The sequence below is a fragment of the Actinoplanes sp. DH11 genome (assembly GCF_020873875.1).
Classification (GTDB): Bacteria; Actinomycetota; Actinomycetes; order Mycobacteriales; family Micromonosporaceae; genus Actinoplanes.
The window spans coordinates 285,583-341,243 of sequence record NZ_JAHWGU010000004.1; the positions used below are offsets into that span (position 1 = coordinate 285,583).

The following is a 55,661-nucleotide window of genomic DNA, read 5'->3' on the forward strand; positions in this document are numbered from 1 at the left end:
GCGCGTGGGGACCGGTCCGGCACCGGGCGCGGGCGTTGCGGCTGCTGATCGTCGCGGCGATGTTCGGCTGGCTCACCGTGTCGTTCGTGACGCAGTGGGACCGGATCGTGGGTGAGACGTTCGACGGCGCCTCCGGCGAGTTGCCGGTGCTCTGGTCGCTGGTCTTCAACAACTACTTCGTCAACATCGTCTTCTTCGGTTCGGTCTACCTGGTCGGGGACGCCGCGTGGCAGGCCGCCCGGCGGTTGAACACGGTGGAGACGCAGGCCGCCGAGTTGCGGGCGGCGCAGGCGGCGCAGGCCGAGCGGGCGGTGCTCGACGAACGGGTCCGGATCGCCCGGGAACTGCACGACGTGGTCGCGCACCACGTCTCGGTGATGGGCATCCAGGCGTCGGCCTGCCGCAAGGCGCTCGACAAGGACCCGGCCCGGGCCCGGACCGCACTCGCCGCTGTCGAGCAGGGCGCCCGGACCGCGGTGGACGAGTTGCGGCGGATGCTCGGCGCGCTGCGGTCGTCCGCGCCGGAGGTGCCGACTGCCGCGTTCGGCGCCGACGGGATACCGCAGATCGCCGAGAGCGCCCGGGAGGCGGGCCTGACCGTGCACTTCGCGGTCTACGGTGATCCGGTGCCGCTGCCCGAGTCGGTGTCGCAGACCGCGTACCGGATCGTGCAGGAGGCGGTGACGAACACCCTCAAGCACGCGTACGCGAAGACCCTCGACATCCGGGTCCGCTATCTGAGTGGGTTGCTGGAGGTCGATGTGAGTGACGACGGCCGGGGCGTGGTGCCGAACCGCGCGGGCGGCGGGATGGGACTGATCGGCATGCGGGAGCGGGTGTCGGTGCACGACGGCGAGTTGGAGAACGGGCCACGGCCGGGTGGCGGCTACCGGGTGCGCGCCCGGTTGCCGTACGCGGCCGCGCTCACGATGGCGGGAGACAACCGGTGACGATCGAGGTCCTCCTCGCGGATGATCATCAGCTGGTGCGTACCGGGTTCCGGGTCATCCTCGAGATGGAGGACGACATCACGGTCGTCGGTGAGGCGGCGGACGGTGTGCGGGCCGCCGAGCTGGCCCTGCGGCTGCGGCCGGACGTGGTGCTGATGGACGTCGAGATGCCCGGCATGGACGGCCTGGAGGCGACCCGCCGGATCGCTGCCGAGGGTGGGCCGTCGGTGCTGATCCTCACCACGTTCGACCGGGACGACTACCTGTTCGCCGCGTTGCAGGCGGGTGCCAGCGGCTTCCTGCTGAAGAACGGCTCCCCGGAGGCGCTGATCGAGGCGGTACGGGTCATCGCCGCCGGAGACGCCCTGCTCGCACCGGCCGTGACGCGCCGGGTCATCGCCGGGTACACGGCGCCACGGCAGCGGGCACCGGAACCCGCGGTACGCCTCGGCGAACTCACCCCGCGGGAGCACGAGGTGCTCGTCCTGCTCGCCGGTGGCGCCACCAACGCCGAGATCGCGACCGCGCTGCGCCTGGGCGAGACGACGGTGAAGACGCACGTCAGCCGGGTGCTGATGAAGCTCGGCGCGCGGGACCGGACGCAGGCGGTCGTCCTCGCGTACGAGCTCGGGGTGGTGCGTCCTTCGCGCGGATGACCTCCGCCCGCCGGACGACAGGAGCCGGTCGCTCACCTAGCGTCAGTCCCATGACCACCGTCCTCAACGTCGATGCCGTCAACCGGTCCTTCGGCGACCGGCAGGTCCTCAAGGACGTGTCCTTCGCCGTGGAAGCCGGCCGTCTCACCGGATTCGTCGGCGCGAACGGCGCCGGCAAGACCACCACCATGCGGATCATCCTGGGCGTGCTCGCCGCGCAGTCCGGTTCCACCACCTGGCGTGGCGCGCCGATCACCCAGGAGGTCAGGCAGCGCTTCGGGTACATGCCGGAGGAACGCGGCCTCTACCCGAAGATGTCCGTTGCCGATCAGGTCGTCTACCTGGGCCGGCTGCACGGTCTGAGCGCCGCCGACGCGAAGGCCCGGACGAGCGCGTTGCTCGACCGCCTGGAGCTCGGCCCGCGCGCCGGCGACCTGGTGGAGAAGTTGTCGCTCGGCAACCAGCAGCGGGTGCAGATCGCCGCGGCGCTGGTGCACGACCCGGAGCTGCTCGTGCTCGACGAGCCGTTCTCCGGCCTGGACCCGCTGGCCGCCGACACCGTGGTCGCGGTGCTGCGGGAGCGTGCCGCCGCCGGTGCCGCGGTGCTCTTCTCCAGTCACCAGCTGGACCTGGTGGAGCGCCTCTGCGACGACCTGGTGATCATCGCGGAGGGGACGATCCGGGCCGCGGGCAGCCGGACCTACCTGCGGCAGCAGTACGCCCTGCCCCGCTACTCGATCGAGGTGGACGCGGACGCGGGCTGGCTGCGTGACGAGCCCGGCGTGACCCTGGTCGAGCTGGACGGCCCGCGTGCCGTGCTCGACCTGGCCCCGGACACCGACGATCAGCGGATCCTGCGGGCCGCCCTGGACCGCGGACCGGTCCGGGCGTTCGGCCCGGTCCGACCCTCCCTCGCCGAGATCTTCCGAGAGGTGATCCAGTGACCACGTTCGAGGCCACCCGCCTGGTGGCGGCCCGTGAAGTGCGGACCAAGCTGCGGGACAAGGCGTTCCTCTACAGCACCGCGTTCTTCCTGGTGATCGTGATCGCCTCGGTGGCGCTGCCGGCGCTGCTCAGCGGCGGGCCGGCGAAGGTCGCGGTCACCGGCGACAGCACCGTCGCCGCCGCGCTGAGCCAGTTCGAGGTGGTGGAGGTCGCGGACGCGGCCGCCGCCGAGCAGCTGGTGCGTGACGGCGAGGTCGAGGCGGCCGTGCTGCCCGGTCCCGAGGTGGTCGCCTTGGAGGAGGCGCCGTCCGACGTGGTGGCCGCGCTCAGCGTCGCCCCGCCGGTCCGGGTGCTCGAACCGGGTGACCTGGACCCGTTCCTGAAGTTCCTGGTGCCGACGATCCTGGCGATGCTCTTCTTCTTCACGTCGTACACGTACGGCCTGCAGATCGCGCAGAGCGTCATCGAGGAGAAGCAGACCCGGATCGTCGAGATCCTGGTGTCGAGCGTGCCGGTGCGGGCGCTGCTGGCCGGCAAGGTGTTCGCGATGACAGCGCTGGCGTTCGGGCAGATCGCGCTGCTCGCGATCGTCGGCTGGGTCGGCATGCGGGTCACCGACGCGGACACCGGCCTGGTGAACGCGCTCGGGCCGGCGATCGGCTGGTTCCTGCCGTTCTTCGTACTCGGCTTCCTGATGCTGGCGACGCTCTGGGCCGGGGTGGGTGCGCTGGCCTCCCGGCAGGAGGAGATCACGAGTACGTCCACGCCTGTGCAGATGGCGGTCCTGATCCCCTTCTTCGCGGTGCTCTTCCTGCAGGACAACGCGGAGGCGCAGCGAATCCTGTCGTACGTGCCGTTCTCGTCGCCGATCGCCATGCCGATCCGGCTCTTCAACGGTGACGCGGCGGGCTGGGAGCCGGTGGTGTCCCTGCTGATCCTGGCTCTCACCGCGGCGCTGCTGCTGGTGGCCGGCGCCCGCGTCTACCAGAACTCGCTGATGCGGACCCGCCAGCGGACCTCGTTCGCGGCGGCCTGGAAGAACTCCTAGGTAGTCTCAGGCGACCCGGCGGACGACCGCCGGCAACGACTCCTCGACGTCGGCGTCGTCGCGGTCGGGCTGGAACACCAGCCAGTCCACCGCGACGACGAGGCCGACACCGAAGAGGGCCGCGGACGCCACCCGCACGTCCAGCTCCGCGGGCAGGTCACCGGATCCGTGGTGGACATCACGACACATCGACCGGCAGGATCAACGGCATGTCGATGCGATGGGGCATGACCGTGCCACTGGGGGGCGTACCGCTCGCCGATCACGCCGCTACCTATGCGGCCCTTGCCGACGCCGGGTTCACCGACGTCTGGTCCGCCGAGGTGAACGGCACGGACGGCTTCACGCCGCTCACCCTCGCCGCCGCCTGGGAACCGCGGCTGCGCCTGGGCACCGCGATCGCCCCGGTCTTCACCCGCGGGCCCGGCCTGCTCGCGATGACCGCGGCCGCGCTCGCCGAGGCCGCGCCCGGCCGGTTCCAGCTCGGCATCGGCGCCTCGTCACCGGTCGTCGTGGGCGATTGGAACGCACAGGACTTCACCGAGCCTTTCGCCCGCAGCCGGGACGTGCTCCGCTTCCTGAAATCGGCGCTCGCCGGCGAGACGGTCGACGAGCAGTACCCGACGTTCACCGTCCGGCGGTTCCGCCTGGAGCGGCCGCCGGCCGTCCCGCCGCAGGTCATGCTGGCCGCACTGCGACCGCGGATGCTCCGGCTGGCCGCGGCCGAGGCCGACGGCGTGATCCTCAACTGGCTGTCGGCCGCCGACGTGGCCACCGCACTCGCCGAGACCAAGGAGGCCGGCCCCGGCTTCGAGGTCGCCGCCCGGATCTTCGTGATCCCGACCGACGACGCCGGCTACGCCCGCGCGGTCGGCCGTCGCATGATCACGTCGTACCTCACCGTGCCGGCGTACGCCGCCTTCCACCGCTGGCTCGGCCGTTCGCAGGTGCTCGCCCCGATGTGGCAGGCCTGGGATGCCGGTGACCGCAAGGGCGCCCTCGCCGCCATCCCGGACTCCCTGGTGGACGAGCTGATCGTGCACGGCTCGCCGGAGGCGTGCCGGTCGAAGGTCGAGGCCTACGCCCGCGCCGGGGTGACCGTTCCGGTGATCGCCCTGATGCCGACGCCGGAGCTCACCAAGGGTGACCCGCTGGCCCTGGCCGGCCTGATCTCGGCGTTGGCCCGCCCGGTCTGAGAAACGGCCGCCGTGCGCGGCCGTGCGCACAGCGGCCGGTCAGGCTCTGTCCAGCGCCTCCCGCAGGCGGGCCAGGAGTTCCGGCTGCGTGAACGGTTTCGTGATCAGGATGGTGTTCTCGTCCAGGGTGCCCTTGGCGGCGATCAGCGGCTGGGCGTACCCGGAGACGTAGACCACCGGCAGGTCCGGCCGGATGTGTCGGATCTGCTCGGCGAGCTCCTGACCGTGCATGTGCGGCATGATCACGTCGGTCAGCAGGAGATCGACGTGCCGGGCCGGGTCCTCGGCGATCTTCAACGCCTCGGGGCCGCTGGCCGCGGTGAGCACCTGGTACCCGTTGCGGGCCAGGATCCGCTCGGTGACCGCGCGCAGGGCCGCCTCGTCCTCCACCACCAGGATCGTCTCTCCGCCGCGTTGGAGCTGCTGGGGTGCCGCGGCCGGTGCCGGGACGGCCGGCTGCTGGTCGGTCGCCGGCAGCAACGCGGTGAACACCGTGCCGGCGCCCTCGGCGGAGTGCAGGGCCGCCGAACCGCCGGCCTGCGTGACGATGCCGTAGACGGTGGCGAGCCCGAGCCCGGTCCCCTTGCCCGGGCCCTTCGTGGTGAAGAACGGCTCGAAGACCCGCTCCAGGATCGCCGGCGGGATCCCGGTGCCGGTGTCGCCCACCCGGAGCCGGACGTACCTCCCCGGCGGCACCGGCGGGCGCATCCCCAGGTCGCCGCAGTCCTCGGTGACGGTCTGGTTCCCGGTGTGCACGGTGAGGGTGCCGCCGCCGGGCATCGCGTCCCGGGCGTTGACGGCCAGGTTGACGAGCACCTGCTCGATCTGGCCGGGGTCGGCGAGGACCGGCCAGAGCCGCGGCTCCAGCTCGGCGTGCAACTGGATGTGCTCGCCGAGGGTACGCAGCAGCAACTGCTCCACCTCCCGGATCACCACGTTGAGGTCGAGCACCTGCGGCCGGACCACCTCGCGCCGGCCGAACGCCAGCAGTTGATGCGTCAGCTCGGTGGCCCGCTGCCCGGCCCGCAGCACCTGCTGCAGGTCCCGGGCGGCCTGCGGCCACTCGCCGTCCGGGTCGGCGGCGGCGGCGTCCTGGATCTGCTCGGCGACGAACCCGCCGTAGTTCAGCATCACGGCGAGCAGGTTGTTGAAGTCGTGCGCCACTCCGCCGGCCAGCTGACCCAGGCTTTCCAGCCGCTGCGCCTGGTGCAGCTGCGCTTCCAGCCGCTCCCGTTCGGCGGCGGCGGCGAGGCGTTCCCGTTCGGCCTCCAGCCGCTGCCGTTCGGCCTGCGCCTCGATCCGCTCGGAGACGTCCCGGATCGACGCGGAGACGATCACGCCGTCCTCGGTCTCCAGCGCGGAAAGACTGATCTCGGCCGGGAACTCGGTGCCGTCCTTGCGCAGAGCGGCGAGCGGCTTGCCGGAACCCATCGGCCGGGGCCGCGGGTCGGCGAAGTAGCGGTCCCGCTTGTCCGGGTGCCGGTGCCGGAACGACTCCGGCACCAGCACCTCGATCGGCAGACCGAGGAGCTCACTGCGGGGGTACCCGAAAAGACGTTCGGCCTGCGCGTTCACCAGGGTGATCCGGCCGCTGCAGGCGACACCGACGATCGCGTCCGGCGCGGCCTCCAACAGACCCTGGAACTTGGCCTCCCGCCGCACCCGGTCGCTGACGTCGCGGACCGCCGCGACCACCATCTCCTCGTTCTCCAGCGCGGAGAGACTGATCTCGGCCGGGAACTCGGTGCCGTCCTTGCGCAGAGCGGCGAGCGCGACCCCGGCGCCCATCGGCCGCGGGCGCGGGTCGCCGAGATATCCGCGACGGAAACCGGGGTGCCGGGGCCGGAACCGTTCCGGGATGAGCAACTCGATCGGCTGCCCGATCAACTCCGGTCGGTCGTAACCGAACATCCGGACGGTCTGCGCGTTGACCACGGCGATGAGGCCGCTCCGGTCGACACCGATGATGGCGTCCGGGGCAGCCTCCAGCAGGCCGATCACGACGGCGTCGGACGGATGGCTCATCCAGCACCTCATCCCACGGGCTCTGTCGTGACCGAGCCTAGGCCGCCGGTCCGCCCGGCTCGCGGGTTTCGCCGTTCCCGCTCGTGAACCACTACGAGGCGTTCTGAGCCCTCGCCGCACCGGGGCCGGCGGCGGCGTGCGCCGCGCCGCGGCCGTCAGCACCCGCGCGCCAGGGGACGGCCTGGTTGCGGTCGGGGACGGCGTGGGCCGTACCGCATGCGAGAAGCGCGCCCAGGCAGCCTGGACGCGCTTTCCCACCGGCTTCTACTCGGGGTCCTCCGCGAGGATCGCGTAGAGCTTGCGCTTGGTCTCGTTGAGCACCTCGAGCGCCTTGTCGCGCTGCTCCGGCGTGCCGCTGAAGCCGACCTGCTTGAGTGCGCCCATGATGCCGACGGCCGCATCGCGGAAGTCCTGCACCTGGGACATCGTGTCGGCCCCGAACTGCGCCCAGGGCGGGTTCTGCGCGGCGGCCTCGGCCTCGGGCCGGCCGTCGGCGGTGAGCTGGTAGCTCTTGCGGCCGCCCTCCGCCGTGACCTCGATCAAGCCCTCGTCCTCCAGCAGCTGAAGCGTGGGGTAGACCGAACCGGGGCTGGGCCGCCAGATGCCGTTGGTGCGGGTGTCGAGCTCCTGGATCATCTCGTAGCCGTGCATCGGCCGCTCGACCAGGAGCGCCAGGATCGCGGGCCGCACGTTCTGCCGGGCGCCGCGACCGCCGCGCCGGGGCCGGGGGCCACCGAAGTCGGGCGGGACGAAGCCGGGACCACCGGGGCCACCGCCGCCGAAGGGGAAGCCGGACGGGAATCCGAAACCGCGCCGGCGGCCCTCGGTCGCCCAGCCATGACCGTGTCCGTGCGCTCCGTGACTCATGTGCCGCATGATCTTCTCCGTTCTGTCGTCGATAGTTAGACGATATATCGGCAACGTGTCGGCGGCAAGCTTTTCTGGTTCCATGGGTCGCGGTACGTGTCGGCCCGGCGGTATCTGGCAATCTGGTACCTGTGTTGACGGTGCCCATTCGGCAGCTCGGCGAGCCCGAGCGCCCGGCGGTCCAGCGAATTCTGGACGCCGACCCCTACGCGGGCGCCCAGATCGCCGAGCGGGTGGCCGCGCACGGACTGAACTGGTGGCGCTCGGACGGACGCATCTACGGGTACGAACCCGCGCGCCACGTCGAATCGATCATCTGGTCCGGAGCCCACCTGGTGCCGGTCGGCGCGACGCCCTCGGCCGTCGCGGCCTTCGCCGACCTGCTCGGTGCCGAGGCCCGGATCTGTTCGTCGATCATCGGCCGCTCGGAGGCGGTGCTCGACCTGTGGAACCGGCTCGGCGGGCACTGGGGTCCGGCCCGCGACATCCGGCCCAACCAGCCACTGCTGGTCACCGACCGTGACCCGGCGGTCCGGCTCGACCCGGAGGTCCGCCTGGTCCGGCCGCACGAGGTGGATCAGCTCTTCCCTGCCGCGGTGGCGATGTACACCGAGGAGGTCGGGGTCTCGCCGCTGCTGGACGACGGCGGGCGCGGTTACCGGCGGCGGATCGCCGAACTGGTGAAGGGCAAGCGGGCGTACGCGCGGTTCGACGGCGACCAGGTGATCTTCAAGGCCGAACTGGCGATCATCACGCGGCGCACCACGCAGGTGCAGGGCGTGTGGGTCCACCCGGACTACCGGGGTCGCGGCCTCGCCACCGGCGCGATGGCGGCCGTGGTGGCGGACTCGCTGCGGCGGGTGGCACCGACCGTGAGCCTCTACGTGAACGACTACAACACGGCGGCGCGGCAGGTCTACGCGCGCTGCGGGTTCGTGTCGGCGGGTTCGTTCGCGACCGTGCTGTTCTGAGCCGGGCCGCGCTCGCGGCTCGCGGCTCGCGGCTCGCGGCTCATCGCGCGCCCTACCTGAGCCTGCCGGAAGCGGGCTTGCCGCCCACCTCCGGCAGAAAGACGTCAGGCCTCGAAGCGGGTACGCCGCTTGCGAGCGACCAGGAACCCGGCCGCACCGGCCGCCACCAGCAGCAGGCCGGTCACGGCGACCGTGGCGCCCTGCGGCCCGGTGATCGGCAGGCCCGGCTCGCCACCACCCGTGCCGCCGCCGGGCGTCCCGGTGCCCGGCTCCTCGTCGTCATCGGGCGCGGGCGACTCCGGCGCAGGAGACGAGGGCGCGGGAGACCCGCCACCGGGGGCCTCCGCGGCCTTCGGGTTGATGATGAGCTTCGCCTTGTCGTTGGACTTGTCGATGTCCCGGTTGAAGCGGGAGCACTCGCAGGCCGGGTTCGCCTCGACAGCACCCGTCGCGTTCACCTGCATCCGGTCGATCCGCAGACCGAACTTCCAGGTCACACTGCTCTTGGCGGGGAAGACGAAACCGGTGTAGCAGGCGTACTGGACCGCGTCCGGATCGGTCTGCTCGCTGTCGTTCTCGGCGAGGTGGCAGCCGTCCGGCACGGTGGCGACCGAGGTGCCGGCCGGGATCGTGACGACCGCCACGCCGGCGGGCTCACCCACCCGGCTGCTGTCCACCGTCGCCGGGCCGTTGTTGCGCAGGCCGACCGCAGCGGTCACCACCGCCCCCGCCGTGCCGGTGGCCCGGGCGCCCACCGCGGCGATGTCGGTGCCCTGCTTGCCGGTCGCGGTCACGGTGACCGACTGCCAGTTGTTGTCGGTGTCCGGATCGGTCTGCGGTGCGCGCCGGGTGTCGGCCACCGGCTCCAGCCGCAGGGTCGCGCCGGTGCCGGCCCGGGTCCGCGCGGCGTCCGCGAAGTCGTCGCCGGTCCAGTCGTCGCCGGTGACCCACTGGAACTCGCCGGCGGACGTGCTGGGCGCGGCGGTGTCCGCGCGCAGCCGGTACGGCATGACGAGCCGATAGGTCGCCCCCGGCTCCAGATCCTGCTCGAAGAGGCAGCCGGAGACCCGGTCCGCGCCGCGGTAGACGCAGTTCTGGTAGCGCTGGGTCGTCTGGAACGCGTAGTCGGTGTAGAAGTACAGCCCCGCGCCGTGCACCACCTCGGCGCTGGTGTTGGTGACCTGGAGCGTGGCGTCGAACGCCCGGCCCGGCGCCACCCGGATCTCGCGGGACGCGCCGGCGGCCAGGTCGACACTGCGCGCCACCCGGACGGCGGCCTCGGCCGTGACGGGGGCGGCGCCGTCCGCGGTGAAGGTGGCGGTCAGTTTGCCTGTCGCACCGGCGATCGCACCGCTGCCGGCCTTGAGGACCGCGTCCAGCAGACCGGTCGAGCCGTCCGGGCCGACCTCCAGCTCGAACGGCGTGGCGCAGGTCAGCTCGGCCGGTGAAACACTCGTGCAGTCCCCGAACTCAGGGTTGGCAAGCGTGACGCCGGCCAGGTCACCGGAGAGCCGGTAGGTGACGCCGGCGCCGGTGAGCACGACGTCGGTGCCGGCGCTCAGGACCGGGAAGATCGGGGTCTCGGAGCCGACGCCGACGGTCGTGTCGGCCAGCGCGATGTCAAGCGCCGTGGCGGCCGCGGAGGCCGGTGTGGTCAGGGCCAGTGCGGCGGCGACAGCGGCCGCGCCGGCGAGTGCGCGCCAGGCCGAACGGTGCGGCATCGAGGGGTCCTCCCGGAAGTGGTCGAAGCCGCATGGTAAGGACTTCGTCGATGTCCGGGTGGACCCCTTTCAGCGATGCCGGTGAATCCGTTGCCGAACCTTAATGAACGGTGACCGTCGGGCCGGGCAGCAGGTCGCGGAGTTCGTCGGGGAGTTCGGCGCCCATCTCGTCGGCGAGGCGGAGCGCTTCCTCGACAAGCGTTTCCACGATGATCGATTCAGGGACGGTCTTGATGACCTTGCCCTTGACGAAGATCTGGCCCTTGCCGTTGCCGGAGGCCACACCGAGGTCGGCCTCCCGGGCCTCGCCCGGACCGTTCACCACGCAACCCATGACCGCGACGCGGAGCGGGACCGGGAAGCCCTCCAGGGCGGCGGTGACCTGCTCGGCCAGGGTGTAGACGTCGACCTGGGCGCGACCGCAGGACGGGCAGGACACGATCTCCAGGCCACGCTCCCGCAGACCCAGGGACTCGAGGATCTGCTGGCCGACCTTGATCTCCTCGACCGGCGGGGCCGACAACGAGACCCGGATGGTGTCACCGATGCCCTCGGCCAGCAGCGCGCCGAACGCGACAGCGCTCTTGATGGTGCCCTGGAAAGCCGGACCGGCCTCGGTGACGCCCAGGTGCAACGGGTAGTCGCACTGCTCGGCGAGCTGCCGGTAGGCCCGGATCATCACGACCGGGTCGTTGTGCTTGACCGAGATCTTGATGTCGCGGAAACCGTGCTCCTCGAACAGTGAGCACTCCCACAGCGCCGACTCCACGAGCGCCTCGGCGGTGGCCTTGCCGTACTTCTCCAGCAGCCGCTTGTCCAGCGACCCGGCGTTCACCCCGATCCGGATCGGCACCCCCGCGCCGGAGGCCGCCTTGGCGATCTCCTTCACCTTGTCGTCGAACTGCCGGATGTTGCCCGGGTTGACACGCACCGCGGCACAGCCCGCGTCGATCGCGGCGAACACGTACTTCGGCTGGAAGTGAATGTCGGCGATCACCGGGATCTGCGACTTCTTGGCGATCGCCGGCAGCGCCTCCACATCGTCCTGCGACGGCACGGCGACCCGGACGATCTGACAACCCGACGCCGTGAGCTCAGCGATCTGCTGCAGCGTGGCGTTGACATCAGCGGTGAGCGTGGTCGTCATCGACTGGACACTGACCGGCGCACCGCCACCGACCAGCACCCCACCGACGTTGATCTGGCGGCTGTGGCGGCGCGGAGCGAGCGGCGGGGGAGGTACGGCCGGCATTCCCAAACTGACAGCAGTCATCGAGTTCCACTCACTTGAAGATCGTAATGGGGTTGATGATGTCGGCGGTCGCGGTCAGGAGGGTGAACGCGCCACCGATCAGAATGACCGCGTAGGTGAGCGGCATCAGCTTGTAGTAGTCGACGCGCCCCGGATCGGGCCGGCGCAGCCGCTGGTAGATCCAGGAGCGGACCCGTTCGTACCACGCGATGGCGATGTGGCCGCCGTCCAGCGGGAGCAGCGGTAGCAGGTTGAAGATGCCGATGAAGATGTTCAGCGAGATGAAGACCTGCCAGAAGACCTCGGGCACGCCCCTCTCGATCGCCTCGCCGCCGATCCGGCTGGCTCCGATCACACTGATCGGGGTCTCCGGGTCGCGCTCGTCGCCGGTGATCGAGTTCCACAGCGCGGGGATCTTCTCCGGGATCCGGGCCATCGCCCGGAACGAGTTCTCCACCAGGTACCAGTTGAAGTCGGCGGATGCGGGGATCGCACCCAGTGCACTGTAGGTGAGGACGGCCGGCTGGTCGGTGGTCCAGCTCACGCCGGCGACCGCGACAGTGGAAACCGCGCCGTTCGGGTCGTCGAGCGGTGGCCGTTCGGCGGTGACCAGGTTGACCGTGGCGGTGCCGGTCTGGCCGTCCCGCTCGTAGCCGAACGCGGTCGGACCGGCCGCCGAGCGGCGGATCGCATCGGTCAGCTCGCCGTAGTTGGCGACCGGCGTGCCGCCCACGCTGGTGATGCGGTCACCGGTGCGCAGGCCGGCGGCCTTGGCCGGTGCCTCGAGAGCCCCGCCGACGCCCGGCACGCACTCGGTGCTGGTGTCGGTCAGCGAGGTGCGGATGCAGTCGCCCACGTAGACCTCGGCGGGCGCGGCGCGCTGCGCGGCGGCGGTCTGCGGGATGTCCGTGTTCGGCAGGCCCACGGTGAGCGCCATGAAGTAGGCGCCGACCAGGGCCAGCAGGAAGTGGGTGATCGAACCGGCGGACATCACCACGGTCCGCTTCCAGACCGGGAACCGCCACATCGCGCGGTGCTGGTCCTCCGGGCGGACGTCCTCGTCCTGCGGCGTCATCCCGACGATCTTGCAGAAGCCACCGAGCGGGATGGCCTTCAGGCCGTACTCCGTCTCGCCCCGCTTGAACGAGAAGATGGTCGGGCCGAAGCCGACGAAGTACTGCGTCACCTTCATGCCGAAGCGCTTGCCAGTGATCATGTGGCCCAGCTCGTGCAGGCTCACCGAGATCAAGATGGTCAGCGCGAAGGCCGCCGCACCCAGCCAGAAAAGCATCAGGCTCCTTCAGCCAAATCAGCCGCGCTCGCGATGGTCCGCTGTGCCTGGGCACGCGCCCATGCCTCGGCGGCAAGCACGTCATCGACGGTACCCGGCTCTGCGAAATCCGGGGCTGCGGCGAGCACCCGCTCCAGGGTGTCGACGATGCCCAGAAACGGTAGCCGACCGGAGACGAACGCGGCCACACACTCCTCGTTCGCGGCGTTGTAGACCGCCGGCAGGCAGCGCCCGGCCCGGCCCGCCTCCTTGGCCAGCCGCACCGCCGGGAAGGCCTCCTCGTCGAGCGGGCGCAGCTCCCAGTTGTGCGCCTGCGTCCAGTCCACCGCCGCGGCGGCCGCCGGCACCCGCTCCGGCCAGGCCAGCGCCAGCGCGATCGGCAGCCGCATGTCCGGCGGACTGGCCTGGGCCAGGGTGGAGCCGTCGGTGAACTCGACCATCGAGTGCAGCACCGACTGCGGGTGCACCATCACCTCGATGTCGTCGTACGGCACGCCGAACAGCTCGTGCGCCTCGATCACCTCGAGCGCCTTGTTCACCATGGTGGCCGAGTTGATCGTGACGACCGGGCCCATGTCCCAGGTGGGGTGCTTGAGCGCCTCCTCCGGCGTGACGTTCGTCAGCTCGGCACGCCGCCGGCCGCGGAACGCTCCCCCGCTCGCGGTGAGCACCAGCCGGCGCACCTCGGCCGCGGTGCCGCCGCGCAGGCACTGGGCGAGTGCCGAGTGCTCCGAGTCGACCGGGACGATCTGCCCCTCCTTGGCGATCCGGCGCACCAGCGGGCCGCCGGCGACGAGCGACTCCTTGTTCGCCAGCGCCAGGATGCGGCCCTCCTCCAGCGCGGCCAGGGTGGGCGCCAGGCCCAGGCTGCCGACCACGCCGTTGAGCACGACGTCGCAGGTGACCCGGGCCAGCTCGGTCATCGCGTCCGGGCCGGCCACGATCTTCGGGATCTTGAAGTCGCCGGTGGCGTACCCGCGTTTCTGGGCCTCGGCGTAGAAGGCGAGCTGGAGGTCCTGCACGGCCGAGGCGCGGGCCACGCCGACCACCTCGACGCTCAGCTCCAGCGCCTGGGCGGCGAGCAGCCCGACGTTGCCGCCACCGGCGCCGAGGGCCACCACGCGGAATCGGTCGGGGTTGCGGCGGACGATGTCGATGGCCTGGGTGCCGATGGAACCCGTGGACCCGAGCAGAACGAGGTCACGCATGTGGCCCATCTTCCCGCAGGGGGTAAGAGCCCCCCATGCGGGTCAGCCTGAAGGCACTTCTCCAGCCGTTGCGTGGGCGTGACGTGTCGCTGCACGCGGCGGCGATCACGTTCTACGCCGGGATCGCGGTGGTGCCTGTCGCACTTCTGGCGGTCTGGCTCACCGGTCTGGTGATCGGCGCGGAACGCGTACGCGAACTGACCGGCCGCACCATCGAGGCCCTGCCCGACCGGATCGGGGCGCCGCAGGCGCTCGCCGCCCTGATCGACGCAGGGCTGGCGCTGACCCCGCTGCTGGCGCTCGCCAGCCTGCTGCCGGCCACCCTCTACGGCGAAGGTCTGCGCCGGGCCTTCGTCTCGTTGCGCCGGCCCGGCGAGCCGCTGGTCGGCTGGCGGGGCCGGCTGCTCTGGCTGCCGCTGCTGGCCGCCGCCCCGGCGCTGCTGCTCGCGCTCTTCCTGGCCCTGCCGACCACCAGCGCGCTGTGGCTGCGGGGCGGCTGGTGGTCGGTGCTCGGCGTGGTGCTCTCGTTCCTGGCCACCTGGCTGGTGCTGACCCCGGTGGTGATCTGGGTGTACCGCTATGTCGGACCGGGCCGGCCGTCCTGGCTGCCGACCATCCTGATCGGCTCGTTCACCGCGGCGAACCTCTCCGGTTTTCTGCACGGCGCGGTGCTCTTCTGCTCGCTGCCGCTGGACCTGGGCGTCCCGTTCGGCGGGTTCACCGAGATCGGTGCGATGGTCGCGGTCGGTCTCTGGCTCTACCTGTTCCACGTCGTGCTGCTGACCGGCTTCGCGGTGACGCACACCGTGAAGCCGCTTCTGACCGACGACGCGCCGAAGGTGCCGGGCCTGTTCGCGGGGTAGCCTCGGACGCCATGACCTCCATTCCCGATCGCGCCGACGTGGTGATCATCGGGGCCGGGCACAACGGCCTGGTCTCCGCGATCCTGCTCGCCCGCGCCGGGCTCGACGTCGTCGTGCTCGAGGCCGCCGGCGTGCTGGGCGGCGCGACCCGCACCGAACACCCGTTCGCCAAGGTTCCCGGTCTGGGCCAGTCCACCGGGTCCTACCTGCTCGGCCTGATGCCGCCGGAGCTGCTGCGCACCCTCGACCTGGAGATCCCGGTGCTGCGCCGGGACCCGCACTACTTCCTGCCGACGCCCGGGCCGGCCGGTTCGCCCTACCTGCTGTTCGGCCGGGACCGGGCGGACAGCCGGGCCCAGCTGGAGCGGTTCTTCTCGGCCCGGGACGCGGCGGCCGACGAGGCCCTCGCCGTGGAGATCGGCGCGCTGCGCGCCGACCTGGCCCCGGCCTGGCTCGAGGAGCCGGCGAGCGTCGAGGAGATCGCCGACCGGCACATCCGGCCGCAACTGCAGAGCACCTTCCTCGATCTGGTACGCGGCTCGGTGGCCGACTACCTGGCCCGGTTCGGGTTCGCCAGCGAGCTGCTGGTCAGCATGTACGCGGTGACCGACGGCCTCTCCGGCCTCAACGCCGGACCGGACGACCCCGGCACCGGCCACAACTTCCTGGTGCACAACATGTGCCGGCTGCCCGGGGCCGACGGGACGTGGATGATCGCCCAGGGTGGGATGGGCACCGTCTCCCGGGTCTTCGCCGACGCTGCCCGGGCCGCCGGGGCACGGCTGTTCACCGACGCCCGGGTCAGCGAGGTCGTCGTTGACGCCGGCGCGGCCACCGGGGTGGTGCTCGCCGACGGGCGGTCCGTGGCCGCTCGCGTCGTGCTCGGGAGCTGTGACCCGTACACGTTGATGGGTCTCGTCCCGGACGGCGCCCTGCCCGCCGCGCTCACCGAGCGGATGGCCGCCGTCCGGCGGACCGGCACCACGCTCAAGGTCAACATGGCGCTGCGTGACCTGCCGGAGTTCTCCTGCCTGCCGGCGGGCGCGCCGTCACCGTTCGGCGCCACCATCCACCTGCTGCCGCACTCCGGCTCGCCGATGGCCGCGCTGCGCGGCATGTGGGCGGACGTGCAGGCCGGGCGGCTGCCCGCGGAACCCACGATCGAGTGGTACGTGCACACCACTGTCGACGAGTCGCTGCGCGACCCGGACGGGCACCATTCGTCGGCGCTGTTCGTGCAGTCGGTGCCGTTCCAGCCGGCCGGCTCGTCCTGGGACGCCGAGCTGCCGGGTTACGTGGAACGACTGCTGGCGATCTGCGACAGGTACGCGCCCGGGACCAGTGACCTGGTCGCGGACGTCATGCCGCTCACCCCGGCCGGCATCGAGGAGCACTTCGGGATCACCGGCGGGCACATCCACCACGTCGACAACACGGTTGCCTTCGACCGGCGGATGCCGTATTCCACCGGCCTCGACGGGCTGTACGCCGGATCCGCCGGCACCCACCCGGCCGGCAGCGTGATCGGCGCGGCGGGCCACAACGTGGCCCGCCGCATCCTGCGCGATCTCGCCTCCTGAGACCTCACCTCCGGAGGCCTGCCTCCGGGGACCTCAGGGGCGCGGGCTTCAGGAGGTCTTCGACGCCCGGATCTTGTGGCCGACGCTGGTGAGGCATCGGCCACTGGGCAGATCGAACTTCCAGCCGTGCAGCTGGCAGGTGAGCACGTTGCCCTCGACGACGCCGAACCGGGACAGGTCGGCCTTCAGGTGCGGGCAGCGGCGCTGCACCGTCCAGTCGCCGAACTGGGTGTCCTCGGCGTCGACGGCCTTCTCGTGCTCGTCGTACCAGCCCTCGGCGTACTGCAGACGCTCCTCGGAGAGGCACTTGAAGAACGCGTAGACGAACTCGTTGTACTGCCCGATCCGGGCCGCCGAGAAGCGGCAGGAGAGGAACAGCGAGTTCACCCAGTCACCCTCGTCGATGAAGATGAGGTGCTCGATCAGCTCACGCTGGGTCTTGAAGCGGTAGCGGACCTTCTCGTCCGCGTACGGCCGGACCTGCTTGCCGGGGAAGTCCACGACGATCGACTCGATCTCGTCGCCGTCGTAGGAGACCAGGTCGAAGCGGACCGGGCCGCCGACGCCCTTGGCCAGGTAGATCGACTCCTCGAGAAGCGGCTCGATCCGCTTCTTCAGCTCACCCAGGACGTCGATCTCCGGGTGCCGCCAGGACGCCTTCTCCGCCTCGATGATCGGGCGCTTGCGCTCCCGCATCTCCTCGAGGTGCGCGGTCTTGTTGGCGAAGAACTCGTCGACCGGCATCGGGTGCGTCGTGGTCTGCTTCGTGCCGCCCTCGGACAGCTCGGTGACGCTGCCCGGCAGCTGGACGACCGCGTTCGTGCCGCCGACCTTCGCGTACTCCGTGAGGAACACCGACTGGTCGGGGAAGATGTTGCCCTCGTCACCGTGGATGTCGTTGAACTGCCACAGCTCGTCGTCGAGGAAGCACGGCGGGCCGGCGATCGGGAAGACGAAGTCGGCCTTCAAGTCGTCGATGTAACGCCAGGTGCGGTCGAACTGCCGCTCCCGCTTCTGCTTGCCGAACGCGGTCTTCGCGTTCTCCGGCAGCTCGTAGACCATCGGGTACCAGATCGCGCCGGAGAACTGCAGCATGTGCGCGTGCACGTGGCCCAGCTCGTTGAACCGGCTCAGGTCGGACGGGCGGGCGTCGTTCTGGTTGAGCACGCGGATGCCGTCGTACTCCACCCAGAGCGACGAGTCGCCGATCGGGCCGTCGGTCGGGCTGATCAGCGCCTGGATCATCACCTTGAGCCCGCCGTCCAGCTCGTGCACCTGATCGGACTTCGTCCGCAGGAAGCTGCTGAAGCCGAGCGCGCGCAGCTCGTCCTCGAGCTGGCTGGTCGGGTACTCCGGCAGCAGCACCGTCGCCTTCTTGTTGATGAAGCGCTTGAGGTGCTCGGCGTCGAAGTGGTCCCGGTGCAGGTGAGAGACGTACAGGTAATCGACGTCGCCAAGGGTCTCCCAGTCGAGCTGGGAGTTGTCCGGGAACGGGAACCACGAGGCGAAGTACGCCGGATTCACCCACGGATCGCACAGAATGCTGCCCGCGGCCGTGTCGATCCGCATGCTCGCATGGCCGGTGCCCGTGATCCGCACTTGTCGCTCCTTCGCTCGGCGGGTTGGTGACCGCATCGAAAGTACAGCCGGGTTGCCGGGTTCCGCCCAGCGACCCCGTGACAGACTGAGATCCTTCTTATGGCTCGGGTAGAGGAGGACGCCGCCGTGGCTGCGGAGGAACACCACGAAGAGGTTTACGCGCCGGATCAGCTCAAGCCGGGCAACCGCAAGCGGGCCCAGCGCGGTGCCATCGTCTCGGCCGTGATCCTGCTGCTCTTCTTCTGGGGCAACCAGCAGGGCAACACCGAGAAGGTGTGGCTCGTGCTGCTGGCTGTCGGCCTGATCGCCGTCATCATCGGTGACGCCGTGCTGCGCCGGATCGGGCTGCGCCCCAACGACCAGTAGGTCCCCGCTCGACAAGTCGTCGGACGACAGAAGAGGGGGCCTCGGCCCCCTCTTTCCGTCGGTCTCTTCTCGTCGGTCCGTCAGCGCCGGCGCAGCAGGATGTCCTTCACCTCGCGCAGCGCGGCGTCGACCTCGGCCTCGAAGTAGCCGTTCGGCACCAGGCCGAACTGCAGCATGTCGAGGTCGTTCTCGTTCACCGGCATCGGGCCGCGACCGGTCATCGCCTGCAGGATGCCCTCGAACAGCCGGTCCACCTGCATCGGGTCGTAACCGCTGCCGAATCGCCGCGGCTGGAACGTGCGGCGCAGCTGGTCCACCCGGTGCAGCTCGCCACCGGGCTCACCCATCGGCGGGCCGAACTGCTGCGGCGGCGGGCCGTAGCCACCGGGAGCGCCACTCATCGGCGCACCGGGCATCGGCGAACCGGGCATCGCGGACGGCATCCCCTGGCCGGGCATCCCCTGGCCGCCGTAGCCACCACGCGGGTCGCGGTCGGGCATCCGGATCTCGGCGGTCATGTCGGCCTTGCCGTGCCGGCCCGGCTCGAAACCGTCGTAGCCGCCAGCCTGGTCGTAACCACCCTGGTCGTAACCGCCGCCCTGGTCGTACCGCGGCTGGTCGTAGCCACCCTGGTCGTAACCGGGGGGCGGGCCGGGACGCTGCGGGGGCTGCTGCTGGCCGTAACCGGGCTCGTCGTAACGCCCGTACGGGTCGGGCTGGGGCATCTGCTGCTGACGCTGCGGCATCTGCGGGGGCATCTGGGGCGGCATCATCCGGTCGTCACGCACCGGAGCGGGCAGGCGCTCGGTCGGCGGCGCCATCCGGGCCGCGGCCGGGTTCATCCCCGGGCCACCACCGGGCATGCCCTGGCCCGGCGGCATGCCACGGTCCGGCATCCCCTGACCCGGCATGCCACGATCGGGCATCCCCTGGCCCGGCATGCCCTGACCCGGCATCCCGCGATCCGGCATCCCGCGATCCGGCATGCCACGGTCGGGCATCCCGCGGTCGGGCATGCCACGGTCCGGCATTCCCTGACCCGGCATGCCACGGTCCGGCATCCCGCCTCCCGGCGGCAGCTGAGCCATGCCCTGCGGACCGCCCATGCCCTGCGGAGCGCCCATGCCCTGGGGGCCGCCCATGCCCTGCGGGGCACCCATCATCCCCGGCGGCGGGCCCTGCGGAGCCTGGGGGACCGCTGAGAGGCCGCCACGCATCGAGTCGCGCAGCGGGTCGGGGGCCGGCCGGCCACCGCGCTCCTCGAACTCGGCGAGCTGGCGCTCCACGCGGTCCAGGTGCAGGTCGACCTGCCACTCGTCGTAGCCGCCGAAGCGCACCCGGAAGACGACGTCGTGCACCTCCTGCGCACCGACCGGCGGGCCCACCTGCTCACCGGCCAGGGTCGCCTCCACCCGGTCCAGGAACGCGTCGACCTCGTCGACCTTGTAGCCACGCCGTAACGCACGCCGCCGGAAACGCTGCCCCTGACTCGTCACAACGTCTCCCACTCCGTCTGCTGGGACCTGCGCCCAGTCACTGTGCCACCTCCGCCTCGGCTGCGGCGCCCCCTGCGCTCGCTTGCGTCAGCTCGCCCGCGGCCAGCTGGCCGCATGCGCCGTCGATCTCCTGCCCCCGGGTGTCGCGGACCGTCGTCGAGACACCGGCCTCCCGCAGCCGGCGGACGAACTCGCGCTCGACCGGTTTGGGGCTGGCATCCCACTTGCTGCCCGGCGTCGGGTTCAGCGGGATGAGATTCACATGGGCCAGCTTGCCGCTCAGAAGACGGCCGAGCATGTCGGCACGCCAGGGCTGATCGTTTACATCCCTGATCAGGGCGTATTCGATGGAGACCCGACGGCCGGTCTGAGCCGCGTAATCAAACGCGGCATCGAGCACCTCGGCCACCTTCCAACGCTGGTTGACGGGCACAAGCTCATCGCGCAGATCATCATCGGGGGCATGCAGGGACAGCGCAAGAGTCACCGAGAGCTGTTCGGCGATCAACCGGCGCATTGCCGGCACCAATCCCACCGTGGACACCGTGATGTGCCGTTGTGACAGGCCCAGGCCCTCCGGCGCGGGTGAGGTGAGCCGGCGCACCGCCTCGATCACCCGGGGGTAGTTGGCGAGCGGCTCGCCCATCCCCATGAACACCACGCGGGACAGCCGGGGCGGCGAACCGGTGACCGCACCGGACGCGGCGACACCGGCGAGGTAGACCACCTGGTCGACGATCTCGGCCACCGACAGGTTGCGCGTCAGGCCCTGCTGGCCGGTCGCGCAGAACGGGCACGCCATACCGCAGCCGGCCTGGCTGGAGACACAGGCCGTCACCCGGTCGGGGTAACCCATCAGAACGCTCTCCACCAGGGCGCCGTCGTGCAGGCGCCAGAGCGTCTTGCGGGTCGCGCCGTCGTCGCAGGCCTGCTCCCGCAACGGGGTCAGCAGTTGCGGGAAGAGCTCGGCGGTGAGCCGCTCACGGCTCTTCGCCGGCAGGTCGGTCATCGCCGAGGAGTCACGCACCAGGCGGCCGAAGTAGTGGGTGGAGAGCTGCTTGGCGCGGAAGGCGGGCTCACCGAGGCTCGCGACGGCGCTGGCGCGGGCGGCAAGATCCATGTCCGCGAGGTGCTTCGGCGGCATGCTGGGGCGACGCCGGGTGCTCACCGCGTCGGGCTGGTCTGGGCTGATCGGGATGACCGGAAGAATCGTCATGGCGTATCCAGTCTCCCACGCTCACGAAGTAGGTCACCCATAGCTAGCTCGGCATGATGATCGCGAACAGCAGGTACGCCGTGGGGACCGCGAACAGGATCGAGTCCAGCCGGTCCATCAGGCCGCCGTGCCCGGGCAGCAGGTTGCTCATGTCCTTGATCCCCAGGTCGCGCTTGAGCATCGACTCGGCCAGGTCGCCGAGCACCGCCACCACCGCCATCACCGCGCCGAACAGCAGGCCCCAGTAGACCGGCACCTCGAGCAGGAAGAACAGCAGCGCGCTGCTGCCGATCGCGGCGGCCGTCACCGAGCCGGCGAAGCCCTCCCAGGACTTCTTCGGACTGATCCGTGGCGCCATCGGGTGCTTGCCGAGGAACACGCCGGCCGCATAGCCGCCTGTGTCGGAGAGCACCACGGCGACCAGGGTGCAGATCACCATCAGGGCGCCGTCCTCCGGGAAGACGAGCATCGCCGCGAAACTCAGCAGGAACGGTACGTACACCGTGGTCAGCACAGTCGCGGTGAAGTCACGGCGGACCGCGGCGACGCCGTCGGCGAGACTCCACAGCACGGACGCGCCGATCGTCACGAGCAGGCCGACGAGCAGGGCGTCGGCTCCGCCGTACCACGCCAGGCCGGTCATCAGCGCCGACCCGGCGACAAGCGGGACCAGCGGAACCTTGGCACCCGAACCGGCCAGCGCCTTGGACATCTCCCAGACGCCGATGCCGGACGCGACGACGAGCACCGCCAGCAGGGCGCGCCGCTCGATCAGCAGCGAGGCGAGGACCACCACACCCAGGCCGAGACCGACCCCGATGGCCGCCGGCAGGTTGCGCCCGGCACGCCCGCCGCCCGACTTCTGACCGCGGCCCGCGCGGCGGCGGCCCTTGGTGCCCTTCATCACGATGGGCTGGTCGGTGGTGGGCAGGTCGAGCACCGCGGGATCCTCGGCCGGGTCGGCCGGCGGGTCGTTCTGCTGGTCCCCGGCCGGATCGCTCGGCTGCTGCCAGGCGGGATTGCTCTGTTGCTGCCAGGCGGGATCGCTCTGCTGCTGCCAGGCGGGATCGTCCGGCCAGGGCGGGCCGTTCTGCTGCTGCGCCTGCCAGCCGTTCTGCTGCTGCTGTGCCTGCCAGGCGGGGGCGCTCTGCTGCGGCGGCCAGGACTGTGGCGCCTGCGGGGTGCGGAAGTCCGCATACGGGTTGTCCGGCCCGTTCGGCGGGTCGTAGGGGGGCGGCGCCGACGAGTTCGCGTCGCCGCCGGGAGCTCGGCCGGCCCGGGGATCGAGGTAGGACATCAGTGCTCGAACGACCTCGTGGACCGCGCCGTCATCTTGCGCAAGATCAAAGCCATCCCCTACGTGCCGTCGCCTGTTGTTCTCCCCCCGGACAGGAGTCGGACCCGAGCCTACTGCACAGCAACAGCCTTAACAGTGGTCGAGGTGGGCCGGTTCGGGCCCCCGGATCGGTGGTTTGTTCGGTACATACGAAAGCCCGGCCTCAGCACAAAGGCACAAGACCGGGCAGACGTACGGCTGGAAGTCAGACCTCGAGAAGTTCGGCTTCCTTGTGCTTGAGGAGCTCGTCGACAACCCCGACGTACTTGTGCGTCAGGTCGTCCAGCTCCTTCTCCGCGCGACGGCCCTCGTCCTCGCCGGTGTCGCCGTCCTTGACCAGCTTGTCCAGCTGGTCCTTGGCCTTGCGGCGGACGTTGCGGATCGAGACCCGGCCGTCCTCGGCCTTCCCGCGGGCCACCTTGATCATCTCGCGGCGCCGCTCCTCCGTCATCTGCGGGAGGTGGATGCGCAGCTGGGTGCCCTCGTTGTTGGGGTTGACACCGAGGTCGGAGTCGCGGATGGCCCGCTCGATCGGGCCCAGCTGGGACGCGTCGTACGGCTTGACGATCACCATGCGCGGCTCCGGCACACCGACCGACGCCATCTGGGTGACCGGCGTGGGCGCGCCGTAGTAGTCGACCACGATCTTGGAGAACATCGCCGGGGTCGCCCGGCCGGTCCGGATCGCGGCGAACTCCTCCTTGGCGTGCTCGACCGCGCTGTCCATCTTCTCCTCGGCCTCGAAGAGGATTTCCTCGATCACCGGCTCTTCTCGCCTCCTCGCTGTCTTCGGTGGTGCGGGATGTGGGGACGTGGGCACACGCTCACGCGGTGATGAGGGTGCCGATCCGCTCGCCCGCGCACGCGCGCACGATCGTGTCGTCGCCCTCCGCGCCGAAGACCAGCATCGGCAGCTTGTTCTCCTCGCAGAGGCTGAAGGCCGCCTGGTCGGCGACCCGCAGACCCCGCTGCAGCAGCTCCTGGAACGTGATGTTCTCGAGCTTCTGGGCGGTGGGGTCGATGCGCGGGTCGGCGGTGTAGACGCCGTCCACGCCGTTCTTGCTCATCAGCACCATGTCGGCGTGGATCTCCAGCGCACGCTGCGCGGTGACCGTGTCGGTGGAGAAGTACGGCATGCCGGCGCCGGCGCCGAAGATCACGACGCGGCCCTTCTCGAGGTGCCGGATGGCACGCAGCGGAATGTACGGCTCGGCGACCTGGGCCATCGTGATCGCGGTCTGCACCCGCGTCTCGATGCCCTCCTTCTCCAGGAAGTCCTGGAGCGCCAGGCAGTTCATCACCGTGCCCAGCATGCCCATGTAGTCGGCCCGGTTCCGGTCCATGCCCCGCTTCTGCAGCTCGGCGCCGCGGAAGAAGTTGCCACCACCGACCACCACGGCCACCTGGATGCCGCGCCGGTTCACCGTCGCGATCTGCCGCGCCAGCGACTGCACGACGTCGGGGTCGACGCCGACCGCGCCACCGCCGAACACCTCGCCGGAGAGCTTGAGGACGACCCGCCGTGGCCGCATGGCCGGCGGGTTCTCGTCGACCGTGGCGGACTGCTCGGTCACCAATGTCATGAGACCCGCCTTTCCCTTCAGTTTCTGCAGGAGACCTTATGCGACGGGGAGGCCGGTCGCGTTATCGCGTACCCGACCTCCCGTGCCATTGCTGTGGTGCCTTACTCCTGGCCGACCTCGTACCGGACGAACCGGGTGACCTGGATGCCCGCCTCGTCGAGGATCTTCTTGACGGTCTTCTTGTTGTCGACGACCGACGCCTGCTCGAGCAGGACGAAGTCCTTGAAGAAGGAGTTCACCCGGCCTTCGATGATCTTCGGCAGGGCCTGCTCCGGCTTGCCCTCCTCGCGAGCGGTCTGCTCGGCCACGCGACGCTCGGTCTCGACCGTCTCGGCCGGGACCTCCTCGCGGGAGAGGAACTTCGGCCGCATGGCGGCGATCTGCATGCCGACGCCACGGGCGTCCGCGTCACCGGCCTCGTCGGTCTTGCCGGTGTACTCCACCAGCACGCCGACCTGCGGCGGGAGGTCCTGCGCCTTGCGGTGCAGGTAGACCGCGACGTTGCCGTCGAGGATCGTGAAGCGGTTCACGACGATCTTCTCGCCGATCTTGGCGGAGTACTCCTGGACGGTGTCGGCGACGGTCTTGCCGTCCTCCAGGGTCGCGGCGAGCAGCGCGGCGGCGTCGGCCGCCTTGTTCGCCTCGCCGAGCTTCACCAGACGGTCGCCGAGAGCGACGAAGTCCGGGGTCTTGGCGACGAAGTCGGTCTCACAGTTCAGCTCGAGCAGAGCCTTGCCGGAGTGCGCGACGATGCCGTTGGCGGCGGTGCGGCCGGCACGCTTGCCGACGTCCTTGGCGCCCTTGATGCGCAGGAACTCGACGGCCTTGTCGAAGTCGCCCTCGGCCTCGTCGAGCGCCTTCTTGCAGTCCATCATGCCGGCACCGGTGAGGTCGCGGAGCTTCTTGACGTCCGCGGCGGTGAAGTTAGCCATGACTCTTCTCTCGATGTCAGTTCGGGACTCGGCCGCCGCCGCGCGGAGCAGCGGCGGCCGAAACGCACCTGGGACTTCGCCGAATTACTCGGCGGGAACGGCCGCGACCGTCTCGGGCTTCTTCTCCTCGGCCGGAGCCTCGGCGGCGGGGGCGTCAGCAGCCGGAGCCTCGGCGGCCGGCGCGTCGACGGCCGGCGCGTCGACGGCGGCAGCCTCGGCGGCGGGAGCCTCGACGGCCTTCTTCTCGGCGCCCTCGTAGAGGTCGCGCTCCCACTCGGGGAGCGGCTCGCCGGCGGCGACGGTGCCCGGCTCGGGCTTCTCGTCGGCGTTGCCACGGCCCCGGCCGGACCGGGCGATCAGGCCGTCGGCCACGGCGGCGGCGATGACCTTGGTCAGCAGCTCGGCGGACCGGATGGCGTCGTCGTTGCCCGGGATCGGGAAGTCGACCTCGTCCGGGTCACAGTTGGTGTCCAGCACCGCGATGACCGGGATGCCCAGCTTGCGGGCCTCGTCGACCGCGATGTGCTCCTTCTTCGTGTCCACGACCCAGATCGCCGACGGCGTCTTGGTCATGTCACGCAGACCACCGAGGGTCTTGGTGAGCTTGGTCTTCTCACGGAACAGCTGAAGGGTTTCCTTCTTGGTGTAACCCGCGGCGGTGCCGGTCAGGTCGCCGAGACCCTCCAGCTCCTTCATGCGCTGCAGGCGCTTGTACACCGTCTGGAAGTTGGTCAGCATGCCGCCGAGCCAGCGGTGGTTCACGTACGGCTGGCCGACCCGGGTCGCCTGCTCGGCGATGGCCTCCTGAGCCTGCTTCTTGGTGCCGACGAAGAGGATGGTGCCACCCTCGGCGACGGTCGAGCGGACGTACGCGTACGCCTTCTCGATGTAGTCGAGCGTCTGGCGCAGGTCGATGATGTAGATACCGTTGCGCTCGGTGAAGATGAAGCGCTTCATCTTCGGGTTCCAGCGCCGGGTCTGGTGCCCGAAGTGGACACCGCTTTCCAGCAGCTGGCGCATGGTCACGACGGCCATGGTGGGTCACTCCCCTGGTTCCCTGGTTGACACGCTCACCGGCGGTGAGCGTCCTGGCGCCCGGTCGGCGGCCACAGTTGGACCCGGGATTCCGGGACCAGGGAGGGCCGTCGCCGGCGACGGGCCATCACCGGGGTGAATCGGCGAACGGCACGTGCGGAGGGCGCGCGAGGTCGACCGCCGAGGCGGTCGCCGTCGTCAAGCATACGCCAAGCGCCGCGGCCAGCCGGTCCGCCCTCGGCCGCCCCTCGTCCGGCTTGCGGTGCGGCTCCGGTCCGGCCCCTCTCCCGGGGCGCGCCCAGGCGCGCTCCACCCCGCTCAGGCGCCCTCCACCCCGCCCAGGCGCGCTCAACCCCGCTCAGGCCACCGCGAGACCGGCGGCGATCAGAAGGATCAAGCCCGCGGGGAGGTACGCCAATGGCGCTCGCAGCCAGGCGTCCCGGCTCGGCGCACCGCCCCCGACGGCGAACAGCCCGACGCCGGTCAGCGCCAGGCCGAGCGTGAGCAGCGCCGCCGGGACAATGCCCCGGGCCGTCGCGTCTGCGGCGAAGGTCACGCTCAGTAGCAGCCGCAGGGCCGGCACGAGCAGGACGCCCGCCACGGCGGCCAGGACGATCGACGTGACCGGGCGGCGGGTCCGGTAGACGCCCTCGGCCGGACGGCCGGGAGCGACCGCCGGAACCATGGTGGTCGGCTCCCCGAGCGGCGCCATCGGGTCGGCCGGGTCGGGAGCCGCCGGAACCGCCGGGGTGGCCGGGGTGGCCGCGGGGCCGAACGGCGTAGCCGCGGAGGTGAACGGCGTCGCCGCGGGCGTGGCCGCGGAGGTGAACGGCGAGGCCGAGGCGGGCGGGGCCGACGTGGGCGGGGTTCCCGCCGGGCGTACCGGTGGGTACTCCGGGCCCCGGATCGGGATGCGGACCGCCTCGTGCGCGGTGCGCGCCTCCGGCTCGGGCATCACCGGCTCACGCTGCTCCGGCAGGCGGAAGACCTCGCCGGTGCGGTGCCGGACCCCCGAGTCGTACGGGCTGTCGGCGACCGGGTGCGACCCCGACGTCTCCGGATCCGTGGCATAACGGCGCCCGGTGTACCAACCGGGCTCTGACTCGTCGGAATAACGGTGCTCCACGAACTCGCACGGTAGGTGACCTCCCGGCCGGTCGCCATCCCGGGCGCGCTTATCACACCGGAAGGGGTGCCGGCGGTTTTCCACAAATCCGCGCTGTCCACAGGGTCCGGCGCGACGGCCTGCGATCCGTGCCAGCGTGCCGCCTCATGACGACACAGCGACGAGCGGTCGGGGCGTACGGCGAACGGCTTGCCGCCCGGCACCTCCAGGAGAGCGGCCTCGTGCTGCTGGACCGCAACTGGCGCTGCGCGGACGGCGAGGTCGACCTGATCCTGCGCGACGGCGACGACCTGGTGTTCTGCGAGGTGAAGACGAGGCGTACCGGCACGTACGGCCCGCCGGCCGCCGCGATCGGCCGGCGCAAGGTGCGCAAGCTGCGGCAACTGGCCCGGCGATGGCTGGCCGAGACAGGGGTACGCCCTCGCGAGGTCCGCTTCGACGTGGTGGAGGTCCTGCCGCAACCCCGGGGCGCCACCCGTCTCGTGCACATCCGGTCGGCCTTCTGATGAGTTACGCCCGCGTGCTCTGCGCCGGTCTCGTCGGCGTCACCGGCCACCTTGTCGAGGTGGAGGCCGACCTCTCCTTCGGCCTGCCCGCCCTGGTGCTGACCGGCCTGCCGGACGCCGCCCTGCACGAGGCCCGCGACCGGGTACGAGCCGCCGTGGTCAACTCCGGCCGGCAGTGGCCGAACCGGCGGATCACGGTGAACCTGCTGCCGGCCGCCCTGCCCAAGCACGGCAGCGGCTTCGATCTCGCGATCGCGGCAGCACTCCTGGCCGGCACCGGTGAACTGTCGCCGGCCCGGCTGGCGGGGGTGGCGCTCATCGGCGAGCTCGGTCTCGACGGCACGGTCCGGCCGGTGCGCGGGGTGCTGCCGATGGTCGCGGCGGCCGTCCGAGCCGGTGTCACCCGGGTGGTGGTGCCGGTGGAGAACGCGCACGAGGCGACGGTGGTGCCCGGCGTGACCGTCCGGGCCGTCGACTCGTTGCGCCGGCTCACCGGGTTCGCGCAGGGCGACGTACCCCTGCTGGACCCGCCGCCGGCGCACCCCGCCGCGCCGGTCCCCTGGCCCGACCTGGCCGACGTGGCAGGTCTGGAGACCGCGCGGTACGCGTTGGAGATCGCCGCGGCCGGCGGGCACCACCTGGCCCTGCTCGGCCCGCCCGGCGCCGGCAAGACGATGCTCGCCGAGCGCCTGCCGTCGATCCTGCCGGAGCTGGACGACAGCGCGGCCCTGGAGGTCACGTCGCTCCAGTCGATCGCCGGCGTGCTGCCGCCCGGCGGCGGCCTGATCCGCCGGCCCCCGTTCCAGGCCCCGCACTTCTCGGCCAGCACGGCGGCGATCATCGGTGGCGGCTCCGGCCTGGCCCGCCCGGGCGCGATCTCGCTGGCGCACCGGGGTGTGCTGTTCCTGGACGAGGTGCCGGAGATGACCCGCGGCACCCTGCAGGCGCTGCGCCAGCCGCTGGAGAGCGGCCGGGTGGTGCTGGCCCGGGCGCAGGGCACCACCGAGTACCCGGCCCGCGTGCAGCTGATCGCGGCGGCGAACCCGTGCCCGTGCGCGGCGGCGGCCGGCGACCAGTTCTGCGTCTGCCCGCCGGTGGTGCGGCGCCGTTACCTGAGCAAACTGTCCGGCCCGCTGCTCGACCGGATCGACATCCGGGTCACCGTGCTGCCGCTGCGCGCGGCGCAACTGACCGACGTCACCCGGCCCGCCGAGTCGTCGGCCCAGGTGGGTGCCCGGGTGGCGCGGGCCCGGGTGGCCGCCCGGGACCGCTGGTCGGCCGACGGATGGCAGCACAACGGCGAGGTGCCGGGACCGGCCCTGCGTCGCCCGCCGTGGCAGCTCCCGGCGGCGGACACGGAGCTGCTGCGGGCCGCCCTGGACCGGGGCGCGCTCTCCGCCCGCGGGTACGACCGGGCGTTGCGGATCGCCTGGACCATCGCCGACCTGGACGGCCGCGCGCGGCCAGGCGGTGACGACGTGGCCGAGGCCTACCAGCTGCGGATGGGCGAGGCCACCCGCCGGGAGCCTTCGGGAGGCGTCGATGCCGGAACCCGCTGAGCGATCCGGGACGTCCGGTGCTTCTCCTTCCCCGGCCGCGGGAGGTCCCGCCGCGGCGGGCGGGTACGACGACCGGGTGGCGCGGGTGGCGCTGACCTGGCTGGCCGAGCCGGGCAACCGGGCGGTCTGGGCGCTTGTCCAGCGGTACGGCGCGGCTCCGGCACTGGACCGGCTGATCGAGGCCGAGCCCGCGGACCGGCGGCTGCGTGCCTCGGTGACCGCGCGGAGCACGCTCGCCGACGCCCGGCGGTTCGCCGAGACCGCCCTGCGCCGGGGCGAACAGCTCGGCGCCCGGGTGGTGGTGCCGGGCGACGCCGAGTGGCCGCACCGGGTGGACGACCTGGCCACGCTGGAGCTGAACGTTTCCGGACAGGTCAACCGGGACGTGCGGCCGCCGCTCTGCTTCTGGGTGCGCGGCGGGCGGCCGCTCGGCGAGACGCTGGACCGGTCGGTGGCGATCGTCGGTGCCCGGGCGTCCACCGAGTACGGCGTGCATGTGGCCACCGACCTGGCGAGCGCGCTGGCCGGTGCGGGGTGGACGGTGGTCTCGGGCGGCGCCTTCGGCATCGACGCGGCGGCTCATCGGGGGGCGATCGCGGCCGATGGCCGTACCGTCGCTGTCCTCGCCTGCGGCGTGGAACGTCCCTACCCGGCGGGGAACGCGGCGATGTTCGAGCGGATCGCCGAGCAGGGACTGATTGTCAGCGAGTGGCCGATCGGCGCGGAACCGCTGCGGCACCGCTTCCTGATCCGGAACCGGGTGATCGCCGCCGCCACCGCCGGCGCCGTCATGGTCGAGGCGGCCGCGCGCAGCGGCGCGACTCAGACGATGAGCCGGGTGCTGTCACTGGGACGACCGGCCATGGTGGTGCCGGGGCCGGTCACCTCGGCGATGTCGGTGGGCTGCCACGCCGTGCTGCGCGGGAACCCGTACGCCCGGCTGGTCACGTCCGCCGACGACGTGCTCGAGGAGGTGGGGCGGATCGGCGAGTACCTGGCGGAGTGGCCGCGCGGACCGGAACATCGGCGCGACTCGCTGGACGAGGAGGCGGCGCTCGTCCTGGAGGCCGTGCCCCGGCGCGGATCGTCCACTCCGGAGAAGCTGGCGGCGGTTGCCGGGCTCGACGTGCGGACCGTGCTGCGGCGGCTGTCGCTGCTCGAACTGAGCGGCCTCGTGATCCGTGCCGACGACGGTGTCAGGCTCCCCCCGAAGCGCCGTTAGCTGTCGCGTGCCATCCCCCGTGAGGCTGGTTTCCGCCGGCGGCGCACGACAGCGGCCGGCCTGTCCGGGGCCTTCGGTCACTGCGGACCGGGTGCGGCACCGGCGGCCGGTCGGTCCTCACGCCGGGGGTCGCGGCGTGAGGACGATCAGTCCTCGGAGTCGTCGAGATCGCGGCGGTGGACCTTCATCCATGCCTCGACGTCTTCGGTCAGCCAGACTTTGCCCTGCGCAAGGTCGGCGGCGGGCTTCGGAAAGTCGGCGCGACTCGTGATCTGGTACGCCCGCTGCCGGCTGACTCCGCCCAGCCGGATACGGATCTCGTGTGCGCCCATGAGGCGGATCGGCTTCACTCCCACATGATCGACCGTAGGCGTGAGACTATTAGTCGATAATCAAGTTGTCAGACGACGGGTAGCCATAGAGCAAGTAAGCTCGTCCCATGCCTAGACGTCGAACGCCTATCCCGCCGGTTCCGGATTCCCCCAGGCACCGCCGCGATTGGCGAACCCTGTGGCGGCGATGCATCTGCGGCCTGTCCGCGCCCTGCGTCGACAGCCGGGTGCCGGCACGGCAACCCGGGCTCCGGCAGCGCCCTCCCGACGACCCGCCGACCGACCCGCTCCCACCGTCCGGTTCGTACCTGACATCCGGTTCACCCGCTTTCTCCCCACCGCCGGTCAGGCCGGCCGTCCCACCGCCCGTCCCACCGTCCGGCGCCGCTCCACATCGGCCATCCCCGGACCGGCCACCCCCGCACCGGGTACCTCGACAGCGGCAACCTCAGCAGGAGCCCTCACCGCACCCACCCGCAGCGCCACTCACGACACCGTTCCGCACGCCACCCGGCACACCCTTCTTCACGCCACCCGCCAGACCGTTCCCCGCACCACCCACCGGACCGTCCCCGACACCCACCGCTCCAACCTCAGCACCGCCCGCGCCACTCACCGGGCCGCTCCCCTCGCCGCCGGCTGAACCGCCCGCCGCGCCGCCGGCCGAGCCGCCCGCCGCACCGCCCGCCGCACCGCCTTCCGGGATCGATCCGCCGGGTTCTCGCCGCGGGCTCTACCGCTCCCGCCACGCCGAACCGGACGACGAGTCCCGGTCCGCGGGCCGGCCGCCGGATCCGCCTCCCCGCTCCCCCCGCCCCGAGCTGAACGCCGGGCGCGCCGGCAATCTGACGCCGGCGCAGCGACATCGCGCCAACGAGGGCTCCCCGTCGCGGTACCACCACCGGCCGCCGGGCCAATGACCGCGGACCGATCACGCCTGCGGAGGCTTCCATGACCAGCGAACACATCACCGAGCGACCACAGTGGGACTGCCGGGTCTGCGGCCTGTCCTGGCCGTGCCCGGCCGCACGCGGCGCCCTGCTCACCGAATACCGGGACTTTCCCTCACTGCTGCGGATCTACCTGACCGCGCAGATGTACGAGGCCCTCGGCGACCTGACCGCACTCGGCCGCCCGCCGTCGGATCTGCACGACCGTTTCCTCACCTGGACCCGGGACGGCCCACCGCCCCGGTGACGACGGCCCACCGCCCCGGTGACACCCGCTGCCTTGCCGACGGGCGGCGGCCGGGCCTCGCCTCCCGGTGAGACCCGCCGCTTTGCCGGCGGACGGCGGCCACGCCTTGCTGGTGGGCGACGACCGCACCGGGCACGATGGGCGGTGATGCGCACCCGTGAACTGCACGAAGCCTTGCCCCCGGCGCTGCGGGAGGCGGTGGACGACTTCGGCCACCACCTCGCCGCCGTCGAGAACCGGTCCGAGCACACCGTGCGCGCCTATCTCGGCGACGTGGTCTCGCTGCTCGACCACGCCGTCCGGGAGGGCCGGACCGGCCTCGCCGACCTGGACATCGCGGTGCTGCGGGGCTGGCTCGCGGCCCGGCTCGGTGGCGGCGCAGCGCGTACCTCTCAGGCACGCCGCGCGGCCGCCGCCCGCGCCTTCACCGGCTGGGCGCACCGCACCGGCCGCGTCCCCGACGACTCGGGCGCCGCGCTGGCCAGCCCGCGTGCCCACCGCGACCTGCCCACGGTCCTGCGCGCCGACCAGGCCGAGGCCTTGCTGAGCCCACCCGCCCCCGCGACAGCGGACCAGGCGGCCGCGCTGGCGCTCCGGGATCAGGCCGTCCTGGAGATGCTCTACGCCACCGGCGTACGGGTCTCCGAGCTCTGCGGCCTCAACCGGGCCGACGTGGACCACGCCAGGCAGGTCGTCCGGGTGCTCGGCAAGGGTGCCAAGGAACGCGCCGTGCCCTACGGTCACCCGGCCCGCGACGCCCTCGACGCGTGGTTGCGTCACGGCCGGCCGGAACTGGCCGCCCGGCCCTCCCGGGACGCGCTGTTCCTCGGCGTCAAAGGCGGCCGGCTGCAACCCACGGTGGTGCGCCGCATCGTCGCCGCCGCCGCCCGGGCCGCCGGTCTGCCGCACACCAAACCGCACGACCTGCGGCACTCGGCCGCCACCCATCTGCTGGACGGCGGTGCCGACCTGCGGGCCGTGCAGGAACTGCTCGGGCACAGCTCGCTGTCCAGCACACAGATCTACACCCATGTGTCGACCGAGCGTCTCCGGGCGGCCTTCAAACAGGCGCACCCGCGCGCCTGAGGACGTACGATCCGAGCATGCGCGCCGATGTCCCGCCCCGGTCCATTCCCGGCGCCCGCCTGATGTTCTCGCTGGACCCGGCGGTGTCCTATCTGAACCACGGCTCGTTCGGCGCTGTCCCGATCACCGTGCAGCGCGCCCAGCAGCGGCTGCGCGACGAGATGGAGGCGAACCCGCTCCGCTTCTTCGGTACCGGGCTCGTCGACCGGGTGGTGCACACCCGGCGGCACCTGGCCACGTTCCTCGGCGCCGACCCGGACGGCAGCGCGCTCGTCCCGAACACCACCGCAGCCGTCTCGCTCATCCTGCAGTCGGTGGGCCTGACCACGTCCGACGAGGTGCTGCTGACCGATCACGCCTATGGCGCGGTCGCGCTGGCGGTGCGGCGGCAGTGCCGGCGTACCGGTGCCAGCGCGCGTACCGTCGCGGTACCCCTCGGCGCCACCGAGGCCGAGGCGGTGGCCCGGATCCGGGCCGCGCTGCGACCCGGCCGGACCCGGTTACTGGTGGTCGATCAGATCGCTTCGGCCACGGCCACCCTGTTCCCGGTACGGGCGATCGCCGCGGCCGCACGCGAACTCGACATCCCGGTCCTGGTCGACGCCGCCCACGTCCCGGGCATGCTCCCGGTGGACGTTTCCGCGATCGGCGCCGACTTCTGGGTCGGCAACCTGCACAAGTGGGCCTGGGCCCCGCGCGGCACGGCCCTGCTGAACGTGGCACCGCCCTGGCGCCGGCGCATCGACCCGCTTGTCGTCTCCTGGGAGCAGGAACAGGGTTACCCGCTCTCGGTCGAGTTCCAGGGCACCCTCGACTACACCTCGTGGCTCGCCGCCCCGGCCGGCATCTTCGCGCTGCGCACCCTCGGCCCGGACGCGGTCCGGGAACACAACGCCGCCCTCGCCGCCTACGGCCAGCGGGTCGTCGGCGCCGCCCTCGGCCTGGCGCCGGAGGAGTTGCCGCGCCCCGGCAGCCCGGACATCGCGATGCGCGTAGTGCCGCTGCCGGCCGGCCTGGCGACGACCGCGCCGGAGGCGTTCGCCTTGCGCCAGCAGATCTCCGACAAGCTGGGCGCGGAGACCGCGGTCAACGCCTGGGGCGGCCGGGGCCTGCTGCGGCTGAGCGCGCAGGTCTACAACCGGCCCGAGGAGTACGACCACCTGGCCGAACACCTGCCGCCCCTGCTGGCCGAGTTTCAGCGCTGAACCGCCCGCCCGGAGGCGGCGAAGGCGGCGGCGCCGAGCGGGTGCGGCGGCGTGCGGCGCGGCGGCGTGGTGTTTTGCTTGCCCTCGGCTCTGGTGCGATCCCTGGACAGTGGCCGCGGTCGGCTGCGGCGGGTCCACGGGCGGTGTTGATCTGCTAGCGGTGCGAAATCGCGGTTTTAACCCCTTGATCACAGCGATTTCGTAGCGCTAGCAGATCAACATCTCGCCATGGACGGGTCGTTCGGCGCCACCGGGCCCGGTGACAACATTGCCGGATCAAGCGTACGACAGGGGCCGGTAAGTCATGCCGGGCCAGGCGGCCGGGCAGTTCCCGGCTGGGGCACGATCAGAAGGTAGCGGGCGGTGAGGGGTAGCGGGCGGTGAGGGGCAGCAGCCGGACGCGGCCCAGGCCGAGCAGAGCGAGCGGGTCGAGGTAGTCGGTTCCGCGTCTCAGGCCCCAGTGCAGGCAGGTCGGCTTAGGACAGCGGGGATGACCGATTTCGATCGTGCCCAGCGGGTCGCCTGCGGCCACCCGGTCGCCGCGGGCGACGGTGGTGGTCACCGGCTCGTAGGTGGTGCGCAGCCCGCCCGCGTGCGCCACGCTCAGCACTCCCCGGCCCGCGACGACGCCGGCGAAGACCACAGTGCCGGCACCGGCGGCGCGGACCACGGTGGCCGGGGGCACGGCGAGGTCGACACCTCGATGGCCGGGGAGCCAGCGCTCCCGCGGCGGATCGAAGCGTCGCACCACAATCGGCGGCGTCACCGGCCACCGGTAATGCGCCAGGCGCTCGCCGGGTGCGGCGGAGGCAGCCAGCCACGCCGAGCGGTCACCCGGTGCGACCAGAACAGCCGGCCACGGCGGGCGGTCACCCGGCACGGCACGGACAACCCGCCACGGCGGGCGGTCACCCGGCACGGCACGGACAACCCGCCACGGCGGGCGGTCACCCGGCACGGTATGGGTATGCGGCCAGGCCGGATGGTCACCGGCAGATGCCGGAGCGCCGGGACCGGCCGAGGCGGAGACAACCGTGACGGAGACAACCGAGACGGGAACGGCCGGAACGCCGGAAACGGCGGCGCCCGGCAGCGTGGACAGTGCCAGCAGGAGACTCACGGGGAGGGACATGCCGGCCAGCGTGCCCGGCGGGTGCCCCGCTCGCGACCGGCCCTGTGGACAACCGCGAGCTGTGGAAAACCGCTACCCGCCGAAACCGGGCTCGTCGGGGAGGGAGATGTCCGGCTTCTCCAACTCCTCGACGTTCACGTCCTTGAACGTCATCACCCGCACGTTCTTCACGAAGCGGGCCGGACGATACATGTCCCAAACCCAGGCGTCGTGCATCTCGACCTCGAAATACACCTCGCCGTCGGAGTTTCGCACGTGCAGGTCGACCTGGTTGGCCAGGTAGAACCGGCGCTCCGTCTCCACCACGTAGGAGAACTGGCGGACGATGTCGCGGTACTCCCGGTAGAGCTGCAGCTCCATCTCGGTCTCGTACTTCTCGAGATCCTCTGCGCTCATCGTGTCTCGCCCTCCATGGCCTTATCTTCCCCCACCGACGCCGGTGGCTGAGGCTGCTCGCCCGACGCCACGCCGACGGTACCCTCAGCCGCCGCCGGAAGCAGCAGCGGCTCGGTAACGGATCCGTCGAACAGCGTCGCGGCCGGCCCGGCGGCAGCGGCCGGCTCGGCGGGCCGGCGCGCGCGGGGCGGCCGGTTGCCGCGCCCGGAGACCGCTGCGACGTTGACGTACGAGAAGCGGTGCTCGACGCACGGCCCGTGCTCGCGCAGGGCGGCGGTGTGGTCGTCGGTGATGTAGCCCTTGTGCACGGCGAAGCCGTAGTGCGGGTACTGCTCGTGCAGGTCGACCATCAGCCTGTCCCGGGTGACCTTGGCGAGCACGCTGGCGGCAGCGACGCAGGCGGCGACGCGGTCGCCTTTCCACACCGCGAGACCGGGCACGCCCAGGCCGTCCACCGGGAAACCGTCGGTCAGCACGTACTCCGGGCGGACGGTGAGCGACGCCAGCGCGCGGCGCATCGCCGTGAGGTTGCACACGTGCAGGCCGCGCGCGTCGACCTCGGCCGGCGGGATGATCATCACGGTCCAGGCGAGGGCTTTCGCGACGACCTGGTCGTAGACACGCTCGCGGGCGGCCGCGGTGAGCAGTTTCGAGTCGGCCAGGCCGGGGATCTCGCCGCGCTTGCCCTCGGGCAGGATCGCGGCGGCCGCCACCAGCGGGCCGGCACAGGCGCCCCGGCCGGCCTCGTCGGCGCCTGCCACGTGCCGGAAGCCCCGGCGTTGCAGGGCCTGCTCCAGTGCGTAGAGCCCGGCTTCCCGGCGGACCACGGTGCGCGGTGGGGCGAGCATCAGATCTCCTCCGCGGCGGCCGAACGCACCAGGCCGGCCAGCCCGGCCGGGAAGATCTGCTCGTCGCTCGCCTCGATCTCGGCAGCCGACCACCAGCGGTGCTCGGTGATGGTGAGGCGCTCGGTCGCGTCCATCCCGGCGGTGTCGACCTGCCACTCCGCGACGCGGAACACGAAGAAGTCCTGATCCTGCCGGTACTGACCGCCGTCGAACTCGAACTCGGTGAGCTCGTGCCAGACCGGGGTGCCGAGATCGCCCGGCCGCACCCGCAGGCCGGTCTCCTCGAACAGCTCGCGGGCCGCCGCCTCGGCGGTCGTCTCGCCCGGCTCAAGCCCGCCGCCCGGCGTGAACCACCAGTGCAGGCCCGGCCGGGCCGGGTCGCCGCCGTGCAGCAACAGGACCCGCCCCGCCCGGTCGAGGAGCAGGACGCGGCCGGCGCGGCGGTCAATCACGGTCACGGAACAAGCCTATTGCGCGAACGGGCGACCCGGCGAACCGGTCATTGGCCCGCGGCGTCCGGGATCGCGTCGTACTCGGACGGGACCGAGAGCCACGTGGCCCGGCCGGCCGGCCAGAAGATGGTGAACGCGCGCCCGACCACGGAGTCGACCGGAACCGTCGCGTCGGCGATCTTGCCGGCCTCGTCGGTCGCGGTGCTCTGCTCGTAGTGCTCGAGCGAGTCGCCGGAGGCCTCCCGGTGGTCGCCCATCACCCAGAGCCGGCCCGCCGGGACGGTGATGTTGAAGTTCTGGTCGGCCACCTGGTTCCGGGTGCCGTCGGAGTCGGTGTAGATGTACGGCTCGTCGAGCGAAACACCGTTGATCATGAGACGCTGCTCGTCGTCGCAGCAGATCACGTTGTCCCCGGGCGTGCCGATGACGCGCTTGATGAAGTCTTCGCCCTCGGTGCCGGACTGCCACTCGGCGGGCGCCTTGAAGACGACGATCTCACCGCGGCGCGGGTCACGGAAGTCATAGACGAGCTTGTTGACCAGAACCCGGTCCCACACGTTGAGCGTGTGCTCCATCGAGGGGGACGGGATGTAGAACGTCTGCAGGACGAAGGCGCGGACCAGGACCGCGACCAGGATCGCCACACCCAGCAGAATGGGCAGTTCGCGCCAGAACGAACCTTTGCGCTTCTCGGTGTGCTCGTCAATCACGCTCGGAGCCTACGTCGTCGAGTCACGAACGACATGCCGGAACGCGCGGATAAAACAACACCGAGCACGAGCGGCAGAACCTCCGTGGCGACCATCGGCGCCGGTTCGCGGTGCCGGACCGGATGCTCCGCGGCGGCGGTCGGATGATCGACCTCGAACTGCTTCCACACGTCGGGGATGCTCAGGCTGGTGAAACGGTCACTCGGCCAGACCACCACGAAGGCGCGGCCGATCACGTTCTCGATCGGCACCGGACCCTGGCAGCGGGCGTCCTGGGAGACCGAGCGGTGATCGCCCATCACGAACATCTGGCCCGCCGGCACGATCACCTCGCCGAACCGGCGGCTCGTGCACTGCCCGGGGATCGGCGGCTGGTTGAGATCCGAGTTGAAGCCCTCGGCGATGTATGGCTCGTCGATGCCGACCCCGTTGACCGTGATCCGGCCCTGCTCGTCGCAGCACGCCACCTTGTCACCCGGAAGGCCGATCACCCGTTTGATGAAGTCGCGTTCACCGGGCCGGCTGATCCCGACGAGGTCACCGATGGTCCGGCCGAGTTTCGCGAGGAACGTGTTGCTGACCGCCTCGGTCACCTCGGGGGCCCAGTCGTCGGTGCCCCGGAAGACCACGATCTCGCCGCGCAACGGGTCGCGCATGTCGTAGACGACCTTGTTGACCAGGACCCGGTCCTGGATCGCCAGGGTGTTCTCCATCGAGCCGGACGGGATGTAGAACGCCTGGACCAGGAAGGTACGGATCAGCACGGCCAGGCAGAACGCCACCACGAGCAGGAGTGGCAACTCCTGCCAGAGCGGCATCTCCTTGCGCCGGATCATGGACCGGCGTCGTCGGGACGGCCGGTAGCCTTCCATCGGTTCCACGCTTCGCATCTCCTGCCGTCGACCCGGCCGAACCGCCCCCGGATACAGCACTACCGCCCGAGTTTCCCGGCTAGGGAAAGTTACGGGCGGTAGGACTGGAAAGGTTCACCAGGACCGTCCGGCACGCTTGGCAAGCGTAGTTCGCCCGCGCCCGTGTGTGCCGGACCGCGTCACCGGTCAGACGGTCTGCTTCTCCCGCAGCTCCTTGATCTTGGCCTTCTTGCCGCGGAGCTCACGCAGGTAGTAGAGCTTGGCGCGACGCACGTCACCGCGGGTGACGACCTCGATCCGGTCGATTGCCGGGCTGTTGAGCGGGTAGGTCCGCTCGACGCCGACACCGAAGCTGATCTTGCGGACCTTGAAGGTCTCCCGGAGGCCGGCCCCCTGGCGGGCGATCACGACGCCCTGGAAGACCTGGACACGGGAACGGTTACCTTCGACAACGCGCGCGTGCACCTTGACCGTGTCACCGGCACGGAAGTCGGGAAGGTCGGTGCGCTGCGACTGGGCGTCGAGAGCGTCCAGCGTGTTCATCGCTGCATCCTCGTCGTACTAGAGGCGCACCGGGTGTTCGGTGCGCGATGGGTGATCCTGATCCCCCACGATTCCAGGGGATCCTCGTCTCGGCCTCGCGGCGCGGGCAGAGACGGCAACCTCACTACTCTGCCACACCGGTGCCGGGGATCTGAAATCCGGCCTCCACCAGCGCCTTCCGATCCTTCTTATCCAATTTTTCCGCGGGATAGGCGGCCCACATGTCGGGCCGCCTATCCGCGGTCCGCACCAGGCTCTGCTCGCGCCGCCACCGGGCGATCCGGCCGTGGTCACCGGACCGCAGCACCTCCGGCACCTCGCGGTCGCGCCACGACGCCGGCTTGGTGTAGACCGGGGCCTCCAGCAGGCCGGCCGCGTGCGACTCCTCGGTGAGCGAGTCGGCGTTGCCCAGCACACCGGGCAGCAGCCGGGTGACCGCCTCCAGGATCACGATGACCGCGACCTCGCCGCCGAAGAGCACGTAGTCACCGAGCGAGACTTCACGCACCGGCATCCGCTGCGCCGCGTCGTCGATCACGCGCTGGTCGATGCCCTCGTAACGCCCGCAGGCGAAGATCAAGTGGTCCAGCCCGGCCAGGTCGTGCGCGGCCGCCTGGGTGAACGGACGGCCGACCGGGGACGGGACGACGAGCGTGGCGGCCGGCGACGACACCGCGTCGAGGGCCTCGCCCCACGGCTCCGGGCGCATGACCATGCCGGGACCACCGCCGTACGGGCTGTCGTCCACCGTGCGGTGCACATCGTAGGTCCAGGTCCGCAGGTCGTGCACGGTGAGGTCGAGCGTCCCGGTCGTCCGCGCCTTGCCGACGAGCGACAGGTCCAGCGGGGCGAAGTAATCCGGGAAGATCGAGACGATGTCGACCCTCACAGGTCCAGCAGGCCTTCCGGGAGGTCGACGATCACGCGGCCGCCGGCCAGGTCGACGGTCGGGACGATCGCGGTGACGAACGGGATGAGAGCCGTCCCGCCGCCCTTTTTCGCCAGCACGATCAGGTCGGAGGCCGGGGCGTGCTCGATCCGCTGCACGGTCCCGTGCTCGGTGCCGTCACGCGACTCGACCCGCAGCCCGATCAGCTGGTGGTCGTGGAACTCCTCGGGGTCCTCCGGCGGCGTCAAGCCGGCGCTGTCCACCTGCAGGTAGACACCCCGCAGCGCCTCGGCGACGTTGCGGTCGGAGATGCCCTCGAAGACGGCGATGCCGCGGCCCTGATGCCAGCGGATCGACTCGAGGGTGAGCTCTTTCGGAACTTCGAAACGAACACCGGGAGCGGCCGCCGGCCCGGCGCCCACCCGGCGGTCCCGGGGGACCTCCGTGATGAACACCGAACCGGCGGTGAAGCGTTCCTCGGGCTCGTCGGTCCGCACGACAACCGAGACCTCGCCCCGGATGCCGTGCGGTTTGCCGATCTGGCCGACGACTAGCAGCATCGATATCAATCAGTACGCGTCGACGATGTCGACCCGGATGCCACGTCCGCCGATCGACCCGATCACCTGACGCAGGGCCTTGGCCGTCCGGCCGCCGCGCCCGATGACCGTTCCCAGGTCCTCCGGGTGCACGCGAACCTCGAGCCGCTTGCCGCGGCGCGAGTCGACCAGCCGGACCCGGACGTCGTCCGGGTTGTCGACGATGCCCTTGACGAGGTGCTCCAGCGCGGGCCGGAGCGCCCCGTCAGCTCGCGTCGGCGCCGGCACCGGCCGGGTCCTGTGCAGTCTCGGCGACAGCCTCGCGGTTCGGCTCGGCCGGGTCGACAGGCTTGGTGTCGGTCGGGCGGGCCTCGGCAACCTCCGGAGCGGCAGCCTTCTTGCTCGACTTCGGCGTGGTGGCCGGCTTGGTGTCGGCGACACCGGCGGCAGCCTTCGCCTCTTCCTGGTAGATCTCGGTGCGGCTCTGCTTGCTCGGCGCGACGAGCAGCGGCGGCGGCGCCGGCAGGCCCTTGAACTGCTGCCAGTCACCGGTCTTCTCGAGGATCCGCTGCACGGCCTCGCTCGGCTGCGCGCCGACGCTCAGCCAGTACTGGACGCGCTCGGACTTGACCTCGATGACCGAGGGGTGTTCCTTCGGCTGGTAGATGCCGACGTACTCGATGGCGCGACCGTCACGCTTGGTGCGCGAGTCGGCGACGACGATGCGGTACTGCGGGTTGCGGATCTTGCCCATCCGCAGGAGCCGGATCTTAACGGCCACGGTGTTTTCGCTCCTGATGAATACGTGGGTGAGCCGACCGGAACCCACGTGGGGACATGGGGCCGATGCCTCGTGGACTGGCGTCGCGATCAGGGGTTAGAGGGCGCCTGACGCGTGCCGGATACCAACAAGCCATTCTGCCAGATGACGAGCCCGGAAGACCAACCGGGTCTCACCGTGCCGCGGGACGATCCCAGCCCGGCGGCACCTCGGCCGGGACGGGCCACGACGGGTCCGGCCGGAAGTCCGTCCAGGTGCCGTCGAAGGGGAACTCGCCGGCCTCGATCATCTTGATCACCCGGCGGCCCTCGGCGCGGACCGCGTCCGGATCCGGCACCCAGTAGTGCTCGGGCAGAGCCAGCCGCTCGGCGAACTCGTCCTCGTCCTTCCACCGCCAGGTCCGGTCCGGCGCGGCCACCACGTCGAGGTCCTGGTCGACCACGTCGACACCGGCCACGTCGCCGTCGTCCCAGCGGACCCCGCGCTCCTCGAGGTTGACGTACCACTCGCGGAAGTCGCCCTGCTCGGTCCGGAAGAACCAGACCGAGTGCTCGCCCACCGCCGGCAGGAACATCAGGATGCCCGGACCGGCCCAGGCGACCTGAGCCAGCCGGCGCTCGGCGACCGACCACTCGGCGAACGTCATCTCCCGGACGCCGCGGCCGTCCACGGTCATGTCGTTGAGCACGGCCGAGCCGCGGGCCAGCCACAGGAGCAGCCCGCGGTCGTCGTCGGAGATCACCCGGCAGGGCCGGACGTGCACCAGCCGGCCCGCCGAGAAGTTGCGGTAGAGGACCGGCCGGCCCGTTGCGAAACGCATGCTCAGTACGAACGGCCCAGGTAGGCGATGAGGTCGGGCTCCTCGTCGGACTCCGGCATCGAGCCGTCCTCGCGGGTGAGGCAGCGGACGGTCACGGCCTTGCCGTTGGCCTCCTTCTCGCCGGCCTCGCCGACTGCGGACCACGGCACCCGGGCGAACCCGGTCTGCGAGGCCTCGATCGCCTCACCGAGCGTCTTCACGTCGACCGTGCGCTCCACCCGGAACGCCAGCGCGTCGTCGTAGAGCCGCTGCTGGTCGGCCTTGAGCGCGCTGGTGACCGCGCCCACCACGTCGGCCAGCGCCACCGGCGACTTGGAACCGTCGATCCGGCGGGCCACCGTGACGTTGCCGGTCGCCAGGTCGCGGGGACCCACCTCGATCCGGATCGGGATGCCCTGGAGCTCGGCGTCGACCGCGCGACGGCCGAACGGGATGTCGGCCCGGTCGTCGAGCTTCACCCGTACGCCCGCGGTCTTCAGCTCGTCGCGGAGCCGGGCCGCCGCCTCGGCGACACCCTCGCCCGCCTTGACCACCATGACCTGCACCTGGATCGGCGCGAGGCGCGGCGGAAGCCGCAGGCCGTTGTCGTCGCCGTGCACCATGATCAGGCCACCCAGCATCCGGGTGGAGGTGCCCCACGAGGTCGTCCACGCGTGCTCGACGGTGCGCTCCGCCGAGGAGTAGGTGATGTCGAAGGCCTTCGCGAAGTTCTGGCCCAGCTCGTGCGACGTACCCATCTGGAGGGCCTTGCCGTCGCCCATCATGGCCTCGACGGTCATCGTGTTCGTGGCGCCGGCGAACCGCTCGCCCCGGGTCTTGCGGCCCGGGATGACCGGGATGGCGAGCATCTCCTCCATGAACGCCTGGTACACGTTCTTGTGGATGTCCCGGGCGTGCTCGCGCGCGTCCTGCTCGGTCGCGTGGGCGGTGTGCCCCTCCTGCCAGAGGAACTCGGTCGTCCGCAGGAACGTCCGCGGCCGCAGCTCCCAGCGCACCACGTTGGCCCACTGGTTGAGGAGCAGGGGCAGATCACGGTACGAGTCGACCCACTTCGCCATGAACTCGCCGATGACCGTCTCACTCGTCGGACGGACCACCAGCGGCTCGGCGAGCTCCTTGCCACCGGCGTGGGTGACCACGGCCAGCTCCGGCGAGAAGCCCTCCACGTGGTCGGCCTCGCGGCGCAGGTAGTTCTCCGGGATGAAGAGCGGGAAGTACGCGTTCTGGACGCCGGCCTCCTTGATGCGGGCGTCCATGTCGGCCTGCATCCGCTCCCAGACCGCATAACCCACCGGCCGGATCACCATCGTCCCGCGCACCGGGCCGTTGTCCGCGAGTTGCGCCTTGGCGATCAGGTCCTGGTACCAGCGGGGGAAGTCCTCCGCACGGGGAGTGAGCACGCGAGCCATGAGCAAGCATCCTAGTCTCGCGCCCGTTGCAACCTGCCGGGTGGGCATGCCGTGTCCCCGGGTGAGGAAGACGGGGGCACGGATGGACTTCGAGATGTTCTACCGGGACACATCCCGGCGCCTGCTGCGGTACGCGTACGGCCTGACCGGCGACCCCGGGGAGGCGCAGGACCTGGTCCAGGAGGCGTACGCGCGCGCCTGGCAGCGCTGGCGGCAGGTCTCCGCCTACGAGGATCCGGAGGCGTGGCTGCGCCTGGTGGTGAACCGGCTCTCGACCGACCGGTGGCGGCGGCTGTTCGTGCGCCGCAACCACGCCGCGGCCCAGCCGCCGCCCCCGGCCGCACCACCGCCGTCCGAGGACCTCGTGGTGCTGGTCCGCGCCATGCGCGCCCTGCCGGCCCGGCACCGGCAGGCCCTCGCCCTGCACTACCTGCTGGACCGCTCGATCGCCGAGATCGCCGCCGAGACCGGCGTCTCCATCGGCACGGTCAAGTCCTGGCTGTCCCGCGGCCGGGCCGGCCTGGCCGCCACCCTCGACCCCGACCCGTCGGAAGGAGCCCGCCGTGCCCGCTGACCTGGACGATTTCTATGCCGCTCTGGCCCGGCAGGCGGACACGACGCCGCTCGCCGGTGTCGCGGACGCGCGCCGCCGCGGCCAGGTGCGCAAGCGGAACCGGGCCCTCGCCACGGCCGCCGCGGTGCTGCTGGTGATCGCCGGCGCCGGGGTGGTGACCTGGCAGCGCCGGCACGCGGAGCCGATCCTGCCGGCCACGGACCCGGCCCGGATCCGCGGGATGGAGCCGGTCGGCGAGCCACTGCGCCTTCCGGACGGGCAGAGCTGGAGCACCGCGCGGATCTCCGGGACCACCGTGTACGGGCTGTCCGAGGCCGGTGTGCGGATCGTGGACGCGAACACCGGCGAACAGACCGGAACCGTGAACCCCGCGCGGTCGGCGTCAGGCTCGGGCGTGGATCTGTACGCGGGTCCCCACGCTCTCTTCGTCCACGGGGGCGAGGGCGCGGTCTTCCACGATCCGGTCACCGGCGCGCGGCTGGGGAAGCCGGACCACACGTCGGGCGACCGGTTGCTGCTGCACGACGAAGTGATCGTCGAACGGGACATCGACGGAGGCCTCACCGCGTTCGACATCACCGACGCCCGGCAACTCTGGTCGGCCCCGGCCGGCGCGGACCCGCTGGTGGCGTTCGGCACGATGCGGACCGGTCCGGGGTCGCCCTCGCAGCACGCCCTGCCCACCGGCGACCGGCTCGTCGTGGTCACCGGGAAGGGCGACGTGGTGATCCGGGACATCCGGACCGGAGCGGTCCGCACGACCGTGCCCGCCGCCCGGCCGGACTCCATGTACATGGAGGCACACGACGGCGTCGTCTACACCGCGGAGCGTGTCGACGGCGGCCGGTGGGGCATCCGCGCCACCGACACGGACGCCGGCTCGTCGGTGGTGGTGCGCAAGGTGGCGGACGGCAACCTGTCGTACTTCCCCTGCGGCTCACGCCGCCTCTGTATCTACGAGAAGCGGGCGGCCGGGTACGTGCTCGTGACCGTCGACGCGACCGACGGACGGGTCCTGCGGGAGGTTCCGGCACCACGGGGCGCCGGGGACGCCACCGAACGGGCCGGCCGGATCATGACGTCGGTCCTGGCCGACTCCGAGAACTGGATCGTGGTGCTCGGCGAGGACGGCCGGCAGCTCGCCGATGTGCCGGGCACCGGTGGGTTCATCGACGACGGCAACGTGCTGGCGCTGGTCCGGGACGGCGGGACGGGACAGCTGACCGCGCGGGCGATCTCCGCTGTCGACGGCCGGCAGATCGACCTCGGCACCGTGCCGGCGCTGTCCGGTGACTGCGCCTGGACCGCCGGGCACCTGGTCTGCCCGACCGGCACCGAGCTGCGGATCTGGCGGTTCGTGCGCTGAACGGACGGTGAACAACGGTGGTGGGTTGCAACCGACCACCGGCGGCCGTCGTGTCTCCTGCCGCGAAAGGGCGGTGAGATGGCGGCGATCGACGACTTCGACGAGTTCTACCGGGACACGTCCCGGCGGCTGACGCGGTACGCGTACGGCCTGACCGGCGACCCCGGGGAGGCACAGGACCTGGTCCAGGAGGCGTACACGCGGGCGTGGCAGCGCTGGCGGCGCGTGACGGCGTACGAGGACCCGGAGGCCTGGCTGCGCCTGGTGGTGAACCGGCTCTCCACCGACCGGTGGCGGCGGGTGTTCCGCCGCCGGGACCACGCCGCCGCCCAGGCGCCCGAGCCACCCGTGGCGCCGCCGTCGGAGGACACCGTGCTGCTGGTCCGGGCGATGCGCACCCTGCCCGCCGCGCACCGGCGCGCGCTCGTCCTGCACTACCTGCTGGACCGTTCGATCACCGAGATCGCGGTGGAGACCGGCGCGTCGCCCGGCACCGTCAAGTCGTGGCTGTCGCGCGGCCGGGCCGGCCTGGCCACCGCCCTCGGCGACACCTACCGGGAAGGAGTTCGCAATGCCCGCTGACCTGGACGAGATGTTCGCGGGCCTGGCCCGCACGGCCGACGTGGTGCCGGTGACCGGTCCCGCGGTGGCGCGCCGCAACGGCGATCGCCGGCGGCGCGGCAGGTACGCGGTGGGCGCCGCGGCCGCGGCGGTGCTGCTGGTCCTGGCGGGCGCCGGTGTCGCGACCCGGCGGCACGACCCGCCCCGGCCGGTGCTGCCGGCGACGACGGTCCGCGGCCTCACCCCGATCGGGACGCCGCTGCGCGTGCACGGCCCGGCGGGCGAGAACATGTTCAGCGCGATCGCGGTCCGCGGTGACCGCGTCACGCTGGCCTCCGGCGACCTGAACGGGGGTGGCCTGAAGGTGATCGGGGTGGACGGCCGGACCGGCGCCCAGGTCTGGGACGCCGGCACGACCGCCTCGTTCGAGACCAACGGCCCGATCGCGGTGCCCGGCGCGGTGCTGGTCGCCGACGGACCGCGGCTGCGCGTTCTCGACCCGGGCACCGGGGCGGAGCTGTGGGAGACCACGGACCCGGCCAACGGCGACGTGGTGGTCGGCGACGGGGTGCTCGCCCGGGTCACGGTGGACGGCCTGACCGAGGCTTTCGCACTGTCCACCGGCCGGAAACTCTGGTCGGCGCCGGCCTCCGGCAACGACCGGCCGCGCCACTCGACCGGCTTCCTCGACGAGGGCAACGTCCGCAACGTGCACGTCAGCGACGACCGGCTCGCACAGATCACGCTCGGCGGCCGGGTGCTGGTCCGGGACCTCCGCACCGGGAAGATCCGCACGTCGGTGGCGACCACGGTCCGGCCGCGGATGATGACCGATTTCAGCGCCTCCGGCGACTTGGCGCTGATCGGCGACAGGTCCGGCTACACCGACAAGCCGTCCCGGCTCGTCGGTGCCGACCTCACCGCCGGTACGACGAAGGTCCTGCACGCCATCGAGACCGGCACGCTGGGCGTCTCCGCGCCGTGCGGGCCGCAGCGTGTCTGTCTGGCCTCCAACGACGGGACCACCGCCGACGGGAACCTGAACCCGGCAACCCTGAAGATGATCGACACGGCGACCGGCCGGGTGCTGTGGACCGTCACGCCGGCGGACGCCGTGTTCGACATCTCCACCCGCGCCGGACGGGTCTTCGCCGGCCGCGGGCTCGGCTCCGGCGTTCTCTACAGCGCCGACGGCCGGGATCTCGCCCGGGTCGACGGTGCCTTCTTGGGTAGGACGCAAGGCTGGATCGACGACGAGAACGTGCTGGCCATGGCCCAGACCGGGACCGGCCGGAGCCTCATCGCCATCTCGGCGGCAGACGGACGGCAGACCACTCTGGGCACGCTGTCGGACGTCGTCGGCGGCTGCGCGTGGACCAGCGAGATCCTGGCGTGCCGCGACGGCGTCGAGCTCAAACTGTGGCGGTTCGAGCGCTGACCACCCGAGAGACGCTCTCCACCCGAGAGAAGCCGGTCACTTGATGACGGCGCCGCGCAGCACGATTCGGCGCGGCGCCTTCACCACGCGCAGGTCGGCGCGCGGGTCGGCGTCGTAGACGACCAGGTCGGCGAGGCCGCCCTCGACCAGGCCCGGGAAGCCCAGCCACTCCCGGGCCTTCCAGGATGCGGCGGCGAGCACGGCCTCCGCCGGGATGCCGGCCTCGTGCAGGTAGAGCATCTCGTCGGCGGCCAGGCCGTGCCGGATGCCGCCACCCGCGTCGGTGCCCACGTAGATCGGGACGCCGGCCTCGTGCGCGGCAAGCACCACAGACGGGAAGTGGTCCCGTAGGTGGATCATGTGGTCCGCGTACCCGGCGAATTTCTCCCTGGCCTGATCCGCGATCTTGCCGAAGGTCCGAATGTTGATCATCGTGGGCACCAGGGCGGTGCCGCGCCGGGCCATCTCGTCGATCAGGTCGAGCGAGAGACCGGTGCCGTGCTCCACCGAGTCCACCCCGGCCCGCACCATGATCTCCACGCCTTCCTCGGAGAACGTGTGCACCGCGGCGCGGGCGCCGGCCGCGTGCGCCGCCTCCACCGCGGCGGCCATGGTCGCCGCGTCCCAGCTCGGCGCCAGGTCACCCACCTCGCGGTCGATCCAGTCGCCGACCAGCTTCACCCAGCCGGTGCCGGCTTTCGCCTGCGCGGTGACCGCGGCGGCGACCTCGGCACCGGCCACCTCGACGCCGATGTCCCGCAGGTAGCGACGCGGCGCGGCCACGTGCCGCCCGGCGCGGGCGAGGCGCGGCACGCCGGGTTCGTCGTCCAGCTCGGGGTACGGGTACGGCGAACCGGCGTCCCGCAGAGCCAGCACACCCGCGTCCCGGTCGATGGCCGCCAGCTCCCGTGCCTCGTCGAGGCTGCTGATCGGTTTCGCACCGTAGGCGATGCCGAGGTGGCAGTGCGCGTCCACCAGCCCCGGCACCACGAACCCGCCGTCGCTTATCGTCTCCGCGCCCGCGACCGGTTCGAACGTGACCCGATCGCCGACCAGCCACAGGTCCCGGACCTCGCCGTCCGGCAGAACTGTCCCGCGCACATGCAACGCCATAGGACAGTCCTACCTGATCAACCGTTCAGCTGTCCGGCCGGGCCACCGCACGGATCCGGTCGCGTCGCCGCGTCCAGGCCGGCAGGTCCAGCGTGATCGCCCAGGGACGGTCGACGGTGACCAGCTCGTCGGTCTCGAGCAGCTGCTGGTAGTCGCCGCCGGGACCGAGCGCGAACTGGGTGAGCGTGACCCGCTCGGCCAGCGGGTCGACGATCCAGTAGTTACGGATGCCGACGTAGGCGTACTTCTTCAGCTTCCCGTCGCGGTCGAATTTCTTCGACGACTCCGAGATCACCTCGACGACCAGCGGGACGTCACCCGGCCGGACCGGCGACTTGCCCGCGCCCTCCTCGTGGATGAGCACCACGTCGGGGCGCAGCTCGTTGCGCCGGTCCAGCAGGACCGCCTGCTCGCCGTTGATCAGCACATCCTCCGGACAGTGCTGCATGGCGGCATGGGTGATCGCGACTGCGATGAATTGGTGGATGGGCAGGGCAAGGGGCGACAAGACCAACCTTCCGTCGATCAACTCGTATCGAAGATCCTCGGGAAGGTCCGCGATGTCGTCGACGGTCAGGTCTCGGCGGTGGAGCAACTCGGCGACGTCGACATGAAGACCGTCAACCCGAAAAAGGTCAACACGAGAGAGGTCAACATGCGCGGCGTCCACATGGGGTGCGGTGCTCATCGATTCCTCCTCGATGGGATTCACCCCACTGTACTAGTCGCTGGACAAGGTGCCGTATGCCAATTTCAGCGCTTGTCGTCCTTCGGGGGCTTGTTCAGCTTGTTGAAGTCGAGTTTCGGCAGCTTGAAGCCGGGCGGCATGCCGCCGCCGCCGGGCAGCGCGTTCGGGTCGAGGCCCGGGGGCAGCTGCGGCATCCCACCCGGGAAGCCCGCCGGCATCCCGCCGCCGGCGCCGCCGACCCGGGGCCGGTTGCCGCCCTTGGTGCCCTTGCGCTTGTTCTTCGGGCTCTTGGTCGCCTTGCGCCGGCCGCCGGGCAGACCCATCATGCCGCTCATCTGCTTCATCATCTTCTGCGCGTCGGCGAAGCGGTTGAGCAGCTGGTTGACGTCCATCACGGTGACGCCGGAACCGTTGGCGATGCGGACCCGGCGGGACGCGTTGATGATCTTCGGAGTGGTGCGCTCCTGCGGCGTCATCGAGCGGATGATCGCGGTGACCCGGTCGAAGTGGCTGTCGTCGAGCTCGGCCAGCTGGTCCTTCATCTGACCCATGCCCGGCATCATGCCGAGGATGTTGGCGATCGGGCCCATCCGCCGGACCGCGATCAGCTGGTCCAGGAAGTCCTCCAGCGTGAACTGCTCGCCACCGAGCAGCTTGCTGGTCATCTTCTCTTTCTGGTCCTCGTCGAAGGCCTGCTCGGCCTGCTCGATGAGGGTCAGCACGTCGCCCATGCCGAGGATCCGGCTGGCCATCCGGTCCGGGTGGAAGACGTCGAAGTCCTCGAGCTTCTCACCGGTGGAGGCGAAGAGGATCGGCTGGCCGGTGACCTGCCGGACGGAGAGCGCGGCACCACCGCGGGCGTCACCGTCGAGCTTGGAGAGGACCACACCGGTGATGCCGACGCCGTCCCGGAAGGCCTCTGCGGTCTGCACCGCGTCCTGACCGACCATGGCGTCGATGACGAAGATGACCTCGTCCGGGTCGACCGCGGCACGGATGTCGGCGGCCTGCCGCATCATCTCCGTGTCGATGCCGAGACGACCGGCGGTGTCGACGATGACGATGTCCTTCGCCGTGCGCCGCGCGTGCTCGATCGAGTCCTTGGCGACCTGCACCGGGTCGCCCACGCCGTTGCCGGGCTGCGGCGCGTAGATGTCGACGCCGGCCCGGCCGGCCAGCACCTGGAGCTGGTTGACCGCGTTCGGCCGCTGCAGGTCGGCGGCGACGAGCAGCGGCTGGTGGCCCTGCGACTTGAGCCAGCGGGAGAGCTTGCCGGCGAGCGTCGTCTTACCCGAGCCCTGGAGGCCGGCGAGCATGATCACGGTGGGCGGCTGCTTGGCGAACTGCAGGCGCCGGCCCTCGCCACCGAGGACGTTGATCAGCTCTTCGTGGACGATCTTGATGATCTGCTGTGCGGGGTTGAGCGCCTGGGAGACGTCGACACCGCGCGCCCGCTCCTTGAGGGCGGCGATGAAGGCCTTGACCACCGGCAGCGCGACGTCGGCCTCCAGCAGCGCGAGACGGATCTCGCGCGCGGTGGCGTCGATGTCGGCATCGGTGAGCCGCCCCTTGCCGCGGAGCTTGGTGAAGATCCCGGACAGGCGGTCACTCAAGGTGTCAAACACGGTGCGCTGTTCCTTAGGTCGCTCGGCCCGTTGGTCGTTTTGCCGTCACCCAAGCCTAGCCGTACCGCTCGAGGGTCACCGGTTCCGCATGCGGTACGTCTTGGCCGCCGCCTCGATCCGCCGCTGCGTCCGGGTGCCGGGCGCGAGCGAGCGCTTCATCCGGCCGTAGAGCCAGGCGCCACCACCGACCACCAGAGCGCCCACGATCAGGTAGTAGAGGAACCCGCCGAGGAGTGAACTGGCCACCCAGCCCACCACGATCACCCCGGCGATCAGTGCTGCCAGAAACGCCACTGCCTTGCCCATCTCGGCCTCCCGCCGTCGTCGCGTTGCCGCTTTCCACCATGCAGTGCGCACGCAACACCCGCATCGGCCGTGACCCCGATCCGTTCCCCTAAGGGTGGGTCTCCCGGCATCAGCCGCACAAAGCGCGTCAAGGTCGTATACCGCTGTTAAAGGGTGCAACTCCTGATATAGACCGCAACTTCCGTCTCGCTCGGCACGTTAAAGCGCTCGTCGGACGTGCGGCGAAAGGACGACGGCGTGACCCTGCGGCAGATCCTGCGGCTGACCCCCTGGGCGGTGCGGCGACGGATCTTCGAGTCGGCCGAGCGACATCTCCTGCCCCGGATCGCCCCCGAACGGCGGCTGCGGGTGGCCCGTACCCTCATGCCCCTCGCACCGGCCCGCCAGGGGCGCGCCCGGGTGACCTCCACCGGGTTCCTGCGGACCCGCGAGGGCAAGGCCCGGGTGGCGTACGCGGCCGCCCCCGCCGACGTACGCCGGCAGAACCTGGACCGGGTCGCCAAGGCGCTCGACGCGGCCGGCGTCGACTGGTTCCGCCTGCCCGGGGCCACCCCGCTCAGCACGGCCGTCGCGGTCCGCGAGACCGACCGGGGCCGGGTACTCGCCCTGCTGCGGGAACTCGCCCGGCGCGACCACGGACAACTCCGTACCGTGTTCCCCGCCCGCCGCCGCCGCGCCGACCCCCGCGTCGTCTCGGTCTGCTGGCCGGTCGTCGACCCGGCCGGCAGCATGCCGCTCGGAGCCCGGTACGCCTGCGAGATCGAATTCTGGCGCGAGTCGGCCGGCCGGCTCACCGCGCCCCGGCGCAACGCGGTCGCCGACTCCGTCCCCGCCGATGAACCCGCGGTGATCGCCCCCGAGCCGGTGTTCGGCCCGTTCAGCTCCCCCGACGACGTGACCGGCTACCGCACCCGGGCCGTTTTCACCGCGGTCGACCCGGACCGGATCGGCTTCCCGATCGACGTGGTCTACACCTGGGTGGACGGCGGCGACCCGGCCTGGCAGCGGCGCAAGGCGCGGGCGCTGGCCGACAACCCCTGGGTCACCGGCACCAACGCGCAGGCCGCCAACGACTCCCGGTACGCCAGCCGCGACGAACTGCGCTACTCGCTGCGCGCCCTGCACTGCTTCGCACCGTGGGTCCGCCGGATCTTCCTGGTCACCGACGACCAGGTGCCGGCCTGGCTGGACCTCACCGACCCGCGGATCACCCTGGTCAGCCACGCGGAGATCTTCGGCGACACCGGCACCCTGCCGACCTTCAACTCGCAGGCCATCGAGTCGAGGCTGCACCGGATCCCGGGGCTGGCCGAGCACTTCCTCTACCTCAACGACGACGTGATCCTGGGCCGCCCGGTCACCCCGGACCTCTTCTTCACCGCGGGCGGGCTGACCAAGTTCTTCCCGTCCACGCACCGGGTCGACACCACGCCGCGCGGCCCCGGTGACCGGCCCGCCGACTCCGCCGCCAAGAACAACCGGCGGCTCATCGAACAGGCCTTCGGCCGGGTGCTGACCCGCAAGATGAAACACACCCCGCACCCGTCGCGGCGCAGCGTCATCGCCGAGATCGAGGAACGGTTCGCCGAGCACGTCACGGCGACCGCGGGACACCAGTTCCGGCACCCGGACGACATCTCGCTGCTGTCGTCGCTGCAGCAGTACTACGCGTACCTCACCGGCCACGCCGCCCCCGGCAAGATCCGCTACCTGTACACCGACCTGGCCCAGCCGGTCACGCCGCTGCGCCTGGCGAAGCTGCTGCGCGGCCGCGCGGTCGACGCGTTCTGCCTCAACGACGTCGACGTGCACAGCGCCGCCGTGGCCGACCAGGAAGCGCTGCTCGCCGAGTTCCTGCCGCTCTACCTGCCGTACGCCTCGCCCTTCGAACTCGCCCGGCCGCGCCCCGCGACCACCTCGCTCACCACCGCCACCCGGGCCGTCACCGCCCCCCGGCAGCCGCTCGCCGGCAGCGACGACCGGCCCGCCCCACCCACCGACGTGGCGCTCCCGCCCGTCGCCTGAACGTGCCTTCGCGAAGGAGACCTTTCATGAGCTACGACGTCGTCATCCTCGGACTCGGGTACGTCGGTCTGCCACTGGCGCAGCAGGCGACCCGGGCCGGTCTCACCGTCCTCGGCTTCGACGTCGACGAGACCGTGGTGGGCGCGCTCGCCGACGGCCGGTCGCACGTTGACGACCTGACCGACAAGGACGTCGCCGAGATGGTGGCCGCCGGGTTCCTGCCGACCACCGACGAGACGCTCATCGCGCAGGCACGCACCGCGGTGATCTGCGTGCCCACCCCGCTCTCCGAGGGCGACGGGCCGGACCTGCGTGCCGTCCTCGGCGCCACCTCCGCGGTCGGGCGCAACCTGCGGCCCGGGATGCTCGTCGTGCTGGAGTCCACCACCTACCCCGGCACCACCGACGACGAGGTGCGCCCGCGCCTCGAACAGCTCTCCGGCCTGACCGCCGGAATCGACTTCCACCTGGCGTTCTCCCCGGAACGGATCGATCCCGGTAACGAGGTCTTCGGCGCGCACAACACCCCGAAGGTGGTCGGCGGCTACACCCCGGCGTGCACCACCGCGGCGGCCGCCTTCTACGGCCGGTTCATCCAGACCGTCGTCGAGACCCGGGGCACCCGCGAGGCGGAGACGGCGAAGCTGCTGGAGAACACGTACCGCCACGTCAACATCGCGCTCGTCAACGAGATGGCCCGGTTCTGCCACGAACTCGACATCGACCTCTGGGACGTGATCCACGCGGCGTCCACGAAGCCCTTCGGCTTCCAGGCGTTCTACCCCGGGCCCGGCGTCGGCGGGCACTGCATCCCGATCGACCCGAACTACCTCTCGCACAACGTCCGCAGCAAGCTCGGCTACCCGTTCCGCTTCGTCGAGCTCGCCCAGGAGATCAACACCACGATGCCGGCGTACGTGGCCCGCCGCGCCCAGAACCTCCTCAACGCGGACGGCCAGGCCGTGCGCGGCGCCACCGTGCTGCTGCTCGGCATCACCTACAAGGCCAACATCGCCGACCAGCGCGAGTCCCCGGCGGCCCCGCTCGCCCGCCAGCTGGCCGCCCTCGGCGCCACGGTCGCCTACCACGACCCGCACGTGCGGACCTGGGACATCGCCGGGGTCCCGGTCTGGCGCACCGACGACCTGGAGGGCGCGACCGCCTCCGCCGACCTGGTCATCCTGGTCCAGAACCACCGCGAGTACGACCCCGACCACCTGGCACGCATCGCGAAGCGCTTCTTCGACACCCGGGGCGTCACCACGGTCCGCGAAGCCCACCGCCTCTGAGCCCCGCCACTGCCCGGCCTCGTCCGCAAGTGCGTGCCAGCTCCCGGCAAGGTCGAACTCCTCTCCTCGGACCGGCGCAGGGGGTCGCCGGGCCGAGTCGGCGACCGCGCGACAGCCACCACCCACCCGCTCCCAGCTGTCACCCACGGCTGCCCGGCGTCCCAAAACCCAGCCGCGCGTGATCAGCCACCCGCCTTCGGCTGTCACGCACGGCTGTCGGACGGCCCCAAAACCAGCCCTGCGTGACAGCCGGGCGGCCCTGGCTGTCACGCACGGCTGCCGGACGGCCCCAAAACCAGCCCTGCGTGACAGCCGGGCGGCCCTGGCTGTCACCCACGGCTGTCAGACGACCCCCAAACCAGCCATGCGTGACAGCCGGACGGCCCCGGCTGTCGGGCACGGCTGCTGGGGGGCCGGGAAACAGCCGTGGGTGGCAAGCCCGCGTGCGGGTGGCGGCTTGGCGGCGCGGTCAGGCCGGAGTGAACGTCCAGCGGGAGTTGATCGTGTAGTTCAGGATCGGGATCAGGACGATCGCGACGGCCTGGACCAGCGCATACGGGCCGTCAAGCAGCTCGGCGCCGACGAACAGCACGGCCGTGTTCAGCGCGAACGCCGCCACCGTGACCGCCAGGAACCGGGGTGCGGCGACACCGTGCACGGCCGCCGAGCGGAACACCCAGGCGTGCTGGAGCGCGTACGACACCAGGATGCTCAGCGCAAACCCCAGACCCGACGCGACGACCGGATCGAACCGCCAGACCGAGACGGCGACCAGTCCCGTCCCGAAATGTGTGAACGCGCTCAACCCGCCACTCACCGCATACCGGATAAGGCGGCGCACACCGGCGCGCCGGTCGTTCACCGGGTCGCCCGGCTGCCGGCGCTCACCCGGCCGCCCGCGCTGGCCCAGCCCCCG

At 71.4% G+C, this 55,661-nt stretch carries 56 protein-coding genes (2 of these 56 only partly in view); 21 read left to right on the forward strand and 35 right to left on the reverse strand.

Translation table 11 applies throughout. The features are described 5' to 3' along the window. The 4 genes in view from LPA41_RS08425 to LPA41_RS08440 are tightly spaced (at most 50 nt apart) and all read left to right on the forward strand, a layout consistent with a single transcriptional unit that may run on beyond the window. Positions 1–950, forward strand: partial view of a sensor histidine kinase gene (locus tag LPA41_RS08425; RefSeq protein WP_229069374.1) — the 3' portion only. The gene continues 343 nt to the left of window position 1, outside the view; only the last 950 of its 1,293 coding nucleotides appear in the window; the start codon falls outside the window, past its left edge; its stop codon occupies positions 948–950. Beyond that, positions 947–1,606 (forward strand): response regulator transcription factor, encoded by a 660-nt coding sequence (locus LPA41_RS08430; protein WP_229069375.1) that lies wholly within the window; start codon positions 947–949, stop codon positions 1,604–1,606. Before LPA41_RS08425 ends, LPA41_RS08430 begins: the two co-directional genes overlap by 4 nt. Positions 1,607–1,656: 50 nt before the next feature. Next, complete coding sequence (locus LPA41_RS08435) at positions 1,657–2,550, forward strand: ABC transporter ATP-binding protein (RefSeq protein WP_229069376.1); 894 nt, start codon at positions 1,657–1,659, stop codon at positions 2,548–2,550. Beyond that, positions 2,547–3,599: an ABC transporter permease gene (locus LPA41_RS08440; protein ID WP_229069377.1), complete on the forward strand. Its 1,053-nt coding sequence runs from the start codon at positions 2,547–2,549 to the stop codon at positions 3,597–3,599. Before LPA41_RS08435 ends, LPA41_RS08440 begins: the two co-directional genes overlap by 4 nt. Positions 3,600–3,605: 6 nt before the next feature. Here LPA41_RS08440 and LPA41_RS08445 read toward each other — a convergent pair whose 3' ends face one another. Next, positions 3,606–3,788 (reverse strand): hypothetical protein, encoded by a 183-nt coding sequence (locus tag LPA41_RS08445; protein ID WP_229069378.1) that lies wholly within the window; start codon positions 3,786–3,788, stop codon positions 3,606–3,608. 20 nt (positions 3,789–3,808) lie between these two features. Here LPA41_RS08445 and LPA41_RS08450 point away from each other — a divergent pair, with 20 nt between their 5' ends. Next, positions 3,809–4,795: an LLM class F420-dependent oxidoreductase gene (locus tag LPA41_RS08450; RefSeq protein ID WP_229069379.1), complete on the forward strand. Its 987-nt coding sequence runs from the start codon at positions 3,809–3,811 to the stop codon at positions 4,793–4,795. 39 nt (positions 4,796–4,834) lie between these two features. Here the strand turns inward: LPA41_RS08450 and LPA41_RS08455 are convergent, their stop codons facing one another. Both LPA41_RS08455 and LPA41_RS08460 read right to left on the reverse strand, forming a co-directional pair. Then, positions 4,835–6,820: a PAS domain-containing sensor histidine kinase gene (locus tag LPA41_RS08455; protein ID WP_229069380.1), complete on the reverse strand. Its 1,986-nt coding sequence runs from the start codon at positions 6,818–6,820 to the stop codon at positions 4,835–4,837. A gap of 264 nt (positions 6,821–7,084) precedes the next feature. After that, a complete protein-coding gene (locus tag LPA41_RS08460) occupies positions 7,085–7,696 on the reverse strand; it encodes a PadR family transcriptional regulator (protein ID WP_229069381.1) in 612 nt (203 codons plus the stop codon). 122 nt (positions 7,697–7,818) lie between these two features. Here LPA41_RS08460 and LPA41_RS08465 point away from each other — a divergent pair, with 122 nt between their 5' ends. Beyond that, on the forward strand, positions 7,819–8,658 hold the full coding sequence (locus LPA41_RS08465; RefSeq protein ID WP_229069382.1) for a DUF4081 domain-containing GNAT family N-acetyltransferase: 840 nt from the start codon (positions 7,819–7,821) through the stop codon (positions 8,656–8,658). Positions 8,659–8,762: 104 nt separating this feature from the next. Here LPA41_RS08465 and LPA41_RS08470 read toward each other — a convergent pair whose 3' ends face one another. The 4 genes from LPA41_RS08470 to dxr all read right to left on the reverse strand — a co-directional run bounded on the left by LPA41_RS08470 (position 8,763) and on the right by dxr (position 14,139). Beyond that, positions 8,763–10,379, reverse strand: coding sequence for a hypothetical protein (locus LPA41_RS08470; RefSeq protein ID WP_229069383.1), 1,617 nt, complete (start codon positions 10,377–10,379; stop codon positions 8,763–8,765). A gap of 100 nt (positions 10,380–10,479) precedes the next feature. Further along, entirely contained in the window at positions 10,480–11,652 is a 1,173-nt protein-coding gene (gene ispG / locus LPA41_RS08475) for a flavodoxin-dependent (E)-4-hydroxy-3-methylbut-2-enyl-diphosphate synthase (RefSeq protein ID WP_229069384.1), read from the reverse strand. 10 nt (positions 11,653–11,662) lie between these two features. Beyond that, positions 11,663–12,922 carry an RIP metalloprotease gene (locus tag LPA41_RS08480; protein WP_229069385.1) on the reverse strand — a complete coding sequence of 420 codons (1,260 nt, stop codon included), beginning with the start codon at positions 12,920–12,922 and terminating at the stop codon, positions 11,663–11,665. Beyond that, positions 12,922–14,139 carry a 1-deoxy-D-xylulose-5-phosphate reductoisomerase gene (dxr, locus tag LPA41_RS08485; RefSeq protein WP_229069386.1) on the reverse strand — a complete coding sequence of 406 codons (1,218 nt, stop codon included), beginning with the start codon at positions 14,137–14,139 and terminating at the stop codon, positions 12,922–12,924. The genes LPA41_RS08480 and dxr overlap by 1 nt, the downstream gene beginning before the upstream one ends. Positions 14,140–14,165: 26 nt before the next feature. Between dxr and LPA41_RS08490 the strand changes: the two genes are divergently transcribed. Next, the gene (locus tag LPA41_RS08490; protein ID WP_229069387.1) at positions 14,166–14,993 is read left to right on the forward strand and encodes a YhjD/YihY/BrkB family envelope integrity protein; all 828 of its coding nucleotides are present in this window, start codon (positions 14,166–14,168) and stop codon (positions 14,991–14,993) included. A gap of 11 nt (positions 14,994–15,004) precedes the next feature. Next, positions 15,005–16,573, forward strand: a complete 1,569-nt coding sequence (locus tag LPA41_RS08495; RefSeq protein WP_229069388.1) for an NAD(P)/FAD-dependent oxidoreductase — start codon at positions 15,005–15,007, stop codon at positions 16,571–16,573. A 48-nt stretch (positions 16,574–16,621) separates the two neighbouring features. Here the strand turns inward: LPA41_RS08495 and LPA41_RS08500 are convergent, their stop codons facing one another. After that, the gene (locus LPA41_RS08500; RefSeq protein ID WP_229069389.1) at positions 16,622–18,172 is read right to left on the reverse strand and encodes a Rieske 2Fe-2S domain-containing protein; all 1,551 of its coding nucleotides are present in this window, start codon (positions 18,170–18,172) and stop codon (positions 16,622–16,624) included. A gap of 99 nt (positions 18,173–18,271) precedes the next feature. On the opposite strand from LPA41_RS08500, the gene LPA41_RS08505 reads away from it, so the two are divergent. Continuing rightward, complete coding sequence (locus LPA41_RS08505; RefSeq protein ID WP_229069390.1) at positions 18,272–18,538, forward strand: DUF2631 domain-containing protein; 267 nt, start codon at positions 18,272–18,274, stop codon at positions 18,536–18,538. A gap of 80 nt (positions 18,539–18,618) precedes the next feature. On the opposite strand, the gene LPA41_RS08510 is transcribed toward LPA41_RS08505, so the two are convergent. From LPA41_RS08510 to LPA41_RS08545, 8 genes are all read right to left on the reverse strand, one after another. Continuing rightward, complete coding sequence (locus LPA41_RS08510; protein WP_229069391.1) at positions 18,619–20,034, reverse strand: DivIVA domain-containing protein; 1,416 nt, start codon at positions 20,032–20,034, stop codon at positions 18,619–18,621. 37 nt (positions 20,035–20,071) lie between these two features. Next, complete coding sequence (rlmN, locus tag LPA41_RS08515) at positions 20,072–21,250, reverse strand: 23S rRNA (adenine(2503)-C(2))-methyltransferase RlmN (RefSeq protein ID WP_229069392.1); 1,179 nt, start codon at positions 21,248–21,250, stop codon at positions 20,072–20,074. A 43-nt stretch (positions 21,251–21,293) separates the two neighbouring features. Further along, a complete protein-coding gene (locus tag LPA41_RS08520; RefSeq protein WP_229069393.1) occupies positions 21,294–22,547 on the reverse strand; it encodes a phosphatidate cytidylyltransferase in 1,254 nt (417 codons plus the stop codon). 244 nt (positions 22,548–22,791) lie between these two features. Then, positions 22,792–23,349 carry a ribosome recycling factor gene (gene frr / locus LPA41_RS08525; protein WP_229069394.1) on the reverse strand — a complete coding sequence of 186 codons (558 nt, stop codon included), beginning with the start codon at positions 23,347–23,349 and terminating at the stop codon, positions 22,792–22,794. Between the two features lie 61 nt (positions 23,350–23,410). Continuing rightward, a complete protein-coding gene (gene pyrH / locus LPA41_RS08530) occupies positions 23,411–24,118 on the reverse strand; it encodes a UMP kinase (protein ID WP_229069474.1) in 708 nt (235 codons plus the stop codon). A gap of 152 nt (positions 24,119–24,270) precedes the next feature. Then, on the reverse strand, positions 24,271–25,101 hold the full coding sequence (gene tsf, locus LPA41_RS08535) for a translation elongation factor Ts (RefSeq protein ID WP_229069395.1): 831 nt from the start codon (positions 25,099–25,101) through the stop codon (positions 24,271–24,273). An 84-nt stretch (positions 25,102–25,185) separates the two neighbouring features. Further along, positions 25,186–26,136, reverse strand: a complete 951-nt coding sequence (rpsB, locus tag LPA41_RS08540; RefSeq protein WP_229069396.1) for a 30S ribosomal protein S2 — start codon at positions 26,134–26,136, stop codon at positions 25,186–25,188. 358 nt (positions 26,137–26,494) lie between these two features. Further along, entirely contained in the window at positions 26,495–27,262 is a 768-nt protein-coding gene (locus LPA41_RS08545) for a hypothetical protein (protein WP_229069481.1), read from the reverse strand. Positions 27,263–27,408: 146 nt separating this feature from the next. Between LPA41_RS08545 and LPA41_RS08550 the strand changes: the two genes are divergently transcribed. The 3 genes from LPA41_RS08550 to LPA41_RS08560 are packed head-to-tail and all read left to right on the forward strand — an operon-like array spanning position 27,409 to position 30,549. After that, positions 27,409–27,768: a YraN family protein gene (locus LPA41_RS08550; protein WP_229069475.1), complete on the forward strand. Its 360-nt coding sequence runs from the start codon at positions 27,409–27,411 to the stop codon at positions 27,766–27,768. Continuing rightward, positions 27,768–29,327, forward strand: coding sequence for a YifB family Mg chelatase-like AAA ATPase (locus LPA41_RS08555; protein ID WP_229069397.1), 1,560 nt, complete (start codon positions 27,768–27,770; stop codon positions 29,325–29,327). The genes LPA41_RS08550 and LPA41_RS08555 overlap by 1 nt, the downstream gene beginning before the upstream one ends. Then, positions 29,311–30,549 (forward strand): DNA-processing protein DprA, encoded by a 1,239-nt coding sequence (locus LPA41_RS08560; RefSeq protein WP_229069398.1) that lies wholly within the window; start codon positions 29,311–29,313, stop codon positions 30,547–30,549. Before LPA41_RS08555 ends, LPA41_RS08560 begins: the two co-directional genes overlap by 17 nt. A gap of 146 nt (positions 30,550–30,695) precedes the next feature. On the opposite strand, the gene LPA41_RS08565 is transcribed toward LPA41_RS08560, so the two are convergent. Continuing rightward, the gene (locus LPA41_RS08565) at positions 30,696–30,881 is read right to left on the reverse strand and encodes a DNA-binding protein (protein WP_229069476.1); all 186 of its coding nucleotides are present in this window, start codon (positions 30,879–30,881) and stop codon (positions 30,696–30,698) included. A gap of 951 nt (positions 30,882–31,832) precedes the next feature. On the opposite strand from LPA41_RS08565, the gene LPA41_RS08570 reads away from it, so the two are divergent. The 3 genes from LPA41_RS08570 to LPA41_RS08580 all read left to right on the forward strand — a co-directional run bounded on the left by LPA41_RS08570 (position 31,833) and on the right by LPA41_RS08580 (position 34,369). Then, positions 31,833–32,078, forward strand: a complete 246-nt coding sequence (locus LPA41_RS08570; protein ID WP_229069399.1) for a hypothetical protein — start codon at positions 31,833–31,835, stop codon at positions 32,076–32,078. A gap of 147 nt (positions 32,079–32,225) precedes the next feature. Beyond that, entirely contained in the window at positions 32,226–33,164 is a 939-nt protein-coding gene (locus LPA41_RS08575) for a tyrosine recombinase XerC (RefSeq protein WP_229069400.1), read from the forward strand. Between the two features lie 17 nt (positions 33,165–33,181). Beyond that, entirely contained in the window at positions 33,182–34,369 is a 1,188-nt protein-coding gene (locus tag LPA41_RS08580; RefSeq protein WP_229069401.1) for an aminotransferase class V-fold PLP-dependent enzyme, read from the forward strand. Between the two features lie 346 nt (positions 34,370–34,715). Here LPA41_RS08580 and LPA41_RS08585 read toward each other — a convergent pair whose 3' ends face one another. The 13 genes from LPA41_RS08585 to proS form a co-directional block, all read right to left on the reverse strand. Beyond that, positions 34,716–35,249, reverse strand: coding sequence for a murein hydrolase activator EnvC (locus LPA41_RS08585; protein ID WP_374238130.1), 534 nt, complete (start codon positions 35,247–35,249; stop codon positions 34,716–34,718). A gap of 324 nt (positions 35,250–35,573) precedes the next feature. Continuing rightward, the gene (locus LPA41_RS08590; RefSeq protein ID WP_067505225.1) at positions 35,574–35,897 is read right to left on the reverse strand and encodes a DUF2469 domain-containing protein; all 324 of its coding nucleotides are present in this window, start codon (positions 35,895–35,897) and stop codon (positions 35,574–35,576) included. Continuing rightward, positions 35,894–36,745 carry a ribonuclease HII gene (locus tag LPA41_RS08595; protein WP_229069402.1) on the reverse strand — a complete coding sequence of 284 codons (852 nt, stop codon included), beginning with the start codon at positions 36,743–36,745 and terminating at the stop codon, positions 35,894–35,896. Before LPA41_RS08595 ends, LPA41_RS08590 begins: the two co-directional genes overlap by 4 nt. After that, positions 36,745–37,203: an NUDIX hydrolase gene (locus LPA41_RS08600; protein ID WP_229069403.1), complete on the reverse strand. Its 459-nt coding sequence runs from the start codon at positions 37,201–37,203 to the stop codon at positions 36,745–36,747. Before LPA41_RS08600 ends, LPA41_RS08595 begins: the two co-directional genes overlap by 1 nt. A gap of 41 nt (positions 37,204–37,244) precedes the next feature. Further along, a complete protein-coding gene (gene lepB / locus LPA41_RS08605; RefSeq protein ID WP_229069404.1) occupies positions 37,245–37,907 on the reverse strand; it encodes a signal peptidase I in 663 nt (220 codons plus the stop codon). Continuing rightward, the gene (gene lepB, locus LPA41_RS08610; protein ID WP_229069405.1) at positions 37,904–38,797 is read right to left on the reverse strand and encodes a signal peptidase I; all 894 of its coding nucleotides are present in this window, start codon (positions 38,795–38,797) and stop codon (positions 37,904–37,906) included. The genes lepB (LPA41_RS08605) and lepB (LPA41_RS08610) overlap by 4 nt, the downstream gene beginning before the upstream one ends. Positions 38,798–38,965: 168 nt before the next feature. After that, a complete protein-coding gene (gene rplS, locus LPA41_RS08615; RefSeq protein ID WP_229069406.1) occupies positions 38,966–39,322 on the reverse strand; it encodes a 50S ribosomal protein L19 in 357 nt (118 codons plus the stop codon). A gap of 124 nt (positions 39,323–39,446) precedes the next feature. Then, on the reverse strand, positions 39,447–40,211 hold the full coding sequence (gene trmD / locus LPA41_RS08620) for a tRNA (guanosine(37)-N1)-methyltransferase TrmD (RefSeq protein WP_229069407.1): 765 nt from the start codon (positions 40,209–40,211) through the stop codon (positions 39,447–39,449). Then, positions 40,208–40,768 carry a ribosome maturation factor RimM gene (gene rimM, locus LPA41_RS08625; protein WP_229069478.1) on the reverse strand — a complete coding sequence of 187 codons (561 nt, stop codon included), beginning with the start codon at positions 40,766–40,768 and terminating at the stop codon, positions 40,208–40,210. Before rimM ends, trmD begins: the two co-directional genes overlap by 4 nt. A gap of 12 nt (positions 40,769–40,780) precedes the next feature. Next, the gene (locus LPA41_RS08630; RefSeq protein WP_014447131.1) at positions 40,781–41,038 is read right to left on the reverse strand and encodes an RNA-binding protein; all 258 of its coding nucleotides are present in this window, start codon (positions 41,036–41,038) and stop codon (positions 40,781–40,783) included. Continuing rightward, complete coding sequence (gene rpsP, locus LPA41_RS08635) at positions 41,016–41,531, reverse strand: 30S ribosomal protein S16 (protein WP_229069408.1); 516 nt, start codon at positions 41,529–41,531, stop codon at positions 41,016–41,018. Before rpsP ends, LPA41_RS08630 begins: the two co-directional genes overlap by 23 nt. Before the next feature lie 172 nt (positions 41,532–41,703). After that, the gene (locus LPA41_RS08640; RefSeq protein WP_229069409.1) at positions 41,704–42,351 is read right to left on the reverse strand and encodes a DUF402 domain-containing protein; all 648 of its coding nucleotides are present in this window, start codon (positions 42,349–42,351) and stop codon (positions 41,704–41,706) included. A 2-nt stretch (positions 42,352–42,353) separates the two neighbouring features. Continuing rightward, positions 42,354–43,760: a proline--tRNA ligase gene (gene proS / locus LPA41_RS08645; RefSeq protein ID WP_229069410.1), complete on the reverse strand. Its 1,407-nt coding sequence runs from the start codon at positions 43,758–43,760 to the stop codon at positions 42,354–42,356. Between the two features lie 82 nt (positions 43,761–43,842). Here proS and LPA41_RS08650 point away from each other — a divergent pair, with 82 nt between their 5' ends. From LPA41_RS08650 to LPA41_RS08665, 4 genes are all read left to right on the forward strand, one after another. Beyond that, positions 43,843–44,334: a SigE family RNA polymerase sigma factor gene (locus tag LPA41_RS08650; protein WP_229069411.1), complete on the forward strand. Its 492-nt coding sequence runs from the start codon at positions 43,843–43,845 to the stop codon at positions 44,332–44,334. Beyond that, positions 44,324–45,700 (forward strand): PQQ-binding-like beta-propeller repeat protein, encoded by a 1,377-nt coding sequence (locus tag LPA41_RS08655; RefSeq protein ID WP_229069412.1) that lies wholly within the window; start codon positions 44,324–44,326, stop codon positions 45,698–45,700. Before LPA41_RS08650 ends, LPA41_RS08655 begins: the two co-directional genes overlap by 11 nt. Positions 45,701–45,778: 78 nt before the next feature. Next, positions 45,779–46,282, forward strand: coding sequence for a SigE family RNA polymerase sigma factor (locus LPA41_RS08660; protein ID WP_229069413.1), 504 nt, complete (start codon positions 45,779–45,781; stop codon positions 46,280–46,282). Then, positions 46,272–47,699 carry a PQQ-binding-like beta-propeller repeat protein gene (locus tag LPA41_RS08665; protein WP_229069414.1) on the forward strand — a complete coding sequence of 476 codons (1,428 nt, stop codon included), beginning with the start codon at positions 46,272–46,274 and terminating at the stop codon, positions 47,697–47,699. The genes LPA41_RS08660 and LPA41_RS08665 overlap by 11 nt, the downstream gene beginning before the upstream one ends. Positions 47,700–47,735: 36 nt before the next feature. On the opposite strand, the gene LPA41_RS08670 is transcribed toward LPA41_RS08665, so the two are convergent. The 4 genes from LPA41_RS08670 to LPA41_RS08685 all read right to left on the reverse strand — a co-directional run bounded on the left by LPA41_RS08670 (position 47,736) and on the right by LPA41_RS08685 (position 51,431). Beyond that, a complete protein-coding gene (locus LPA41_RS08670) occupies positions 47,736–48,812 on the reverse strand; it encodes an amidohydrolase family protein (RefSeq protein WP_229069415.1) in 1,077 nt (358 codons plus the stop codon). Between the two features lie 25 nt (positions 48,813–48,837). Continuing rightward, positions 48,838–49,500, reverse strand: coding sequence for a Uma2 family endonuclease (locus tag LPA41_RS08675; protein ID WP_229069416.1), 663 nt, complete (start codon positions 49,498–49,500; stop codon positions 48,838–48,840). A 65-nt stretch (positions 49,501–49,565) separates the two neighbouring features. Then, positions 49,566–51,125, reverse strand: a complete 1,560-nt coding sequence (ffh, locus tag LPA41_RS08680) for a signal recognition particle protein (protein WP_229069417.1) — start codon at positions 51,123–51,125, stop codon at positions 49,566–49,568. Positions 51,126–51,200: 75 nt separating this feature from the next. After that, positions 51,201–51,431 (reverse strand): hypothetical protein, encoded by a 231-nt coding sequence (locus LPA41_RS08685; RefSeq protein ID WP_229069418.1) that lies wholly within the window; start codon positions 51,429–51,431, stop codon positions 51,201–51,203. A gap of 237 nt (positions 51,432–51,668) precedes the next feature. Between LPA41_RS08685 and LPA41_RS08690 the strand changes: the two genes are divergently transcribed. Continuing rightward, positions 51,669–53,456 (forward strand): stealth family protein, encoded by a 1,788-nt coding sequence (locus tag LPA41_RS08690; protein ID WP_229069419.1) that lies wholly within the window; start codon positions 51,669–51,671, stop codon positions 53,454–53,456. Between the two features lie 26 nt (positions 53,457–53,482). Further along, on the forward strand, positions 53,483–54,745 hold the full coding sequence (locus LPA41_RS08695) for a nucleotide sugar dehydrogenase (RefSeq protein WP_229069420.1): 1,263 nt from the start codon (positions 53,483–53,485) through the stop codon (positions 54,743–54,745). Between the two features lie 469 nt (positions 54,746–55,214). On the opposite strand, the gene LPA41_RS08700 is transcribed toward LPA41_RS08695, so the two are convergent. Then, positions 55,215–55,661: the 3' portion of a GtrA family protein gene (locus LPA41_RS08700; protein ID WP_229069421.1), read on the reverse strand. It continues 147 nt past the right edge of the window; the window shows 447 of its 594 coding nt (coding positions 148–594); the start codon falls outside the window, past its right edge — the gene reads right to left on this strand; its stop codon occupies positions 55,215–55,217.

Excerpts from the sequence above, each read along its gene's own strand:
- LPA41_RS08435 (WP_229069376.1), top strand. The coding sequence starts at position 1,657 with ATGACCACCGTCCTCAACGTCGATGCCGTCAACCGGTCCTTCGGCGAC.
- LPA41_RS08445 (WP_229069378.1), bottom strand. The coding sequence starts at position 3,788 with ATGTGTCGTGATGTCCACCACGGATCCGGTGACCTGCCCGCGGAGCTG.
- LPA41_RS08450 (WP_229069379.1), top strand. The coding sequence starts at position 3,809 with ATGTCGATGCGATGGGGCATGACCGTGCCACTGGGGGGCGTACCGCTC.
- LPA41_RS08455 (WP_229069380.1), bottom strand. The coding sequence starts at position 6,820 with ATGAGCCATCCGTCCGACGCCGTCGTGATCGGCCTGCTGGAGGCTGCC.
- LPA41_RS08460 (WP_229069381.1), bottom strand. The coding sequence starts at position 7,696 with ATGCGGCACATGAGTCACGGAGCGCACGGACACGGTCATGGCTGGGCG.
- LPA41_RS08470 (WP_229069383.1), bottom strand. The coding sequence starts at position 10,379 with ATGCCGCACCGTTCGGCCTGGCGCGCACTCGCCGGCGCGGCCGCTGTC.
- ispG (WP_229069384.1), bottom strand. The coding sequence starts at position 11,652 with ATGACTGCTGTCAGTTTGGGAATGCCGGCCGTACCTCCCCCGCCGCTC.
- LPA41_RS08480 (WP_229069385.1), bottom strand. The coding sequence starts at position 12,922 with ATGCTTTTCTGGCTGGGTGCGGCGGCCTTCGCGCTGACCATCTTGATC.
- dxr (WP_229069386.1), bottom strand. The coding sequence starts at position 14,139 with ATGGGCCACATGCGTGACCTCGTTCTGCTCGGGTCCACGGGTTCCATC.
- LPA41_RS08490 (WP_229069387.1), top strand. The coding sequence starts at position 14,166 with ATGCGGGTCAGCCTGAAGGCACTTCTCCAGCCGTTGCGTGGGCGTGAC.
- LPA41_RS08495 (WP_229069388.1), top strand. The coding sequence starts at position 15,005 with ATGACCTCCATTCCCGATCGCGCCGACGTGGTGATCATCGGGGCCGGG.
- LPA41_RS08505 (WP_229069390.1), top strand. The coding sequence starts at position 18,272 with ATGGCTCGGGTAGAGGAGGACGCCGCCGTGGCTGCGGAGGAACACCAC.
- rlmN (WP_229069392.1), bottom strand. The coding sequence starts at position 21,250 with ATGACGATTCTTCCGGTCATCCCGATCAGCCCAGACCAGCCCGACGCG.
- LPA41_RS08520 (WP_229069393.1), bottom strand. The coding sequence starts at position 22,547 with ATGTCCTACCTCGATCCCCGGGCCGGCCGAGCTCCCGGCGGCGACGCG.
- pyrH (WP_229069474.1), bottom strand. The coding sequence starts at position 24,118 with ATGCGGCCACGGCGGGTCGTCCTCAAGCTCTCCGGCGAGGTGTTCGGC.
- tsf (WP_229069395.1), bottom strand. The coding sequence starts at position 25,101 with ATGGCTAACTTCACCGCCGCGGACGTCAAGAAGCTCCGCGACCTCACC.
- rpsB (WP_229069396.1), bottom strand. The coding sequence starts at position 26,136 with ATGGCCGTCGTGACCATGCGCCAGCTGCTGGAAAGCGGTGTCCACTTC.
- LPA41_RS08550 (WP_229069475.1), top strand. The coding sequence starts at position 27,409 with ATGACGACACAGCGACGAGCGGTCGGGGCGTACGGCGAACGGCTTGCC.
- LPA41_RS08555 (WP_229069397.1), top strand. The coding sequence starts at position 27,768 with ATGAGTTACGCCCGCGTGCTCTGCGCCGGTCTCGTCGGCGTCACCGGC.
- LPA41_RS08560 (WP_229069398.1), top strand. The coding sequence starts at position 29,311 with ATGCCGGAACCCGCTGAGCGATCCGGGACGTCCGGTGCTTCTCCTTCC.
- LPA41_RS08565 (WP_229069476.1), bottom strand. The coding sequence starts at position 30,881 with ATGGGCGCACACGAGATCCGTATCCGGCTGGGCGGAGTCAGCCGGCAG.
- LPA41_RS08570 (WP_229069399.1), top strand. The coding sequence starts at position 31,833 with ATGACCAGCGAACACATCACCGAGCGACCACAGTGGGACTGCCGGGTC.
- LPA41_RS08575 (WP_229069400.1), top strand. The coding sequence starts at position 32,226 with ATGCGCACCCGTGAACTGCACGAAGCCTTGCCCCCGGCGCTGCGGGAG.
- LPA41_RS08580 (WP_229069401.1), top strand. The coding sequence starts at position 33,182 with ATGCGCGCCGATGTCCCGCCCCGGTCCATTCCCGGCGCCCGCCTGATG.
- LPA41_RS08590 (WP_067505225.1), bottom strand. The coding sequence starts at position 35,897 with ATGAGCGCAGAGGATCTCGAGAAGTACGAGACCGAGATGGAGCTGCAG.
- LPA41_RS08595 (WP_229069402.1), bottom strand. The coding sequence starts at position 36,745 with ATGCTCGCCCCACCGCGCACCGTGGTCCGCCGGGAAGCCGGGCTCTAC.
- lepB (WP_229069405.1), bottom strand. The coding sequence starts at position 38,797 with ATGCGAAGCGTGGAACCGATGGAAGGCTACCGGCCGTCCCGACGACGC.
- rplS (WP_229069406.1), bottom strand. The coding sequence starts at position 39,322 with ATGAACACGCTGGACGCTCTCGACGCCCAGTCGCAGCGCACCGACCTT.
- LPA41_RS08640 (WP_229069409.1), bottom strand. The coding sequence starts at position 42,351 with ATGCGTTTCGCAACGGGCCGGCCGGTCCTCTACCGCAACTTCTCGGCG.
- proS (WP_229069410.1), bottom strand. The coding sequence starts at position 43,760 with ATGGCTCGCGTGCTCACTCCCCGTGCGGAGGACTTCCCCCGCTGGTAC.
- LPA41_RS08650 (WP_229069411.1), top strand. The coding sequence starts at position 43,843 with ATGGACTTCGAGATGTTCTACCGGGACACATCCCGGCGCCTGCTGCGG.
- LPA41_RS08660 (WP_229069413.1), top strand. The coding sequence starts at position 45,779 with ATGGCGGCGATCGACGACTTCGACGAGTTCTACCGGGACACGTCCCGG.
- LPA41_RS08665 (WP_229069414.1), top strand. The coding sequence starts at position 46,272 with ATGCCCGCTGACCTGGACGAGATGTTCGCGGGCCTGGCCCGCACGGCC.
- LPA41_RS08670 (WP_229069415.1), bottom strand. The coding sequence starts at position 48,812 with ATGGCGTTGCATGTGCGCGGGACAGTTCTGCCGGACGGCGAGGTCCGG.
- LPA41_RS08675 (WP_229069416.1), bottom strand. The coding sequence starts at position 49,500 with ATGAGCACCGCACCCCATGTGGACGCCGCGCATGTTGACCTCTCTCGT.
- LPA41_RS08685 (WP_229069418.1), bottom strand. The coding sequence starts at position 51,431 with ATGGGCAAGGCAGTGGCGTTTCTGGCAGCACTGATCGCCGGGGTGATC.
- LPA41_RS08695 (WP_229069420.1), top strand. The coding sequence starts at position 53,483 with ATGAGCTACGACGTCGTCATCCTCGGACTCGGGTACGTCGGTCTGCCA.